Annotated in this window: 43 protein-coding genes, 1 tRNA gene, 3 rRNA genes, 3 pseudogenes and 1 riboswitch (1 of these 51 running past the window's edge); of the genes and pseudogenes, 26 read left to right on the top strand and 24 right to left on the bottom strand. The window is 68.9% G+C overall.

Features of this window, described 5'->3' with window-relative positions; genetic code table 11:
- Window positions 1-158 precede the first annotated feature (158 nt).
- Entirely contained in the window at window positions 159-1,181 is a 1,023-nt protein-coding gene (locus tag OH735_RS20040) for an alpha/beta hydrolase (protein WP_406382876.1), read from the bottom strand.
- Between the two features lie 55 nt (window positions 1,182-1,236).
- Window positions 1,237-2,853: a phosphodiester glycosidase family protein gene (locus OH735_RS20035; protein ID WP_406382875.1), complete on the bottom strand. Its 1,617-nt coding sequence runs from the start codon at window positions 2,851-2,853 to the stop codon at window positions 1,237-1,239.
- Between the two features lie 187 nt (window positions 2,854-3,040).
- Here OH735_RS20035 and OH735_RS20030 point away from each other — a divergent pair, with 187 nt between their 5' ends.
- The 7 genes from OH735_RS20030 to OH735_RS20000 all read left to right on the top strand — a co-directional run bounded on the left by OH735_RS20030 (window position 3,041) and on the right by OH735_RS20000 (window position 11,365).
- Window positions 3,041-3,667, top strand: coding sequence for a DUF402 domain-containing protein (locus tag OH735_RS20030; RefSeq protein WP_406382874.1), 627 nt, complete (start codon window positions 3,041-3,043; stop codon window positions 3,665-3,667).
- 317 nt (window positions 3,668-3,984) lie between these two features.
- Window positions 3,985-4,293: a hypothetical protein gene (locus tag OH735_RS20025; RefSeq protein ID WP_018101695.1), complete on the top strand. Its 309-nt coding sequence runs from the start codon at window positions 3,985-3,987 to the stop codon at window positions 4,291-4,293.
- 179 nt (window positions 4,294-4,472) lie between these two features.
- The gene (locus OH735_RS20020; protein WP_406382873.1) at window positions 4,473-5,351 is read left to right on the top strand and encodes a hypothetical protein; all 879 of its coding nucleotides are present in this window, start codon (window positions 4,473-4,475) and stop codon (window positions 5,349-5,351) included.
- A complete protein-coding gene (locus OH735_RS20015) occupies window positions 5,341-6,708 on the top strand; it encodes a hypothetical protein (RefSeq protein ID WP_406382872.1) in 1,368 nt (455 codons plus the stop codon). Before OH735_RS20020 ends, OH735_RS20015 begins: the two co-directional genes overlap by 11 nt.
- Window positions 6,705-8,255, top strand: coding sequence for an SCO6880 family protein (locus OH735_RS20010; protein ID WP_406382871.1), 1,551 nt, complete (start codon window positions 6,705-6,707; stop codon window positions 8,253-8,255). Before OH735_RS20015 ends, OH735_RS20010 begins: the two co-directional genes overlap by 4 nt.
- Before the next feature lie 49 nt (window positions 8,256-8,304).
- Window positions 8,305-9,723, top strand: a complete 1,419-nt coding sequence (locus tag OH735_RS20005) for an ATP-binding protein (RefSeq protein ID WP_406382870.1) — start codon at window positions 8,305-8,307, stop codon at window positions 9,721-9,723.
- Between the two features lies 1 nt (window position 9,724).
- A complete protein-coding gene (locus OH735_RS20000) occupies window positions 9,725-11,365 on the top strand; it encodes a type IV secretory system conjugative DNA transfer family protein (protein WP_406382869.1) in 1,641 nt (546 codons plus the stop codon).
- 24 nt (window positions 11,366-11,389) lie between these two features.
- On the opposite strand, the gene OH735_RS19995 is transcribed toward OH735_RS20000, so the two are convergent.
- Window positions 11,390-11,953, bottom strand: coding sequence for a GNAT family N-acetyltransferase (locus OH735_RS19995; RefSeq protein WP_406382868.1), 564 nt, complete (start codon window positions 11,951-11,953; stop codon window positions 11,390-11,392).
- A 152-nt stretch (window positions 11,954-12,105) separates the two neighbouring features.
- On the opposite strand from OH735_RS19995, the gene OH735_RS19990 reads away from it, so the two are divergent.
- From OH735_RS19990 to OH735_RS19980, 3 genes are read left to right on the top strand one after another with little or no spacing between them, the layout of a single operon-like run.
- Entirely contained in the window at window positions 12,106-13,044 is a 939-nt protein-coding gene (locus OH735_RS19990) for an ATP-binding cassette domain-containing protein (RefSeq protein ID WP_406382867.1), read from the top strand.
- A complete protein-coding gene (locus OH735_RS19985; RefSeq protein ID WP_406382866.1) occupies window positions 13,041-13,727 on the top strand; it encodes a hypothetical protein in 687 nt (228 codons plus the stop codon). The genes OH735_RS19990 and OH735_RS19985 overlap by 4 nt, the downstream gene beginning before the upstream one ends.
- Window positions 13,724-14,389, top strand: a complete 666-nt coding sequence (locus OH735_RS19980) for a response regulator (protein ID WP_406382865.1) — start codon at window positions 13,724-13,726, stop codon at window positions 14,387-14,389. Before OH735_RS19985 ends, OH735_RS19980 begins: the two co-directional genes overlap by 4 nt.
- Before the next feature lie 66 nt (window positions 14,390-14,455).
- On the opposite strand, the gene rrf is transcribed toward OH735_RS19980, so the two are convergent.
- From rrf to OH735_RS19960, 4 genes are all read right to left on the bottom strand, one after another.
- Window positions 14,456-14,572 (bottom strand): 5S ribosomal RNA (gene rrf, locus OH735_RS19975).
- Window positions 14,573-14,649: 77 nt separating this feature from the next.
- Window positions 14,650-17,773: ribosomal RNA gene (locus OH735_RS19970) — 23S ribosomal RNA — on the bottom strand.
- A gap of 299 nt (window positions 17,774-18,072) precedes the next feature.
- Window positions 18,073-19,598: ribosomal RNA gene (locus OH735_RS19965) — 16S ribosomal RNA — on the bottom strand.
- The 16S, 23S and 5S rRNA genes sit together here, the layout of an rRNA operon.
- Before the next feature lie 688 nt (window positions 19,599-20,286).
- Window positions 20,287-20,844: a MarR family winged helix-turn-helix transcriptional regulator gene (locus OH735_RS19960; protein WP_406382864.1), complete on the bottom strand. Its 558-nt coding sequence runs from the start codon at window positions 20,842-20,844 to the stop codon at window positions 20,287-20,289.
- 155 nt (window positions 20,845-20,999) lie between these two features.
- On the opposite strand from OH735_RS19960, the gene OH735_RS19955 reads away from it, so the two are divergent.
- Window positions 21,000-22,304, top strand: a complete 1,305-nt coding sequence (locus OH735_RS19955) for an MFS transporter (protein WP_406386650.1) — start codon at window positions 21,000-21,002, stop codon at window positions 22,302-22,304.
- Window positions 22,305-22,338: 34 nt separating this feature from the next.
- Here the strand turns inward: OH735_RS19955 and OH735_RS19950 are convergent, their stop codons facing one another.
- A complete protein-coding gene (locus OH735_RS19950; RefSeq protein WP_406382863.1) occupies window positions 22,339-24,093 on the bottom strand; it encodes a SpoIIE family protein phosphatase in 1,755 nt (584 codons plus the stop codon).
- A 186-nt stretch (window positions 24,094-24,279) separates the two neighbouring features.
- The gene (locus OH735_RS19945) at window positions 24,280-25,704 is read right to left on the bottom strand and encodes an NAD(P)/FAD-dependent oxidoreductase (RefSeq protein ID WP_406382862.1); all 1,425 of its coding nucleotides are present in this window, start codon (window positions 25,702-25,704) and stop codon (window positions 24,280-24,282) included.
- A 340-nt stretch (window positions 25,705-26,044) separates the two neighbouring features.
- Between OH735_RS19945 and OH735_RS19940 the strand changes: the two genes are divergently transcribed.
- Both OH735_RS19940 and OH735_RS19935 read left to right on the top strand, forming a co-directional pair.
- Window positions 26,045-26,959, top strand: a complete 915-nt coding sequence (locus tag OH735_RS19940; protein ID WP_406382861.1) for a TetR/AcrR family transcriptional regulator — start codon at window positions 26,045-26,047, stop codon at window positions 26,957-26,959.
- Window positions 26,960-27,708: 749 nt separating this feature from the next.
- Window positions 27,709-29,742: a sigma-70 family RNA polymerase sigma factor gene (locus OH735_RS19935; RefSeq protein ID WP_406382860.1), complete on the top strand. Its 2,034-nt coding sequence runs from the start codon at window positions 27,709-27,711 to the stop codon at window positions 29,740-29,742.
- Between the two features lie 12 nt (window positions 29,743-29,754).
- Here the strand turns inward: OH735_RS19935 and OH735_RS19930 are convergent, their stop codons facing one another.
- Window positions 29,755-30,030, bottom strand: coding sequence for a hypothetical protein (locus tag OH735_RS19930; RefSeq protein WP_406386964.1), 276 nt, complete (start codon window positions 30,028-30,030; stop codon window positions 29,755-29,757).
- On the opposite strand from OH735_RS19930, the gene OH735_RS19925 reads away from it, so the two are divergent.
- Entirely contained in the window at window positions 30,019-30,186 is a 168-nt protein-coding gene (locus tag OH735_RS19925; protein ID WP_406386962.1) for a hypothetical protein, read from the top strand. The genes OH735_RS19930 and OH735_RS19925 overlap by 12 nt on opposite strands.
- An 88-nt stretch (window positions 30,187-30,274) precedes the next feature.
- Here the strand turns inward: OH735_RS19925 and OH735_RS19920 are convergent.
- Both OH735_RS19920 and OH735_RS19915 read right to left on the bottom strand, forming a co-directional pair.
- A pseudogene (locus OH735_RS19920) lies at window positions 30,275-31,036 on the bottom strand (BTAD domain-containing putative transcriptional regulator); the annotation flags it as partial.
- A 226-nt stretch (window positions 31,037-31,262) separates the two neighbouring features.
- Window positions 31,263-33,374 (bottom strand): asparagine synthase-related protein, encoded by a 2,112-nt coding sequence (locus OH735_RS19915; protein WP_406382859.1) that lies wholly within the window; start codon window positions 33,372-33,374, stop codon window positions 31,263-31,265.
- A gap of 1,278 nt (window positions 33,375-34,652) precedes the next feature.
- Between OH735_RS19915 and OH735_RS19910 the strand changes: the two genes are divergently transcribed.
- From OH735_RS19910 to OH735_RS19895, 4 genes are all read left to right on the top strand, one after another.
- Window positions 34,653-36,383 carry a sporulation protein gene (locus OH735_RS19910; protein ID WP_406382858.1) on the top strand — a complete coding sequence of 577 codons (1,731 nt, stop codon included), beginning with the start codon at window positions 34,653-34,655 and terminating at the stop codon, window positions 36,381-36,383.
- Window positions 36,384-36,629: 246 nt separating this feature from the next.
- Window positions 36,630-37,886 (top strand): L-2-hydroxyglutarate oxidase, encoded by a 1,257-nt coding sequence (lhgO, locus tag OH735_RS19905; protein ID WP_406382857.1) that lies wholly within the window; start codon window positions 36,630-36,632, stop codon window positions 37,884-37,886.
- Window positions 37,879-38,691: a tRNA (guanosine(46)-N7)-methyltransferase TrmB gene (gene trmB / locus OH735_RS19900; protein ID WP_406382856.1), complete on the top strand. Its 813-nt coding sequence runs from the start codon at window positions 37,879-37,881 to the stop codon at window positions 38,689-38,691. Before lhgO ends, trmB begins: the two co-directional genes overlap by 8 nt.
- A 163-nt stretch (window positions 38,692-38,854) precedes the next feature.
- Window positions 38,855-40,414 carry a PrsW family intramembrane metalloprotease gene (locus tag OH735_RS19895; protein WP_406382855.1) on the top strand — a complete coding sequence of 520 codons (1,560 nt, stop codon included), beginning with the start codon at window positions 38,855-38,857 and terminating at the stop codon, window positions 40,412-40,414.
- 61 nt (window positions 40,415-40,475) lie between these two features.
- Here the strand turns inward: OH735_RS19895 and OH735_RS19890 are convergent, their stop codons facing one another.
- The 6 genes from OH735_RS19890 to OH735_RS19865 form a co-directional block, all read right to left on the bottom strand.
- A complete protein-coding gene (locus OH735_RS19890; protein WP_406382854.1) occupies window positions 40,476-41,420 on the bottom strand; it encodes an aldo/keto reductase in 945 nt (314 codons plus the stop codon).
- A gap of 260 nt (window positions 41,421-41,680) precedes the next feature.
- Entirely contained in the window at window positions 41,681-42,910 is a 1,230-nt protein-coding gene (locus OH735_RS19885) for a M23 family metallopeptidase (RefSeq protein WP_406382853.1), read from the bottom strand.
- Between the two features lie 11 nt (window positions 42,911-42,921).
- Window positions 42,922-43,074, bottom strand: a riboswitch (cyclic di-AMP (ydaO/yuaA leader).
- Between the two features lie 280 nt (window positions 43,075-43,354).
- A complete protein-coding gene (locus tag OH735_RS19880) occupies window positions 43,355-44,515 on the bottom strand; it encodes a PP2C family protein-serine/threonine phosphatase (RefSeq protein ID WP_406382852.1) in 1,161 nt (386 codons plus the stop codon).
- A gap of 215 nt (window positions 44,516-44,730) precedes the next feature.
- Window positions 44,731-44,804 (bottom strand) — tRNA-Met (locus OH735_RS19875).
- Window positions 44,805-44,890: 86 nt separating this feature from the next.
- A complete protein-coding gene (locus OH735_RS19870; RefSeq protein WP_406382851.1) occupies window positions 44,891-46,090 on the bottom strand; it encodes an SPFH domain-containing protein in 1,200 nt (399 codons plus the stop codon).
- A gap of 54 nt (window positions 46,091-46,144) precedes the next feature.
- Window positions 46,145-46,366, bottom strand: a complete 222-nt coding sequence (locus OH735_RS19865) for a hypothetical protein (protein WP_406382850.1) — start codon at window positions 46,364-46,366, stop codon at window positions 46,145-46,147.
- A 285-nt stretch (window positions 46,367-46,651) separates the two neighbouring features.
- Between OH735_RS19865 and OH735_RS19860 the strand changes: the two genes are divergently transcribed.
- The 5 genes and pseudogenes from OH735_RS19860 to OH735_RS19840 form a co-directional block, all read left to right on the top strand.
- Window positions 46,652-47,065 (top strand): SHOCT domain-containing protein, encoded by a 414-nt coding sequence (locus OH735_RS19860; protein WP_406382849.1) that lies wholly within the window; start codon window positions 46,652-46,654, stop codon window positions 47,063-47,065.
- A gap of 117 nt (window positions 47,066-47,182) precedes the next feature.
- Window positions 47,183-48,040: a hypothetical protein gene (locus OH735_RS19855; RefSeq protein ID WP_406382848.1), complete on the top strand. Its 858-nt coding sequence runs from the start codon at window positions 47,183-47,185 to the stop codon at window positions 48,038-48,040.
- A gap of 1,488 nt (window positions 48,041-49,528) precedes the next feature.
- A complete protein-coding gene (locus OH735_RS19850) occupies window positions 49,529-50,179 on the top strand; it encodes a YeeE/YedE family protein (RefSeq protein WP_406382847.1) in 651 nt (216 codons plus the stop codon).
- Window positions 50,179-50,595: a YeeE/YedE thiosulfate transporter family protein gene (locus OH735_RS19845; protein WP_406382846.1), complete on the top strand. Its 417-nt coding sequence runs from the start codon at window positions 50,179-50,181 to the stop codon at window positions 50,593-50,595. Before OH735_RS19850 ends, OH735_RS19845 begins: the two co-directional genes overlap by 1 nt.
- A 54-nt stretch (window positions 50,596-50,649) precedes the next feature.
- Window positions 50,650-50,850 (top strand): annotated as a pseudogene (locus OH735_RS19840) (flavoprotein); the annotation flags it as partial.
- 1,307 nt (window positions 50,851-52,157) lie between these two features.
- On the opposite strand, the gene OH735_RS19835 reads toward OH735_RS19840, so the two are convergent.
- On the bottom strand, window positions 52,158-53,552 hold the full coding sequence (locus OH735_RS19835; RefSeq protein ID WP_406382845.1) for an NAD(P)-binding domain-containing protein: 1,395 nt from the start codon (window positions 53,550-53,552) through the stop codon (window positions 52,158-52,160).
- A 104-nt stretch (window positions 53,553-53,656) separates the two neighbouring features.
- On the opposite strand from OH735_RS19835, the gene OH735_RS19830 reads away from it, so the two are divergent.
- Window positions 53,657-54,022 (top strand): ArsR/SmtB family transcription factor, encoded by a 366-nt coding sequence (locus tag OH735_RS19830; RefSeq protein WP_406382844.1) that lies wholly within the window; start codon window positions 53,657-53,659, stop codon window positions 54,020-54,022.
- A gap of 21 nt (window positions 54,023-54,043) precedes the next feature.
- On the opposite strand, the gene OH735_RS19825 is transcribed toward OH735_RS19830, so the two are convergent.
- From OH735_RS19825 to OH735_RS19810, 4 genes are all read right to left on the bottom strand, one after another.
- Entirely contained in the window at window positions 54,044-54,205 is a 162-nt protein-coding gene (locus OH735_RS19825) for a hypothetical protein (RefSeq protein ID WP_406382843.1), read from the bottom strand.
- Between the two features lie 43 nt (window positions 54,206-54,248).
- On the bottom strand, window positions 54,249-54,569 hold the full coding sequence (locus OH735_RS19820) for a hypothetical protein (RefSeq protein ID WP_406382842.1): 321 nt from the start codon (window positions 54,567-54,569) through the stop codon (window positions 54,249-54,251).
- A gap of 69 nt (window positions 54,570-54,638) precedes the next feature.
- A complete protein-coding gene (gene arsB / locus OH735_RS19815) occupies window positions 54,639-55,754 on the bottom strand; it encodes an ACR3 family arsenite efflux transporter (protein WP_406382841.1) in 1,116 nt (371 codons plus the stop codon).
- Window positions 55,751-56,059 carry a metalloregulator ArsR/SmtB family transcription factor gene (locus OH735_RS19810; RefSeq protein WP_326763540.1) on the bottom strand — a complete coding sequence of 103 codons (309 nt, stop codon included), beginning with the start codon at window positions 56,057-56,059 and terminating at the stop codon, window positions 55,751-55,753. Before OH735_RS19810 ends, arsB begins: the two co-directional genes overlap by 4 nt.
- Before the next feature lie 95 nt (window positions 56,060-56,154).
- Between OH735_RS19810 and OH735_RS19805 the strand changes: the two genes are divergently transcribed.
- Window positions 56,155-56,577 (top strand): arsenate reductase ArsC, encoded by a 423-nt coding sequence (locus OH735_RS19805; RefSeq protein WP_406382840.1) that lies wholly within the window; start codon window positions 56,155-56,157, stop codon window positions 56,575-56,577.
- A gap of 6 nt (window positions 56,578-56,583) precedes the next feature.
- Window positions 56,584-56,787 (top strand): annotated as a pseudogene (locus tag OH735_RS19800) (thioredoxin-disulfide reductase); the annotation flags it as partial.
- Window positions 56,788-56,963: 176 nt separating this feature from the next.
- Here OH735_RS19800 and OH735_RS19795 read toward each other — a convergent pair.
- A protein-coding gene (locus OH735_RS19795) for an IPT/TIG domain-containing protein (protein ID WP_406386648.1) crosses the window boundary here: on the bottom strand, window positions 56,964-57,671 show its final stretch. The gene runs 759 nt beyond the window's last position; only the last 708 of its 1,467 coding nucleotides appear in the window; its start codon lies off the right edge, out of view; its stop codon occupies window positions 56,964-56,966.

Here is a 57,671-nt window from a genome sequence, read left to right as displayed (position 1 = left end):
CCCGAAACCCGAGCTTCGGGCCGCATCCCGTCCTCCGTACCCACGAACGAGTGAACCAGCCACTCCCGACGCTCGGACCTCGGCCCCCGAGCTCCGAGACTCGTGACCACGCGCCGACCAGCATGTGGCGGATCGCGCTCGGACGCGGTCACCGTCTCTTATCCCCGCAGGGCCTGGAGCAGCATCGGTAGCGAGGAGTGCAACTCACGCTGCCAGTACGCCCAGCCGTGGGTCCCTGCTCCGTAGAAGTGGGTGGTCACGTGCTTCGCACCCTGGCGTTCGAGCTCGCTCGCAAGGGCCTGGTTCTGCCTGTTGAAGTCCGCCTCGAGCGCGCTCGTGCTGCCCGGCGGGTCCAATGGGCCGGTCGTGCCGTCACCGCACGACAGGTAGACGGGGATCGACTTGAGGCGCTTGGCCAGGTGGAACGGGTCGTGGGCCGCCCACACGTCGCGTTGCGCGACCGGGTCGCCCCAGACCCGTAGCGGGTCATTGCCCTGACCGGCGAAGAACCCCATGATGCGGTTCACCGACTCGTCGTTGAGCAGCGGGTGCACGGAGCCTGAGTACGCGGCGGCCGCCTTGAACATCCCGGGGTGTCGGCCGGCATACAGCAGGGCGCCCTGGCCGCCCATCGAAAGTCCAGCCACGACACGGTTACTGCTCGCCCCCCAGTCGTGCTCAAGGAGTATGCGCAACTCCTTGGTGTGGAAGGTCTCCCACGCCGGGTCTCCGCCCTGGCCGTAGTTCCACCAGTTGCTGTACCAGCCGTTCCAGCCGGCCTCCGGCATGACCACGAGGACGTCGCGCAGGCTGCCGATCCGCGCGACGTCGGTCCGACTGGTCCACGACGTGTAGTCCCCGCAGCAGCCGTGCAGCAGCCAGAGGGTCGGCCATTGCCTGCTCCGGTCCCCCGGGTCCCAGCCATCGGGTGTGAGCAGACGTACGTTCACCGTCCGGCCACCGAGCGCCGGTGAGCTGACCGACAGGTCGACCTGCCGGTCGGCGACCTGGGTGACCGCCACTACCTCGGCACCCCGGGACGGGAGGCCGGACCCGCCCGCCTTTCCGGCAGATGACACTGTCGACGCGGTGGCGAGCACCGGTGGGGTCGACACCGAAGTGAGCAGCAGCGCGGCAAGGACGAGCAGGACACGGAATCGGCGGATCGGGACGGCGGTCATGGCGGCTCCCGGCGGTGGGTGGTCGCTGGCTCGGGCGTTGTCGGACCGGGCTGGGTCAGCCCCGGTCGGGCAGGATCAGCAGTGCGTCCCCAACGGGGCGTTCACCGGCCGCGTCGGACGGATCGTTGATCACTTCTCCGCCGACGACCATGGTGGTCGACCCGCCGCCGTCGAGATTGATTGCGTCGCGCAGGCCGAGTGCCCGGGCGACGGCGGCGCTCTCGGGGATGCTCAGCCCGAGCGCGTCCGTGCTGCGTCCGTCGGCGGTGACGAGCACGGTCCGGCCGGCGGCGTCCACCCCTGCCAGCGTGCGTGGGTTGCGCTTGTGCACCCAGCCGTAGTAGAAGCTCGCGTTGCCGGGCTGCACCATTCCGTCGGTGGCAGGAGTCACGTGCAGCCGTCCGTCGCGGACCAGTTCGGGGCCGCCGTTGAAGATGCTGGTTGCCGGTGACGGGGAGACCTTGCGGCCACCGGCGTCCCGCAACGTCCCCTTGATGCGCAGGGGCCGGCCGACCTGCGCCAGGGCGGCCAGCTCTGTGACGCGGGCGCCGGTCGCCTGCACGGAGCTGCCGCCGGCGGGCAGCGGTCCGCCGCGTGGTGAGCGCAGTTCGAGGACCCGTCCGCGGGTGTCCAGTACGGCCTCGAGGCCGTCGCCGTGCGGCGTCTGCCGACCGTAATCAGGTGTGAAGGCGACGAGCTCGTCGGGGTCGGTGCAGGTCACGTCGTGCAGGGGCAGCGAGGTCGGGGTGTCGTCGGCGGTGCCGCCGCAGTTCCTGATCAAGCCCGGTACGCGGTCGACGCCGTCCAGGGGCTGCGACGCGTCCTGGCCGACGACCCGTCCCTGCCAGGTGAGCCGGACGATCGTGCTGTGCCGGCCTGAGTCGCGGATCACCAGGCCGGGGCGCCCGTTCACCGGCTCGCTCAGCAGCCGGCCGTCGTAGACGCCGACGCCGGCCGGATCGCCCGGTGCTCCGGCACTCGGGTCGAGGACGAAGAACCCGGCATTGACCGCTGCGGTCGCGCCGTCGGCCGCAGCCAGCTCACTGGTCTTCTCGCGGTTCTCCAGATCGGGACCGTACGACGCCTTGAGCCGGCCGCGGAACCGGTCCGGGTCGATGGTGAGCACGTCGATCCGCCACGGGCCACGGTCCGCGGAGTTCCCGTCCCAGCCGGTGTACACGGCGGACCCGGCGTACCCGGCCGCTCTCAGCCGGGCACGCTCGGCCGTCCCGGCGGACTGCGAGCCGAACCGCCCGACCCGGACCCGCCACCCAAGCGTTCCACCCACGTAGTCGGCAACCGCCGGAGTCGTGACCTCCTCGACCCGGGCGTCAAAGTCGTCCCCCCGCAGGTCGGCGGCCAGCTCGTCGGCGCTCGCCCGGTCCTTCAGCGCCGTCAAAGGCGCGTCGGGGTCGGGCGAGGTGGCACCGCCGGGTATGGAAACCTCGACCGTCCACACAAGCGCCGGGGCGTCGGCACCGCGCACGATCCGCGTGAGAGTGACACCGGGCTGCAGCGTCCGTGTGCTGCGGGTCTCGGTCACGTCGGCGGCGCCCAGCGGCAGGGCACGCGTCGGTCCCGGCCGCGGTTCGGAGGAAGCAGGCGCCGGCAAGGCGCCCACCACGGCGCCAAGGGCCAGGACCGTACAGGCTCCGAGCAACTTGCTGTTCACATAACCCCCCTTGGAAACAACGGCCCAGCAACGGTGCGTACGGCTGCGACCACCAGTCAAGATGTGTGCACGTCAATCTCCTCGCCCGACTCATCCGATCGACAGGGGGCACACAGCCATACCGGACCGGGGGAGCCTCGTTTCCCGCCACGTGTCCGGCCGCTCCACCGCGGGCATGGTCAACGGCATGAACGACGACCCGGGCCGGATACTCCGCTGGAACTTCTTCATCGGCGGACACCTCAGCGCCTCGGTGCCCGTACGCCTCGTCGAGCGCACCGAGGCGGGCCAGCTGGTGTGGATGGAGACCGGCACGCCCATGTGGCGTACAAAGCTTCCGCGCGGCGCGCACCTGCGGGACATCTCCCCGCACGAGCGTCCGGCCGGCGGGTACCCCCTGGTCGCCGACCGGTGGCCGATGGGCAGCGCGCTCTTCTACCAGCCGACCGGCGCAGCGCACTCGGTGCTCTGGCTCTTTGGCCGCAGACAGAAGTTCCGCGGCTGGTACGTAAATCTGGAGCGCCGGGTCCACCACGGCGACGACATCGACATCACCGACCACGAGCTCGACATCAATGTGGCGCCGGACCGGAGCTGGCGGTGGAAGGACGAGGAGTCCTTCGCCGAGAAGACCGGTGACCCGGCTTACTGGACGGCCGACGAAGCGTCAGCCATCCGGAGCGAGGGCGCATCGGTCGCACGGCTCGCCGAGGCCGGAACGTTTCCCTTCGACGGCACCTGGTGCGATTTCCGGCCGCCACCGACCTGGACGACGCCACTCCGGCCGCCCGTCCCGCGCCACCCCCTGCTCTGACCACCCCCTGCTCCCACCGCCCCCAGCCCTGACCAGGTCGTACGCCGACCAGGGCCTGCGCGAAAGTCTCGGCCAGGGTGACGGGATGGCAGTCATTGCCCGGGGTCACACCCCGTGATACACAGAGTAACCATACGTATTCGGTCATACACCGATTCGAACCGCAGGTCAGGACGGTCGGACCGGTCAAACGTGCGAGATCCGGGTAAAGAGAGCCGTCAAGGCGTCGTACGGGAGCGGTTTCATCAGCGAAGATAGAGAGCGACCCATGTCGTGTGACAGGGGCAATGAACTACCCAACAGGGGCGGTGACTTACATGATCCTGGCAGCTGAAAAGGGCGACATCACCACCATCATCGGCGGAATCGCCCCGAACTGGGGGCCGTTCGGGACCTTGGGCAACGAGGCCCGCGTAATGATCGAGGTCGTGATGGCCATTGCCATCCTGCTCTGCCTCGGCATCGCGGTCTGGGGCGCGGCGAAGCAGCGTATCGGCGCCACGGCACTGCGCGACACGTTCAGCGCGGAGCAGGGCAAGGGGCTGATCGTTGCCGGTCTGACCGGTGTGTTCATCATCGGATCGCTGGGAACCCTGTTCACCATCGTCTACGGGATGGCCGTCTGACCGGCTGTCATCCCACGCCAGGGGCAGTCCCGCCCACTCCCACACCATCCGTCCGTCGTGCCCACCGGCAGAGGTTGCGTCTCCCTGATGTCGAGTTACCACACCGCGCCCGAGCGGGAACCCGCACGGCTACCGTCGTACTACCCGGTTCAGGAAACGGTTGAGGGGGCGTACGCGGCATGAGCCTCGGCGACGAGAACGGCTACGGCAGCGGCTCGGGCCGTACGGACGATGAATACAGCACCCTCGGCGGTACGCGCCAGACCCGTACCCGCCTCCCCGACGGCGAGGGCGGCGACGGCTACACCACCCCCCGCCGCCCGGCCCGCAGCTCCCGCTCCCTCGTCACGGTGGTCGGCGTGGTCGTCCTCCTGATCGCGGCTATCGCGTTCGCGAACATGGGCGGAGGCGGAGGCGGCAAAAACGGCAACGGCGGCGGTTCGGGAAGCGCCGGGAGCAAGCCGGACTCGTCGTCCACGGCGGCCACGGGGACGAAGCCGGTGACGGGGAAGAACGGTTCGATCCCTTCGGGCTTCGCCCATGACGAGCAGGGGGCGCAGAGCGCGGCGGCGAACTACGCGGTGGCGCTCGGCTCTGCCGGGATGTTCAAGACGGAATCACGCCGGAGCATCGTTCAGGCCACACACGACCCGGCTGTCGTGGAAGGCCTTCTGACCGCCATGACGAAGGCCTACTCGCCGGGATTCCTCGAGAACGTCGGCCTCAACGAGGACGGCTCCACTCCCAGTGGCCTGACCTTCGTTTCGCGGACCGTCCCAGTCGGCACGAAGGTGGTCGAAAAGGGCGGCGACACAGCCACCGTTGAGGTCTGGTGCACGGGTCTGGTCGGAATGGCCGGACAGGGTTCCACCAAGCCCGTCACAGCGACGTGGTTCACCATCTCGGAAAAGCTCAAGTGGGTCAGGGGCGACTGGAGGATCGAGTCGTCGAGCCAGACGGAAGGCCCCACACCCGTCAACGGCGACAACAGGGCATCTACCGCGGACGAGATCGCTGGTGCGGTTGAGGAACACGGAGGCTTCACCTATGCACGATAGCCACCGCCCACGTACGCGCTCCCTCGTAACGGTTCTGAGCAGCCTGCCGGCCACGGTGATCCTGCTGGCTTCGCAAGCCGTTGCGGCCCCCTCCCCGTCGCCCACGCCATCTCCCAGCAAGAGCGACGACGCCTGCGACCTCATCGTCGGGCTGGCCAAGGACTACTGCGAAAGAGGCGACGCAGGCGCCGGAAAAACCAGCCCTTCCACCACCCTCGACAACTCCCTGGACCCCCTCTCCTCCCTGGCCCGCGGCTGCGCCGACGCCGCCGCATGGATCATCGGCAAGCTCAGCGACGCCGTGAAGCAGACCGCGAGCGTCGACTTCACCAACGAGACCTTCCGGCAGCAGTACGCGATCGTGTTCGCGGCCTCAGCCATCCTCACGCTCGTCCTGTGGCTGTTCGCCGTAGCCAAGCGCGCCATTCGTGGTGTCCCGCTCACCACCGCGATCTCCGAAGCCGTCGGATTCCTCTGGCTGACGGTCATCGCCTCAGCCTTCACCCCGCTCATCCTCTACGTGGTCGTATCCGCCACCGACGGCGTCAGTGACGTGATCGCCTCGGCCACCGGAAACAAGGCCGACCTCTTCTTCGGATCGTTCGCCGAAGCGCTCAAGGGCGGCAAAGACATCGGCGGCGGGCCGATCATGCTGATCATCGTCTCGCTGGTTTCCACCCTCGCCGCGGGCGTCCTCTACCTGGAACTCGTCATCCGGGCGGCCCTGCTCTACGTCGGCGCCCTCCTCGGCGTTGTCGTCTACGCGGGCCTCGTCGACAAGAACATGTGGGGCCACGTCCGCCGCTGGGCAGGCATCATGATCGCGGTGATCATGGTGAAACCGGTCATCGTCATCGTCCTCGGACTGGCCGGCGCCCTCTCCACCGACGACGGGCCCAACGCGTTCTCCTCCGTCGTCTCCGGTCTCGCCATCATCCTGCTCGCGATCTTCGCCTCCGCGATGATCTACCGCTTCGTCCCCGGCTTCGGCGACGAGATCCAGGGCGCCCGCACCAACCGCAAGCAGGCCACCGACGGCTCCCAGGCCGCCGCTATGGTCAGCTCCCCCGCCGCTCTCGTCTCCCAGGGCATCAAGACCCACAGCAGCCGCAGCGGCCAGAACTCCGGCGACAGCGGCGGCGGCGGCCGGCCCGCCAACCCGGTCAGCGGCGGTGTCGCCGCGCACAGCTCCCGCAACTCCGGCAGCGGCGGCGCAGCCGGCGGCGGATCCCCCGCCGCACCCCCGCCCCGCAGCGGCTCGGGCCCGACCTCCGGGACCCCGCACGGCAGCCGCTCCCCCCGAGGCGGCGGATCAGGCAGTTCAGGTAACAACAGCACGGGAGGTGGAGGGCGTTGACGACTCCGTCCCACACGATCACGCCCCGCCGTACGTATCTCATCGGCCGCGCCCGGCCGAACGCGATCGTCGGCAAGAACCGCGAGACCGGCGAGATCGCACTGATCATCGCCGGGGCGTTCCTCGGCATGATGAGCGGACTGGCCGTCCCCTACCTCGGCCCGCGGATCATGCTGCTCGTGGGCTTCCCTGTCCTCGCCCTGGCGATCGTGTACCTCCCGTACAAGCACCGCACCTTCTACAAATGGTTTGAGATCAACCGCAGCTACAAGCGCACCCTGCGCCGCGGTACGACCTATCGTTCCGCCGCCATGGAAGCCGGCGTCGGCGCCGACGGGCGTGAGGTCGAGATCGGGCCGCCCCCCGGCATCGGCCGGATCAACTGGCTCGCCGCCCCCTTCGGCCCGGACGAGATCGCCGTACTCCTGCACGCCGACCGTCGCACCGTCACCGCCGCGATCGAGATCGAGGGCCCCGGCGTCGGGCTCCGCGACAGCGAGGACCAGGAAGCGCTCGTCGACCGGTTCGGCACACTGCTGAAGCACGTCGCCAACGGCGACGGATTCGTGACCCGCATCCAGATGCTGGCCCGCACCCTCCCCGCCGACCCCGACGCCCACGCCAAGGACGTCGCCCAGCGCGGCGACAAGACGTCCCCGGGCTGGCTGCAGGAGTCGTACGACCAGCTCCAGTCCATGGTCTCCACCTCCAGCGAGCAGCACCGCGCCTACCTCGTCGCCTGCATGCACTACACCCGCGAGCTGGCCGCCGAGGCCAACGCCATGGCCCGCGCCGCCCGCCCCCAGGCCGGCCGCAAGCTCGACCGGGACGCGGGCCTCGCCGTCGTCATGGCGCGCGAACTCACCGACATCTGCGCCCGCCTCGCCGAGGCGGACATCCGGGTGCGCCAGCCGCTCGGCCAGAGCCGGCTCGCCTCCCTCGTGCACTCCATGTACGACCCCGACCACCCCATCGACCACATCCAGGCCATGACGAAGCGCAACGCCTGGCCGGCCGAACTGGACGCGGTCGAGCCGACGTTCCTGCAGGCCAAAACCCGCGAGTCGGCTACCCGCGCGCCGTGGTGCCACTCCACGGCCTGGGTGAAGGAATGGCCGATGACCCCCGTCGGCGTCAACTTCCTCGCCCCGCTCCTCGTCCACACGCCCGACGTGATCCGTACGGTCGCGGTCTGCATGGACCTCGAACCCACCGAGATCGCCATCGAGCGGATGCTCACCGAGAAGACGAACGACGAGGCGGAAGCCAGCCGCCAGGCCAAGATGAACCGCACCGTCGACCCGCGCGACATCGCCGCCCACGGCCGTCTCGACCAGCGAGGTGAGGATCTCGCGAGCGGCGCGGCCGGCGTGAACCTGGTCGGGTACATCACCGTGTCCTCGCGTTCGCCCGAGTCCCTCGCCCGCGACAAGCGGACGATCCGGGCCTCGGCCGGCAAGTCGTATCTCAAGCTGGAGTGGTGCGACCGCGAGCACCACCGCGCCTTCGTGAACACCCTGCCGTTCGCCACCGGCATCCGTCGCTGACCACACTCGGCAGACAACCGAGAGAATCGAGAGGGAGGTCGGTCACGCCATGCGAGATCCGCTGTCCGCGCTGTCGGACGCCTTCACCGCCTTCCTCTTCGGGAAGGTGGAGACGACGAGGCTGCCCGTCCGTACGTCGACCGGACAGGCCCAAGCCGTCTACCTGCCCACCGCGGCCCCCGGCCTCGGCGACTCCGGCGTGATCATCGGCCGTGAGGTGTACTCCGGCAAGGGCTACATCTACGACCCCTTCCAGCTGTACGGGCAGCAGCTCCCCGCCCCGCACTGGCTGGTGCTCGGCGAGTCCGGCAACGGCAAGTCCGCGCTGGAGAAGACATACGTGCTCCGCCAGCTCCGCTTCCGCGACCGCCAGGTCGTCGTCCTGGACGCCCAGGGCGAGGACGGCGTCGGCGAGTGGAACCTCATCGCGCAGGAACTCGGCCTCACCCCGATCCGCCTCGACCCGACCTCCGCGCTCAACGGCGGCATCCGGCTCAACCCGCTCGACCCCGCGATCACGACGACCGGCCAGCTCGCCCTGCTCCGTACGATCATCGAAGTCGCGATGGGACACGGCCTGGACGAGCGGTCCGGCTTCGCGCTGAAGGTCGCCCACGCGTACGTCAACGAGACGATCACCGACCGGCAGCCGGTCCTGACCGACATCGTCGACCAGCTGCGTCACCCGGAGCCCGAGTCCGCCGAGGCGATGAACGTCGACATAGACGACGTACGGGCCTGGGGCCTGGACGTCGCCCTCGTCCTGGACCGGCTGGTCGACGGTGACCTGCGCGGCATGTTCGACGGGCCGACGAGCTTCGGCATCGACCTCGACGCCCCGCTGATCGTCTTCGACCTCTCGCACATCGACCGGAACTCGATCGCGATGCCGATCCTGATGGCGATCGTCGGCGTCTGGCTGGAGCACACCTGGATCAGGCCCGACCGGAAGAAACGCATCTTCCTGGTCGAAGAGGCCTGGCACATCATCAACTCCCCGTTCGTCGCCCAGCTCTTCCAGCGCCTGCTGAAGTTCGGGCGGCGGCTGGGGCTGTCGTTCGTGGCCGTCGTCCACCACCTCAGCGACGTCGTCGACGGAGCGGCGGCCCGGGAGGCCGCCGCGATCCTCAAGATGGCCTCGACCCGCACGATCTACGCCCAGAAGGCCGACGAAGCCAGAGCCACGGGACGCGTGCTCGGACTCCCCCGATGGGCGGTCGAGATCATCCCGACCCTCACCCCCGGCATCGCGGTCTGGGACGTCAACGGCAACGTCCAGGTGGTCAAACACCTGATCACCGAGGCGGAACGCCCGCTGGTCTTCACCGACCGCGCGATGACCGAATCCTCCACGACCGACCTGCTGCCGGAGGACGTACTCGCCGCCGACCTGGAGGCGGAACAGCGGGCGGCACGAATCGAGCACCAGCAACGACTGAACGAGTCGTCCGAGTCAACGGTGGCATGACATGGCGGGGCGCGGCGAGGTACGTACCGACGGAAACGGAGCCGCCGGCAGCGGCGGCATCCCGGACGGTCTGCTGATCGGCCTGCTGGCCTTCCTGCTCGGGCTCACGCTCCTGGCGTGGACGGCCACAGGACTGGCCGGACTGTTCGCGCACGGCGCCTGGCCGGAGGGGGTCACGCTCACCGAGACCCCCCTGGCGATGCGTCAGCTCGTCACCACACCGCACGATCTCCCGGCCGCCTGGCCGAACACCCCGGCGGACGAACTCTCCGGGTACGGACTGTTCTGGGGCCTGTTCATAGGCGAACTGATGGTGCTGCTGGTGCTGACGGTGTTCGTGCTGGGCGTGGTGGCCCGCTGGCGGGCGGTACGGGCGCGGCGGCGCAGCGAACGGTACGGGGAAGAGAGCGCGTACGGGGACGAGGACGGCTCGCCCGTACGGTCCCAGGACCACAAGCCCCGGCCCGAGGCCCACACCCCACAGCAACGGCAGCCACAACCAACCCCACAGCTACACGCGCACCCACACCCGCACCCGCACCCGCACCCGCACCCGCACCCGCACCCGGAGACGCAACCGCAACCGCACGCGGAACCCGTCACTCCGGATCCCACCCCGCCCCCCGCACCCGCGCCCATGCCCGCCCCCGTCGAGCACACCACATCCGCGACAACTCTCCTCCCCGCTCTCCCCACACTCCCGTCCCCCCGCACCCCCCTCGTCGTCTACGGACCGGCCGCCACCCGCCGCCCCACCGTCGTCCAGGCGATCCAGGAGGCCGACGGGCCCGCGCTCGTCGTCACCTCCGACCCCACCGTCTGGGGCGAGACGAAGGACGCCCGCGCCAAGCTCGGCCCGGTCCTCGTCTACGACCCGGGCCACCTCTGCGACACCCCGGCCCGCCTCCACTGGTCCCCGACGGCCGGCTGCGAGCAGCCCGACACGGCCGCCGCCCGCGCCACCGCACTCCTCGCCCCGGTCCGGCCCCAGGCCCGGATCGACGCGGCGACGGCCGACACCGCGGAAACGCTCCTGAAGTGCTGGCTGCACGCCGCCGCCATCGACGGCAGGCCCTTCCGGCAGGTCCACCGCTGGGCCATCGGCGGCAGCGCACACGAACCGGTGCGGCTGCTCCGTACCCACCCCAAGGCGGCCTCCGGACTCGCCGGCCTGCTGGAGTCCGCACTCACCGCCTACCCCGAACGCCGGGAGGTGGCCCAGGAGTTGACGGTACGGGCCTTCGCCGCGCTCTCCTCGGTCCACATCCGTGAGGCCTGCACACCCAACCGGGCCGATTCGCTCGCGCTGGAATCTTTCGCGCGCGAGGGGGGCACCCTTTATGTGGTGGGCGAACCGATCGAGGATCCCCGCTCGGGCCCCGGAGCAATGCCTCTGCTCACGGCACTCGCATCGCACGTGGTCGAGCACGGCCGCCGCTTGGCCGCACGGTCAACCGACGGTCGGCTCGACCCACCAATGACGCTCGTGCTCGACGACGTCGCCGCGGTGGCGCCGCTGCCCCGGCTCCCCGAGCTGCTGTCGACCGGCCAGGCCCAGGGCCTGCCGACGCTGGCCCTTCTCCGCTCCCAGGAACAGGCCCGCGCCCGCTGGTCCCAGGACCTCACCACCGGCCCACGCTGACCGCGCGCGCCCCACCGCCCGCACCTACACCGCCGGCCGCTCCACCGCGTACTCCAACTCCCGAGCGGACGGGTCGCCCGGCACGGGCACCGACTGCCCGGTGGCCACGAACCCGATCCGCCGATAGAGCGCCGCAGCCCGCGGGTTGCTCTCGTGCACATACAGCCGCACCCGCTCGATCCGCGGCTCCCCCAACGACCACGCCCAGTCCGTCGCGGCCCGGAACAACGCCTCGGCCAGGCCCTCGCCCCGCGCCTCGGGCCGTACGAACACGCCGACCACATGCGCCTGGTGGACGTCGGGCGTCTCCCCGAATCGCACCTCCGCGTCCGACCGCTCGATCAGCACGGTGACGCTGCCGTCCCACCGCCCGTCGGGCGCGACGGCGACGAATTGCCGCACCTCACCACTCCCGGCCTCGGAAGCGCCGAGCGCCCGGTCCTGCCAGAACTCGTCGGACCGGCCCGCGGCCTGCGTGTACGTCTCCAGAAAGGCCACCGGCGCCGCCGGGTCCCGCAGTGCGGCCAGCCGCAACTCCTTGACCAGGGGCCATTCATCGGCGCGAACGAATCGGATCACATGTTCCATCCGCCGATCCTGTCCCGCCCCGCCCGACCCGCGCAAGCAACTTTCACGGCCCACGACCACCGGGGCGCCGTCCTACCCCGGTACTACGCGCCCCGCCACGTCCCGCCCCAGGTCCGACGCCCGCCGCGCGCCGCCTCCGTAGCGTCGGCCGCATGATCAGGGCATACGAACTCACCAAGAGGTACGGCGACACCACCGTCGTCCAGGACCTCGACTTCACGGTCCGGCCCGGCGCGGTCACCGGATTCCTCGGCCCGAACGGCGCCGGGAAGTCCACGACGATGCGCATGCTGCTCTCCCTGGACGCTCCCACCCGTGGCCGCTCGACGATCGGCGGACGCGCGTACGCGGCCCACAGCGCACCGCTCACCGAGGTCGGCGCGCTCCTGGAGGCCCGCTCCGTCCACCCCGGCCGGACCGCCTTCAACCACCTCATGGCGCTCGCCCACACCCACGGCATCCCGCGCGGCCGCGTCGAACACGTCCTCGACCTGGCCGGCCTGAACACGGTCGCCCACAAACGGATCAAGGGCTTCTCGCTCGGCATGGGCCAGCGCCTCGGTATCGCCGCCGCCCTGCTCGGCGACCCGGCCACCATCATCCTGGACGAGCCGGCCAACGGTCTCGACCCGGAGGGCGTGCTGTGGATCCGCAACCTCCTCAGATCCCTTGCCCAGCAGGGCCGTACGGTCTTCGTCTCCTCGCACCTGATGAGCGAGATGGCCCTCACCGCCGACCACCTGATCACCATCGGCCGCGGCCGGCTCCTCGCCGACACGACGATCGCCGACTTCGTCGCCACGGCGGGCGGCGCCTCGGTCAAGGTCGTCACCCCGCAGGCCCACGCCCTGCGCGAACTCCTCGCCGGCCCCGGCATCGAGATCACCACGGGCCCGGCCGCCTCCCCCGACGAGCTGGAGATCCGCGGTACGGACGCGGCGCACATCGGCCGCACCGCGGCCACCCACGCCATCCCCCTGTACGAACTCACCCCGCGGACCGCCTCCTTGGAACATGCCTTCATGGACCTGACCCAGGAGTCGGTCGAGTACCGGATCACCACCCCCGAACCGACCGGAGTCCTCGCATGACCACCGCGGTCAGCCCCCCGAAACGAAACCCGAACCGAAACCCGTACCAACCTCCGTACCGCGTCACGGCCGCCCGGGTCCTGCGCTCCGAATGGCACAAACTCCGGTCCCTGCGCTCCTCCTGGACCACTCTGGTCTCGGCGTCCGCCCTGGTTCTCGCCGTCGGCCTGGTCATGGGCGCGACGTACACCTCCGGCGGCGGCGACTCCGACGTCGACACAGCCGTCCTGGTCCTCTACGGCTCGATGCTCGGTACGTTGTGCACCGTGGTGCTGGGCATCCTCGTGACCGCGGGCGAGTACTCGACGGGCCTGATCCGCGCCTCGCTCACCGCGGTCCCCCGCAGACTCCCGGTCCTGTGGGCGAAGGCGGCGGTCTTCACCGTCACCGTCTTCGTGGTCATGTTCACCACCGACCTGATCACCTTCGTCGCCGCCCAGCTCCTGCTCCACGACACCGACCAGGCGGCCTCGCTCGGCGACCCCGGCATGTTCCGCGCGATCGTCGGCATGAGCCCCGGCGGCGGCCAGGGAATCACCGGGATGCGCGAACGGGCATCCCTCTACGACGGCACACTCGAAGCAGGCCCGCTGCTACCGGCGGCCACCGCAACGACTTCGGCCGCCTGCGCGGCAGGCTGGCGGGTCCGGCTCCAACTCCCCCTGGAGGACACACCCTCGTGACGACCGTGCTCATCGCGGACGACCAGCCGATGCAACGCTTCGGCTTCCGCATGCTGTTGGAGAGCCAGGACGACATGACCGTCGTCGGCGAGGCCGCGAACGGCCACGAGGCCCTGAACCTCGTCTCCCGGCACCGTCCGGACGTGGCGCTGATGGACATCCGCATGCCGCTCCTGGACGGCATCGAAGCCACCCGACGCATCATCAGGACCGGTTCCCGCACCCGCGTCCTCATCGTCACGACGTTCGACCTCGACCGGTACGCGTACGACGGCCTCCGCGCCGGCGCCAGCGGCTTCCTCATCAAGGACGCGCTGCCGGAGGAACTCCTCTCCGGCATCCGCGCTGTGGCAAGTGGCGACGCGGTGGTCGCACCCAGCCTGACCCGCCGTCTCCTGGACACGTATGTGCAGCACCTACCGACCGTTCCCGGCGGCCCCGCCACCCTGGACGCACGCATCGCGCCCCTCACCAAACGGGAGAGGGAGATCCTCACGGTCATAGGCCGGGGCTGGACCAACACGGAAATCGCCGAACGGCTCCACCTCGCCGAATCAACGGTGAAGACACACGTCACGCGCATCCTCGCCAAAACGGGATCCCGCGACCGCGTCCAGGCAGTCATCCTGGCCTACGACACCCACCTGGTGACCCCCGCCTGACAGCAAAGAGGGGTAAACGCAGAAAAGCCCCGTGCCACAAGGGCACGGGGCTTTCCCGTAAAAGGAGTTCGGCGGCGTCCTACTCTCCCACAGGGTCCCCCCTGCAGTACCATCGGCGCTGAAAGGCTTAGCTTCCGGGTTCGGAATGTAACCGGGCGTTTCCCTAACGCAATGACCACCGAAACACTATGAAATTAACCAACACCGGAACAACACGGCCGTTCGTTATTTCAGAACAAACACAGTGGACGCGAGCAACTGAGGACAAGCCCTCGGCCTATTAGTACCAGTCAGCTCCACCCGTTACCGGGCTTCCACATCTGGCCTATCAACCCAGTCGTCTACTGGGAGCCTTAACCAATCAAGTTGGTGGGAATACTCATCTCGAAGCAGGCTTCCCGCTTAGATGCTTTCAGCGGTTATCCTTTCCGAACGTAGCCAACCAGCCATGCCCTTGGCAGAACAACTGGCACACCAGAGGTTCGTCCGTCCCGGTCCTCTCGTACTAGGGACAGCCCTTCTCAATATTCCTACGCGCACAGCGGATAGGGACCGAACTGTCTCACGACGTTCTAAACCCAGCTCGCGTACCGCTTTAATGGGCGAACAGCCCAACCCTTGGGACCGACTCCAGCCCCAGGATGCGACGAGCCGACATCGAGGTGCCAAACCATCCCGTCGATATGGACTCTTGGGGAAGATCAGCCTGTTATCCCCGGGGTACCTTTTATCCGTTGAGCGACAGCGCTTCCACAAGCCACTGCCGGATCACTAGTCCCGACTTTCGTCCCTGCTCGACCCGTCGGTCTCACAGTCAAGCTCCCTTGTGCACTTACACTCAACACCTGATTGCCAACCAGGCTGAGGGAACCTTTGGGCGCCTCCGTTACTCTTTAGGAGGCAACCGCCCCAGTTAAACTACCCATCAGACACTGTCCCTGATCCGGATCACGGACCCAGGTTAGACATCCAGCACGACCAGAGTGGTATTTCAACGACGACTCCACAACCACTGGCGTGGCCGCTTCAAAGTCTCCCACCTATCCTACACAAGCCGAACCGAACACCAATATCAAACTGTAGTAAAGGTCCCGGGGTCTTTCCGTCCTGCTGCGCGAAACGAGCATCTTTACTCGTAGTGCAATTTCACCGGGCCTATGGTTGAGACAGTCGAGAAGTCGTTACGCCATTCGTGCAGGTCGGAACTTACCCGACAAGGAATTTCGCTACCTTAGGATGGTTATAGTTACCACCGCCGTTTACTGGCGCTTAAGTTCTCAGCTTCGCCGACCCGAAAGTCGGCTAACCGGTCCCCTTAACGTTCCAGCACCGGGCAGGCGTCAGTCCGTATACATCGCCTTACGGCTTCGCACGGACCTGTGTTTTTAGTAAACAGTCGCTTCTCGCTGGTCTCTGCGGCCACCCCCAGCTCGGAGAGCAAGTCTCCTCACCAGTGATGGCCCCCTTCTCCCGAAGTTACGGGGGCATTTTGCCGAGTTCCTTAACCATAGTTCACCCGAACGCCTCGGTATTCTCTACCTGACCACCTGAGTCGGTTTAGGGTACGGGCCGCCATGAAACTCGCTAGAGGCTTTTCTCGACAGCATAGGATCATCCACTTCACCACAATCGGCTCGGCATCAGGTCTCAGCCTTAATGTGTGACGGATTTACCTACCACACGGCCTACACCCTTACCCCGGGACAACCACCGCCCGGGCTGGACTACCTTCCTGCGTCACCCCATCGCTTACCTAATACAAGTCTGGTTCGTCGGCTCCACCACTACCCTCAACTCCGAAGAGATCGGGCCGGCTTCACGGACTTAGCATCGCCTGATTCAGTATTGGGCGTTTCAAAGCGGGTACCGGAATATCAACCGGTTGTCCATCGACTACGCCTGTCGGCCTCGCCTTAGGTCCCGACTTACCCTGGGCAGATCAGCTTGACCCAGGAACCCTTAGTCAATCGGCGCACACGTTTCTCACGTGTGTATCGCTACTCATGCCTGCATTCTCACTCGTGAACCGTCCACAACTCGCTTCCGCGGCTGCTTCACCCGGCACACGACGCTCCCCTACCCATCCGTACTCCCGTTGGGGATACATGTACGAATGACACGACTTCGGCGGTACGCTTGAGCCCCGCTACATTGTCGGCGCGGAATCACTTGACCAGTGAGCTATTACGCACTCTTTCAAGGATGGCTGCTTCTAAGCCAACCTCCTGGTTGTCTCTGCGACTCCACATCCTTTCCCACTTAGCGTACGCTTAGGGGCCTTAGTCGATGCTCTGGGCTGTTTCCCTCTCGACCATGGAGCTTATCCCCCACAGTCTCACTGCCGCGCTCTCACTTACCGGCATTCGGAGTTTGGCTAAGGTCAGTAACCCGGTAGGGCCCATCGCCTATCCAGTGCTCTACCTCCGGTAAGAAACACACGACGCTGCACCTAAATGCATTTCGGGGAGAACCAGCTATCACGGAGTTTGATTGGCCTTTCACCCCTAACCACAGGTCATCCCCCAGGTTTTCAACCCTGGTGGGTTCGGTCCTCCACGAAGTCTTACCTCCGCTTCAACCTGCCCATGGCTAGATCACTCCGCTTCGGGTCTTGAGCGTGCTACTCAACCGCCCTATTCGGACTCGCTTTCGCTACGGCTTCCCCACACGGGTTAACCTCGCAACACACCGCAAACTCGCAGGCTCATTCTTCAAAAGGCACGCAGTCACGACTGCATGTGCAAGCACGTACAGCGACGCTCCCACGGCTTGTAGGCACACGGTTTCAGGTACTATTTCACTCCGCTCCCGCGGTACTTTTCACCATTCCCTCACGGTACTATCCGCTATCGGTCACCAGGGAATATTTAGGCTTAGCGGGTGGTCCCGCCAGATTCACACGGGATTTCTCGGGCCCCGTGCTACTTGGGAAATTCTCAAACGAGCCGTTGATGTTTCAGCTACGGGGGTCTTACCCTCTACGCCGGACCTTTCGCATGTCCTTCGCCTACATCAACGGTTTCTGACTCGTCGACCAATCGGCAGATTGATCAAGAGAACTCCCGCAACCCCGCATGCGCAACCCCTGCCGGGTATCACACGCATACGGTTTGGCCTCATCCAGTTTCGCTCGCCACTACTCCCGGAATCACGGTTGTTTTCTCTTCCTGAGGGTACTGAGATGTTTCACTTCCCCTCGTTCCCTCCACACTGCCTATGTGTTCAGCAGCGGGTGACAGCCCATGACGACTGCCGGGTTTCCCCATTCGGACACCCCCGGATCAAAGCTTGGTTGACAGCTCCCCGGGGCCTATCGTGGCCTCCCACGTCCTTCATCGGTTCCTGGTGCCAAGGCATCCACCGTGCGCCCTTAAAAACTTGGCCACAGATGCTCGCGTCCACTGTGCAGTTCTCAAACAACGACCAGCCACCCGTCACACACCACACAAGCGGTGCTTTACCGGGGCCGGCAACTGAAGGCGACCTCACGGCCGTACCCTCAGATACCCAACAACGTGCCCGACCCGACAAGCCATCACCCACGTTCCACGCCGAAGCAGTACTAGTGAACAACAACCCATCGTGCCGAATAGTCAACGTTCCACCCATGAGCAACCACCGTCGGACATTTGCCGACGTAGTGGCCTCTGACCAGGCAAAGCCCGGTAAGAAGTGCTCCTTAGAAAGGAGGTGATCCAGCCGCACCTTCCGGTACGGCTACCTTGTTACGACTTCGTCCCAATCGCCAGTCCCACCTTCGACAGCTCCCTCCCACAAGGGGTTGGGCCACCGGCTTCGGGTGTTACCGACTTTCGTGACGTGACGGGCGGTGTGTACAAGGCCCGGGAACGTATTCACCGCAGCAATGCTGATCTGCGATTACTAGCAACTCCGACTTCATGGGGTCGAGTTGCAGACCCCAATCCGAACTGAGACCGGCTTTTTGAGATTCGCTCCGCCTCGCGGCATCGCAGCTCATTGTACCGGCCATTGTAGCACGTGTGCAGCCCAAGACATAAGGGGCATGATGACTTGACGTCGTCCCCACCTTCCTCCGAGTTGACCCCGGCAGTCTCCTGTGAGTCCCCATCACCCCGAAGGGCATGCTGGCAACACAGAACAAGGGTTGCGCTCGTTGCGGGACTTAACCCAACATCTCACGACACGAGCTGACGACAGCCATGCACCACCTGTACACCGACCACAAGGGGGGCACCATCTCTGATGCTTTCCGGTGTATGTCAAGCCTTGGTAAGGTTCTTCGCGTTGCGTCGAATTAAGCCACATGCTCCGCTGCTTGTGCGGGCCCCCGTCAATTCCTTTGAGTTTTAGCCTTGCGGCCGTACTCCCCAGGCGGGGAACTTAATGCGTTAGCTGCGGCACCGACGACGTGGAATGTCGCCAACACCTAGTTCCCAACGTTTACGGCGTGGACTACCAGGGTATCTAATCCTGTTCGCTCCCCACGCTTTCGCTCCTCAGCGTCAGTAATGGCCCAGAGATCCGCCTTCGCCACCGGTGTTCCTCCTGATATCTGCGCATTTCACCGCTACACCAGGAATTCCGATCTCCCCTACCACACTCTAGCCTGCCCGTATCGACTGCAGACCCGGGGTTAAGCCCCGGGCTTTCACAACCGACGCAACAAGCCGCCTACGAGCTCTTTACGCCCAATAATTCCGGACAACGCTTGCGCCCTACGTATTACCGCGGCTGCTGGCACGTAGTTAGCCGGCGCTTCTTCTGCAGGTACCGTCACTTTCGCTTCTTCCCTGCTGAAAGAGGTTTACAACCCGAAGGCCGTCATCCCTCACGCGGCGTCGCTGCATCAGGCTTTCGCCCATTGTGCAATATTCCCCACTGCTGCCTCCCGTAGGAGTCTGGGCCGTGTCTCAGTCCCAGTGTGGCCGGTCGCCCTCTCAGGCCGGCTACCCGTCGTCGCCTTGGTAGGCCATCACCCCACCAACAAGCTGATAGGCCGCGGGCTCATCCTTCACCGCCGGAGCTTTCAACCCCGTCCCATGCGGGACAGAGTGTTATCCGGTATTAGACCCCGTTTCCAGGGCTTGTCCCAGAGTGAAGGGCAGATTGCCCACGTGTTACTCACCCGTTCGCCACTAATCCACCCCGAAGGGCTTCATCGTTCGACTTGCATGTGTTAAGCACGCCGCCAGCGTTCGTCCTGAGCCAGGATCAAACTCTCCGTGAATGTTTTCCCGTAATCGGGACAACACAACACGAGAGCGGAACGATCAGCCGGAATAAGACCGATCGTCCACAGCGTCCTCGCTGTGTAAATTGCCCACCGGGTCAGTGACCCTGTAGGACTTTCAAAGGAACCACCAACCTGCCGAAGCAGGCCGGGGTATCAACATATCTGGCGTTGACTTTTGGCACGCTGTTGAGTTCTCAAGGAACGGACGCTTCCTTTGTACTCACCCGCAGAACATTCTCTCGGGCTTTCCTCCGGGCTTTTCCCTTCGGTCTTGCGTTTCCGACTCTATCAGACTCTTTCGTGTCCGATTCCCGGTCGAAACGGGATCGCTTTCCAGTTCTTCGCTTTCGCGTTTCCCTTTCCGGCGAGTCCGACTCTATCAGATCCTTTCGGGCCTGATTCCCAGTCAGCGGGGTTTGTCTTCCCGGCCGTTGGGCCGTTCCGACGTCCAAACTCTAGCGGATTTTCCCGGCGACTCATAATCGAGCCTTCGAAATTAATTCCGGCATGCCGAAATTGTCCCGAGTGGGAGATCGTGCTGAGTTTGGTTGCCGCATTCGCAGCGGGATCGGTTGTCGCAGAACCGTTCCGGCTCGGTGACAACTCGAAGAACCTTACGAGTCCTGGAGGGGCGTGTCAACCCGGCCAGGTCAAGCCGTTTTCGTGCGTGTCCGGCACGGGTTCAGTCCAGGTCGGTGAGGCGGCCGCCGGCATCCGGCTGGGCGTGCTCCACGCGGCGCAGGAGGCGGATCAGCATGTCGCCGAGGACTCCGCGTTCCTCGCCGCTGAGGTCCTGGAGCAGGTCCTCCTCGAAGGCGGTGGCCATGCGCATCGCCTCCAGCCACTTCGTGCGGCCCTCGTCGGTCACCTCGACGATCACGCGCACCCGGTTGGTCTCGTCCCGGTCCCGGGTGACCAGGCCCTCGCCCGCCATGCGGTCGATGCGGTGGGTCATCGCCGCCGGGGTGAGGCCGAGACGCTTGGCCAGTTCTCCCGGGCCCAGGCGGTACGGGGAGCCGGCCAGGACCAGGGTCTTGAGGACCTCCCACTCGGCGTTGCTGATGCCGAGGGCGGCGAGCTGGCGGCCGTACGCCACGTTCATCCGGCGGTTCAGCCGGCCCAGGGCCGAGACGACCTGCTCGACCTGGGGGTCCAGGTCCCGGAATTCGCGCTGGTAGGCGGCGATCTGCTCGTCGAGGCTCGGCTCCTGCGGGCCGGGCTGCTCGGTGGTGTCAGGCATGGCGGGCAGTATGGCATGCCCTCCAAAGCCGTCGAAGTCCTTCACCTTGAATTATTGAGCATCTAACTTTAGTGCTAAAGTCTTCGGGTTCGAGTCGTTTGGATGGCTCGGCAAGTCGCTTCGAGACCTTGAGGTAGGTGAGTGTGACCAGGGAGATGGGTGCAGCACTGCGGCGGATCCAGCTGGGGAGCGCGCTGAGCGCGTTCGGGCTGGGGTTCACCGTTCCGTATCTGTACGTCTATGTGGCACAGGTACGGGATCTGGGTGCCGGCACCGCGGGAGTCGTGCTGGCGGTCTTCGCCATGGCGGCGCTGGCCGTTCTGCCGTTCACCGGGCGTTTCATCGACCGGCGCGGGCCGCTGCCCGTGCTCGTCGTCGCCTCGGTCGTCGCTTCCCTGGGCGCGACCGCCCTCGGCCTGTCGTCGGGTGTGACCGCCGCCGTACTGTCGGCCGCGGTCCTCGGGGCCGGTACGGCGGTCATGCAGCCGGCGCTCGCCACCATGCTCGTGTGGTGCTCCAGCACCGCCACCCGCACGCGCGCCTTCGCCATGCAGTTCTTCCTGCAGAACCTCGGGCTCGGCATCGGTGGGCTGGTCGGCGGTCAGATCGTCGACACGAGCCGGCCGGAGTCCTTCACCCTGCTGTTCCTCATCGAGGCCGCGATGTTCATCGTGCTCGGTGTCACCACCGCCACGGTGCGGCTGTCCCGTGCGCCGTCCTTCTCCGATGCCAGGCCCACCGACGGGTCCAAGGCGCCGGGCGGGCTGCGGGCGCTGCTCTCGCACCGGGCCATGGTGCAGCTGTGCGTGCTGGGCTTCGTGCTGTTCTTCGCCTGCTACGGACAGTTCGAGTCCGGGCTCGCGGCGTACGGCACCGAGGCCGCCGGGATCCAGCCCTCGACGCTCGGTATCGCACTGGCCGCCAACACCGCCGTCATCGTCGTGGCGCAGTTCGTCGTGCTGCGTCTGGTGGAGCGGCGCAGGCGCAGCCGGGTCATCGCCTCGGTCGGCCTGATCTGGGCGTTCGCCTGGATCGTGGCCGGGTACGCGGGGCTCGGACACGGCAGCCAGACCATGGCGACGGCCGCGATGATCTCCACGTACGCGCTGTTCGGTCTCGGTGAGTCGATGCTGTCGCCGACCGTGGCGCCGCTGGTCGCCGATCTGGCGCCGGAGTCGATGGTCGGGCAGTACAACTCCGCGTTCGCCCTGTGCAAGCAGCTCGCGCTCGCGGTCGGTCCGGCCGTGGGCGGGCCGATGGGGGCGACGCTGCACGGGCCGTACATCGTGACGTTCGTGCTGTTCTCGCTGGGCATCACGGTGCTGGCGCTGCGGCTCGGCCGACGGCTCACGCCCGTACAGGATCAGCCTTCGATCGAGGCGGCGCCGTCCAGGGTGGTGGCAGTGTCACTGCCAGAGGCCGAGCCGGTGACCGCCGCCTCCGCCGTGGCCACTCACTGAGTCCGGGGTGAGGGGCCTGCTGTGACGGGGCCCCCTACCGCGGCAGGGCGAATTCGCACCAGACCGCCTTGCCACCGCCCGGTGTGCGGCGGCTGCCCCAGGACGTGGCGATCGTCGCGACGATGGAGATGCCGCGGCCCGCTTCGTCCGCCGGTTCGGCGCGGCGGCGGCGCGGCAGGTGGTCGTCGCCGTCGGTGACCTCGATGATCAGGCGGCGGTCGGTGCGGCGCAGGCCCAGGCGCATCGGCGGGGTGCCGTGCTTGAGGGAGTTCGCGACGAGTTCGCCCGCGGCCAGGACGCCCAGGTCGCAGAGCTCGACCGGGAATCGCCACGACGTCAGGACGCCGGTCGCGAAGGCGCGGGCGCGCGGGGCCGCCTCGACGCCGCCGAGGAGTTCGAGCGAGGCGTTGTGGAACAGCTCCGCGTCCGCCCCGGTACGGGCGGGGTGCTGGACCACCAGCACCGCCACGTCGTCGTCGTGCTCCGCGGTGACGCCGAGGGAGCGGATCAGCCGGTCGCAGACCACCTGGGGTGAACCCTTCGCCCCGGAAAGAGCACGCTCCAGGGCGGCGACACCCTCGTCGATGTCCTCGCTGCGGCGCTCCACCAGGCCGTCCGTATAGAGGACCGCGGTGGAACCGGGCGGCAGCGCGATCGTGCCCGATGTGTGGATCCAGCCGCCGGTGCCGAGCGGCGGCCCTGTCGGGTCCTCGGCGCGGTGGACCGTACCGTCCTCGTGGCACACCAGGATCGGGAGGTGCCCTGCGGAGGCGTAGACGAGCCGGCCCTCGTTCGGATCGTGGACCGCGTAGGCGCAGGTGGCGATCTGGCTGGCGTCGATCTCGGCGGCGAGGCCGTCAAGGAGCTGGAGCACCTCGTGGGGCGGGAGGTCGAGGCGGGCGTAGGCGCGCACGGCTGTGCGGAGCTGGCCCATGACGGCGGCGGCCCGTACCCCACGTCCCATCACGTCGCCGATGACCAGGGCGGTGCGGCCCGCGCCGAGGGTGATGACGTCGTACCAGTCGCCACCGACCGCGGCGTCCGTACCGCCGGGCTGGTAGGTGGCGGCGATCCGCAGGTCGTCGGGCTGCTCCAGCTCCTGCGGGAGCAGCGAACGCTGAAGGGTGACGGCCGTTTCGCGGTGGCGGCGCTCGCTGGCGCGGAGCCGTTCGGCCGCTTCGGCGTGGTCGGTGACGTCGGCGGCGTACACGAGCACTCCGCCTTCGGTGCCTCTCTTGTCCTTGTCCTTGTCCTTGGTTTTGTTCTTGGACTGCTTGTCGCTCCTGGTGCCTTCCCCGTCGGTTTCGGCGTCGGTTTCGGCGTCGCTGTCCCGGTGTACCGGGGTGCAGGTCACGGTGTACGAATTGCCGCCGCGGACCTTGCGGGACTTGACCGTACGGGGTGTACCGCTGCGCAGGACCTGGTCCATGAGGGGCAGCAGGCTGAGCTCGGCGAGCTCGGGCATGGCCTCGGCAGCGGGGGCGCCGGCCGGGCGGGGGCCGAAGGCGGCGACGTAGGCGTCGTTGACGTACGCGATCCGGTGGTCGGGGCCGTACACCAGGGCCACCAGGGCGGGCAGCTGGCCGAGGATGTCCTGGGCCGAGAGATCCTCCAGGGCGGCGCCGCGGTCCCCGGAAGGCGCGCCGTGCGTGTCGCCGTCCGGTGGGCAGGGCCCGGTCCCGGGCCGTGCGTACTCGGCGCGCGCCGAGGGCACGGAACTGTGGTCGTCCCGTGCGGCGGCGCGACGCTGCGTTCCGGGTAGGCGGGCGCTCCAACGCGTGAAGTTCACGGAATTTCTGGCCTCGTGTGTCGGTCTGGTCCGCTGGGGCGGGCTGCTCACTGTCGGTCACTGCCGGCCGGGTCACTCTGTGCAGATGTGGGCCCACCTATGGTCACACGTCCAGTGTGGCGGACCGTACTGACAGTCGTAGGTACGGTCCGGCCCGGCCGGGTGACGTGGCGGGCCGACGGGCCGTCAGCCGCCGTTGCCCGGCGGGCCGTCGGAGGCCGGCGGGTGTTCCGGCCCGGGACGTTTGCCTCCTGCGGCGAGTTCGAATTCGGCGCGCGGGTGTTCCAGCGAGCCGAGCGAGACGATCTCGCGCCTGAAGAGCCCGGCGAGGGTCCATTCGGCAAGGACGCGGGCCTTCCGGTTGAACGTCGGAACCCGGCTGAGGTGATACGTACGGTGCATCAGCCAGGCCGGGTAGCCCTTGAGCTTGCGACCGTAGACGTGGGCGACGCCCTTGTGGAGGCCGAGTGAGGCGACGGAGCCCGCGTAGCTGTGCCGGTACTCCGTGAGGGGTTCGCCGCTGATCGACGCGAAAATGTTGTCGGCGAGGGCCTTGGCCTGGCGTACGGCGTGCTGGGCGTTGGGCGCGGTCTCCTTGCCCGTTTCCGCGGCGGTCAGATCGGGTACGGCCGCGGCGTCCCCGGCGGCCCAGGCGTGCTCGACCCCTTCCACGGTGAGCTCTGCCGTGCATCTGAGCCTGCCGCGCTCGTTGAGCGGCAGGTCGCTGGCGGCGAGGACCGGCGCGGGTTTGACGCCCGCGGTCCACACGACGGTGCGGGTCGGGAAGCGGGAACCGTCGCTCAGGACGGCGATCCGGTCCTCGCAGGACTCCAGCCTCGTGTCCAGGCGTACGTCGATGTTGCGGCCGCGCAGCTCACGGATCGCGTAGCCGCCCATCGCCTCACCGACCTCGGGAAGGATGCGGCCCGACGCCTCGACGAGGATCCACTTCAGGTCGTCCGCCTTGATGTTGTGGTAGTACCGCGAGGTGTAGCGGGCCATGTCCTCCAACTCGGCGAGGGCCTCGACGCCCGCGTAGCCGCCGCCGACGAAGACGAAGGTGAGGGCGGCGTCGCGGATGGCCGGGTCGCGGGTGGCGGAGGCGATGTCCATCTGCTCGATGACGTGGTTGCGCAGGCCGATGGCCTCCTCGATCGTCTTGAAGCCGATGCCGTGCTCGGCGAGGCCGGGGACCGGGAGGGTGCGCGAGACGGAGCCGGGTGCGAGGACGAGTTCGTCGTACGGGATCTCGACGGCGCCGGTGCCGTCCTCCCCGGTGGCGAGGGTGGTGACGGTTGCCGTGTGTTTGGCGTGGTCGATGCGTTCTGCCTGACCGATCACGATCGTGCAGTCCGCCAGGACCCGGCGCAGCGGCACGACGACATGGCGCGGCGAGATCGATCCGGCGGCCGCTTCGGGCAGGAACGGCTGATACGTCATATAAGGCTCGGGGGTGACGACGACGATCTCGGCCTCACCGCTTCTGAGTCTCTGCTTCAGCTTCCGCTGGAGACGCAGTGCGGTGTACATCCCGACGTAGCCGCCGCCGACGACGAGAATGCGCACACCCGGAGGGGGGTCGGGGGGTGTTCCCCCGGAATCTGAAGCCATCACCACCCCATGACGCAACGTGCTCAAGGGTTTGTCCACAGCCCCGGCAAATTGTGTGACCGGAGGTTCCGGACAGGCCACTGCCGCTGATCACCGTGGAGATACGGAAGCTGCGCAGGTCAGGGGTTGGGGTGGGGGTGGTGGACCGGGGTCGAATCAGTGACCAAGCGGTCCTTGCTCCGATCGGGGGGCGCTCCGTGCGGAACTACCCCCTTCTGAATTGACGCGGGCTCAACTATGTTCGTATGTCGTCGGGGTGCCGGGTGGAGACCGTGATCCGCGCTCCGGCTCAAACGGCGGGAAGTCTCCGGGGGGAGACGTCATAACCGGGGGAACAGTTATGCACATTCAGGATTCTCATTGGCAGACTGCTGCGGCAGTCACGTCCCATTCGTCCGACGAAAACGGGCGAAACGGTGCAGTGGGGACAGTGGACACGGTAGGTCCGGTCGGGGCAGTTGCGGCCAACGGCCGCTCGGCTCCGCTCCGCGTGGACGCACAGCGCAATCTGGAACATGTGCTGCGAGCCGCACGCGAAGTGTTCGGCGAGCTGGGATACGGGGCTCCGATGGAGGACGTGGCGCGTCGCGCCAGAGTCGGAGTCGGCACGGTGTACCGGCGGTTCCCGAGCAAGGACGTGCTGGTGCGGCGGATAGCCGAGGAGGAGACCGCCCGGCTGACGGACCAGGCGCGGACGGCGCTGGGCCAGGAGGACGAGCCGTGGTCGGCGCTGTCGCGCTTCCTGCGGACGTCCGTGGCCTCGGGCGCGGGGCGCCTGCTGCCGCCTCAGGTGCTGCGGGTCAAAGTGGACGTCGACCCCGCTGCCGACTCCACGGCCACTGCCGCCGTTTCTGCCTCCGCCGCCGATGCCTCGGGGGCGGTCGGGGAGTCGGATGACATGGCGGCCTCCGTATCGGCATCGGACCCGGGCAGCGTTCGGGACGAGACGCGGGTGCCTCAGCAGAGGCAGGGCGCGAGTCACGCCGGCCCCCGGCCGGCCGACGGGCGTTCCGCCGCGGAGACCGGCCTCGATGACGACGGCACGGGAGCCGGTGAGCTGCTGGAGGTCGTCGGCCGCCTGGTGGAACGGGCGCGGGCAGCCGGTGAGCTCCGCCGCGACGTGACGGTGGCGGACGTGCTGCTGGTCATTGCGACGGCGGCGCCATCGCTCCCCGATGCGGCTCAGCAGGCCGCAGCTTCGAGCCGGTTGCTGGACATCCTGCTGGAGGGGCTGCGCTCGCGGGGCGCTGCGTGAGCAGTGTGTCGTGAGCAATGTGTCGTGAGCTGTGAGCTGTGAGCTGTGGGCTGTGAGCTGAGTGCTTCTCGCGGGGCGTGTGGGGGTGGAGTGGTGCGTGGACGGGTTGCGTGCGCGCACCGCCGCTCCGGGGCGGATGGCCGGGGGCGGGGTCGGGCCCGGTTGCCGGGGGCGCGGTCGCTGTGAATGGCCGACGCGAACGAACGGTGCGAATCGGCTGACGTGAATGGCTGGCGTGAATGGCTGGCGCGAATAGGTTGTTGCGTTCGGTGGTTCGCAATCCGCGGTCCACAGTCTGCGTGGCCGTTTCGGCGAGTCGGGCTCGGCGGCTCATTGTCGCTCGTCCGGTCTCGCATTCGGTTTATGTGTCCGGTTTATATGTCCGACTTATGCATCCGGCTTACCTGACTGTCCCTCTCGGCCCTGGCTCTGGCCCTGGCTCCCACTCCCAGCCCACGGACCTGGCGTTCCACGGCTCCTGATCGATGTCGGTCCGGTGCCTGGTCGGCACTCGATCAGCAGTGTGTCGGCTCCCTGCGGCCCTCGTCGGTGGACCTGTCGTACGTTGCCCGCGGCCCACCCGCACAAAAGAGCTCAATGGTCCCTCCTCGAATGGGTGATCACTAGTGCTCATATTCGGGAAAACGCCCCGGATGAGTGGTTGCAGGGGCTGAAGGGTCGGCGTGATTGGGCCATGTGGCACTCTTGCCCGGTGTTCGGGTCCGACAGTGCAAACGGGGGCTTCCGCGATGAGCGGTGACGGGCAGCAGGAAGAGCCGTTCGACGACGTCTCCGCCACGGGCGGTGTGACGGAGGCCGGTGGGCTGCCCTCCCGGCAGGTACCGAGCCAGGCCGGACCCGAGCGGTCGGTCGCTGACGTCGCGGGCGGCACCGTTCTGCCCGGTCCGTGGCCGGCACCCGCCGACGCCGGATTCGACGCTGGTGTCGAGGTCGGATTCGACGCTGGTGTCGAGGTCGGTGTCGAGGCCGACGCCGCGGTGCCGATCGCGGTGCCGATGCAGCGGGACGGCGGCAGCACCGGCGCCGCCGACGCCTCCGACTCCGACTCCGTATTCTCCGACGCCGAGCTGATCGCACAGATGCGGGACGGCGACGATCTCGCGTACGAGGAGCTGTTCCGGCGGCACGCGGACGCGGTGCGCCGCTACGCGCGGACCTGCTGCCGGGACGCACACACCGCCGACGACCTGACGGCCGAGGTCTTCGCCCGCACGCTGCAGGCGGTACGCAGGGGCAAGGGGCCCGAGCAGGCGGTACGGGCCTACCTCATGACGGCTGTCCGGCATGTCGGGGCCGCCTGGACCAAGACCGCGAAGCGGGAGCAACTGGTCGATGACTTCGCGGTGTTCGCCGCGCAGGCGTCCCAGGCCTCCCAGGTGTCGGACGCGGACACGCTCGACCTCGGTGCGGATGTGCTGGCGATGCACGACGCCGAGCAGTCGATGGCGATGCAGGCGTTCCGCAGTCTGCCGGAGCGCTGGCAGGCGGTGCTGTGGCACACCACCGTCGAGGAGGAGTCGCCCAGCGAGATCGCCCCGCTGTTCGGGCTGACCGCCAATGCCACGGCGGTCCTGGCCAGTCGGGCCCGCGAAGGGCTCAAGCAGGCCTACCTGCAGGCGCATGTGAGTCAGGCGCTCACCTCGGGCGGCGACTGCGCGCGGTACGCCGACCGCCTCGGCGCGTATGCCCGGGGTGGACTCCGGATGCGGGCCGAACGCGGGCTGCGGGGGCATCTGGACGAGTGCGCGAAGTGCCGGCTCGCCGCGGGCGAACTGGCCCACGTCAACGCCGGGATTCCCGCGCTGCTGCCGGTCGCGGTCATCGGCTGGTTCGCCGCGGGGTACGCGCTCAAGGCTGCCGGAATCGTCGCCGGTGGCGCGGCGGGAGCAGCGGGTGCGGGTGCCGCCGCGGCGGCGACCGGCGGGAGCTCTTCCGGGGGCGCCGCCGGTGGTGCCGCAGTCTCGGAAGGGCTCGGTGCTCCGGCGAAGGCCGGTATCGCGGCGGCGGTTGCCGTGGCGGTGGCTGCCGGACTGGCCTGGGCGCTGGTCGGCGACGACCAGCCGAAGCCCGAGGCCAAACAGCCGGCCAAGCCCGCTGCCGTGGCGCCCGCCGCACCCGCGCCGACGCCCCCGACGACGCCGCCGCCGCAACCCACTCCGCCCCCACCACCAGCACCACCGGCGCCCGCGCCACTACCCACGCCGAAGCCCAAGCCGACACCGACGCCCACTCCTACGCCGACACCGACACCCACTCCCGAGCCGACGCCACCCGCGCCGAAGCCCTCTCCGCCGAGGCCGCCCCCGCCCCCACCGCCGCCCGCGCCGACCGCCTACCGGCTCAGCGAGCTGAGCTACTCGATGCTCGGTGACCACACCGGGCCGGAGGTGGTGATCAACGAGAGCAACTGGGTCTGGCCGCGTTCCGGTCTGTCGATCGGCGGCACGCGGTACGCGCACGGGGTCACCGTCCACGGCAGGTCCACGGTCACCATCCAGCTGAACCGGCAGTGCACGCGTTACGAGGCCGTGGTCGGGGTCGACGACATGACCAAGGGGCTGGGCTCCGTGCGCTTCTCCGTCTTCAACGGTGACGGGACGCGGCTGTGGCAGTCCCCGGTGATGAACGGCAACGACCCGGCCGTTCCCGTCGGGGTCGGCATCGCCGGTCAGGAAAAGATCCGGCTGGTCGTCGAAAGGGCACACCCGGGCGGCGGTGCGACACTTGCCGACTGGGCGGATTCGACCATCAGCTGTCGTTGAGACGACGGGCGGTCAGACGGCGGGGGCGGCAGGGACGTCCGGGGCGGCAGCGACATCCGGGGCATCCGGGAGTTCTGTGGTGATGCGGGTCAGGAGCTCGATGACGTCGTCGACCGCAAGCCTGCGGCCCGCGGCGCGCTCCGACTCGTACAGCAAAGGCCCCAGCTCCTCGCGTGCCTGCCGCTCGACCTCGTCCGCCTCGGCCTGTTGCGCCCCGGTCCGGGGACTGGTGAGGCGCCAGCCGTCGGCCGCCGCCAGAATCCGTACGGCTTCGCCATGGCGTCCCACCTTCGGCAGCACCGCCGCTACGCCGTCCGCCAGTTGTCCGGTGACGAGCTCGGCGCACTGGGCGTCCCGCGCCTCGCGAAGTGCCAGCGTCAGGCCACGTACCCCGGCCGCCGGACCGCCCCCGGGCCCCGGCTGAAGGTGCGAAGGGGGTGGTAGAGGCTGAGGTGGTGGGAGATGGCGAGGTGGTGGTAGAGGCTGAGGTGGCGGTAGAGGCTGAAGGGGAGGAAGGGGCGGAGACGAGCGGTCCGGTTACTTCGGGTGTCGTTCCCGACGATGGTCTGAGCAACTCGCGGTGCAGGGCGACCAGTTCCGGTCCCGGATCGGTACCGAGGCCGTCGGCGAGGACGCGGCGGGCCTCCTCGTAAGCGGCCAGCGCGTCGGCCCGGCGGCCTTCGGCGCGCAGGGCGCGGACCAGCTGGGCCCGGAAGCGTTCGTCGTACGGATGGGCGGCGGTCAGCTCCTTGAGCTCCGGTACGAGGGTGGGCGGGCCGGCCCCGGTCGCGGCGCACCGCAGGTCGGCCTCGATGCGGCGTTCCAGCGTGGCCAGGCGGTGGGCCTCCGGGCGCAGACCGTGGCCGTTCTTCCCGTCCGGCAGGTCGGCGAGGGCCGGGCCGCGCCACAGGGCGAGCGCGGCACGGAGCGTGCGGGCGGCCGTCGCGGGGTCACCCGTGTCGAGCTCGTCGGCCCCCTGCTGGGACAGCCGCTCGAACACGTGCAGGTCGACCTCGTCGGGCACGGCCACCAAGCGGTAACCGCCGTGGTCGCTCACGATCACGTCCCGGCCGAGCACCCGGCGCAGCCGGCCCACGAGGGCCTGGAGTGCCGCGGGAGCGTCGTGCGGGGGATCCCCGGCCCATACGTCGTCGACAAGATCGGCGATGTGCACGGTCCGGCCCGTGCGCAGGGCGAGTGCGGCGAGGAGGGCGCGCAGCCGCGTACCGCCCACGGGCAGCGCCCCGCCGTTCTCGTCTCGCGCCTCGGTGACGCCGAGGATCAGGTAACGCATCCGGCCATTCTGTCCCGTGGGGCGGACGGAAGCAGGCGCCCGACGGCGGGTGCGACGCGGCGCGTCCGGTATCGGACGCCCGCCGGAGCGCACCACATCGGCGGACGCGAGGCCCCGTCGCCCTTTCCCCGTCGGCCCTTCCCCGTCGACCTTCCAGGTCGGCCCTTCCCCGTCGGCCCTTCCCCGTCGGCCCTTCCCCGTCGACCCCGCCCCACCCCGCCCGCGCCTACGGCTGCAGCGTCCGTCTCGCCGGAACGATTCCGCCCGCGACCGCGCGCTGGCGCGGCGCCGCCGTGCCCGTCCAGCAGGTGCCGCGCCGTGACACGAGTCGGCGGAGCCACAGTTCCATGGACGCCAGATGCGCGAGGCCGTCCAGCGGGAGCGGTTCGCCCTCCGAGGCCGCGCGCAGGGCCTTCCGTACGACGCGGGCCTCGATCAGACCCGCGTCGGCGAGCAGCGGTGCGTCGAAGAGGGCGATCAGTTCGGGGAGCGCGGCGCGCAGGCCGGTGCGGGCGGTGGCGTTCGCCGTGGCGAGGGAGGGGGTGCCCCAGCCGGGCGGCAGCTCGTGGATGCCCGCGCCCGCGAGCACCCGGCGCAGGATCGCGGCGCGGGCGCCCGGCTGGACGCGGAGCGATTCGGGGAGCGCACGCGCGGCGCGTACGACCTGATTGTCGAGGAACGGGGCGTGCAGCCGCTGGCTGCGGTTCTCCGCGGCCTGCTCCAGGATCCGGTGATCGGCGGCGAACCGGGCGAGGGCCGCCCGGGCGCGGGCCTCGCCCGGGCGCGGGACGGAAGCGGGGCGGATCGCCGCTTCCTGCAGGCGGAACGCCACCTCGGCGAGTGCCTCCCCGGTCAGCCAGCGCGCGGCGGGTCCCGGCCGTGACCAGGCGAGGGCGGCGAGCGACGCGTCGGCGGGCGTGTCGAGGTCGGGGGCGTGGCGGTTGGCGTCCGGCAGCCGGTCGGCCGCTGTCTCAAGACCGGTGCGGTACGACGTACGGGACAGGCGGCGGGCCGCCCGGTAGACGGTCAGCGGGACGAAGAGGGAGTGCGCGGTCGGGCCCTCGGCCTTGGCGAGAGCGGCGACCGGGCGCAGCAGATGGCGTCGGCGCCGGTCCATCAGCAGGTCCGCGAGGCGGGCCGGATGGGCATCGAGCACCTGCCGGGCGCCGCCGCCGACGAAGTGGTCGGCGCTGCCCGAGGCGAGGCGGCGGCGGTGGCGCTCGGCGACGACGAGGGACGGGGCGGGTTCATCGGTGAGCGGGCCGCCGCCCAGGTCGGCGTAGGGCAGGGCCTCTTCCCCGGCGGCGACGACGACATGGTGCAGGCGCGGGTTGGCGGCGATGACGCGGGCGCGTTCGAGTTCGTCCTCGTGCCCGCGTGCGGTGAGGTCGTTGAAGGTGACGGCGAGCAGCCGCTCCCCCGCTCCGGTGCCGTGGCCGAGGAGGGTGCCGGGCAGGCCCGGCAGTCCGGCGGCCAGGAGGGCGAGGGTGGCGGAGGCGCTGCCTCCGGAGAGGTCGGCGCCGATGCCGGGTACAGGGGCGCCGCGGGCGGCGCGTCGTTCGGCGGGCCCCATGCCGGGGACCGGTCCGGGGTCGGGCGGCAGGGTTTCGGGGGCGTGGCGCGGGGCCGTGAGTCTGGCGCGTACGGCCTCGACCAGCGCGTCGCGCACCCCTTCGACGGCGCTGACCGGGTCGAGTTGGGGCGCGGCAACGGCGAGGGAGGCGACCGCCTCGTACCCGGTGATCTCGCGCGAGCCCTCGCGGAGGATCAGCGCGTGCCCCGGCGGGATGCGCTTCACTCCCTCGTACGGGGTGCCGTCGCGCAGCGCCTCCGGGGTTTCGGGGCAGGCGAGCAGGGCGGCCAGGTGACCGATGTCGAGCTGGGCTTCGATGAGGTCGGCGAGCGGGAGCGCGGCGGTGGCGTACGCCGTGCCGCCGGCCCAGGGCGTGTAGAAGACCGGGCGGGCTCCGGCGAGGTCCCCGATGACGGTGATGCGGCGGCCGACCTGGACGACGGCCGTGTAGCTGCCGGGCCAGGAGGTGAGGTGGCGCAGGGCTCCGCCGCGGGCGGCGAGGAGGCCGACGCGCAGCTGTTCGTCGGTGGCGCTGCAGCAGCCGAGGACGGCGAGCCGGGCCGTGGGCGCGCCTTCGGCGGTCTCGGCCTTGCTCGTACGGATCTCGTCGGGGCGCCAGTCGCCGACGGCCCAGAGCGGATCCGGGTCGCCCCACAGGAGTTGGGATCCGACGGGGTGCATCGTGCGCCCCTCGTCGGCGTCGCCGACGGCGCCGGCCGTGCCGAAGCGCGCGGCGATACTGCTCCACCCCACCAACCAACGCATCGCCGCCTCCACAGGCTGTGGACAAATCGGCGCAGCAGGACATTATCGGGAGCACTCCGCTAGCGCGCCGCGCCGTTGCGAACATGCTGCCACGACAAACGCGCGCAGGAGGGGCTACGGAGGGCGCACGTCGGAAGGGCATGCGCCCCTGGCAATGACCGGAACAAGGCCGGGCGCCTACGGGCGCACGTCGGGCGGCAACCTGCGCCGGGTCTCCCACGGGGACGACCGACGTCCGGCGCACGCAAGGCGGCTCAGCGCCAACGCGCTTATGGATCGGGCGTGTTGCGGACCCCATACGAGCAAGATTCACCGGGCGAAATCCGGCCACACCCCGAACCACCCACGGACCGACGCCGTCGACGACGAACCGATGACGGACGATCACCGGACGGTCGACGAGATGTCCGCAAATCGGTCGCCCCAGCCTCGGTCGACCGATGACATTCAGCCATTCTTCGAGCGTGCGACAACGCGACGACAGGGGCCTCACCGCACCGGAAGTCCCGTTTGCCCTGCTTCAATCCCCGCTCCACTCCCCGCTTCGCCGACTCGCATCGGCCCGATGACGGCCGGGCACCGATCACATACCGGTCGCGTACGGGTCGCCTACGGGTCGCGCACCGATCTCGACGCACAGCCCGGCGAGCAGCCCGACGCACAGCCCGGCGAACACTCCAACGCACAGTCCGGGAGGCGCGGTTCACCTCCCGGACCGGTCCGCCGCCTGCGGGGAATGAGGCGGCAGTGTCCCCCAGCCCACTGAGTCCAATGCAGTGGGCCGACCCACGCAGCAACCATGGAAGCGCTTCCGAAACGGCCGGACGAGAGCGCACGGCCGGGCGCACGGCCACACACCAGGAGCACGTACGGAGCCCGGAGGGCGGCCGTCGCCACCCCTCCGAGCGGTACGTCACACGGGGTTCGGAGCCGGTTCGCCGACCAGGTCCGCGCCAGGTTCGGGCCAGGGCCGCGCCGGGTCCGGGCCGCTCCGCGCGACGACGGAGGGGCGCCGCGCCGGCAACCGGAGCTACGCCCCGCAGCCGACCGCGTACGCACGGACAACAATCCCGCCATACGGACGTCTGCCCCTTAACGGTAGGGATGCGGCGAACTACCCTGTGTTTACTGAGGTTCTCGGCAGGAGGCATATTCCTCGGGGCTCGGCCATATGCGTGTGCGGCGGAGTGCCGGGGCTCGTCCCTGGGGAGGACACGGTACGAATGTCGCGCGCCGCAACGGTGACGCGGCGGCCGTCTGTGTGTCGAGGGGTGGCGCATGTCCAGGGAGCAACGCGGACCGAACGAGAAGCTCGGAACCGTTCTCGCCCTCGCGGGAATCAGCAACGCCGGGCTCGCCCGGCGGGTCAACGACCTCGGGGCTCAGCGCGGACTGACACTTCGGTACGACAAGACCTCGGTGGCCCGGTGGGTCTCCAAGGGAATGGTGCCGCAGGGCGCCGCGCCCCATCTCATCGCCGCGGCGATCGGCGCCAAACTCGGCCGGCCGGTCCCGCTGCACGAGATCGGGCTCGCGGACGCCGATCCGGCGCCGGAGGTCGGGCTGGCGTTTCCGCGCGATGTGGCCGAGGCGGTTCGCTCGGCGACCGAGCTGTACCGGCTGGATCTGGCCGGGCGGCGGGCCGGCAGCGGCGGAATCTGGCAGTCGCTGGCGGGCTCGTTCTCGGTGAGCGCGTACGCGACGCCCGCGTCCCGCTGGCTGATATCCCCCGCCGACCCGTCGGTGGAACGCGACTCGACGGCCGCGGAGACAGCCGTCCTCAGCCCACCGGGTGCAAGGGGCGCGCGCACCGGCGCAGGGGCGCAGAGGACACCGGTCACGGCGGGAAAGAGCACGGAGACGGAGCCCGGCGCTCCCGGCACCACGGCCACTGCCGGCGTCGCCGGTGCCCCGGTGACGCAGACAGCTCTGAACGCACGGGCGGCTCAGGCGGCGCCGGGAACCCTGGGAGCGATGGGGACGCAGCGGACACCGTCCATCCCCGCCCAGCCGGGCCCGGAAGCCATGTCCGCGCCCTCCTTCACGTCCCCCGCCGCGCCGGTCGGCCCGGTCACGACCGACATCTCCCCGCTGCGGGTCGGCCACAGCGATGTCTCCAAACTGCGCGAGGCCGCCCAGGACGCCCGCCGCTGGGACTCCAAGTACGGCGGCGGGGACTGGCGTTCCTCCATGGTCCCCGAGTGTTTACGGGTCGACGCCGCACCGCTGCTGCTCGGCTCGTACAGCGACGAGGTGGGCCGGGCGCTCTTCGGCGCGGCGGCCGAGCTGACCAGACTCGCCGGGTGGATGGCCTTCGACACCGGCCAGCAGGAGGCCGCGCAGCGCTACTACATCCAGGCACTGAGACTCGCTCGGGCCGCGGCCGACGTACCACTCGGCGGCTACGTCCTCGCCTCGATGTCCCTGCAGGCGACCTATCGCGGTTTCGCCGACGAGGGGGTCGACCTCGCGCAGGCCGCCGTCGAACGCAACCGGGGGCTCGCCACGGCCCGCACCATGAGCTTCTTCCGTCTGGTGGAGGCGCGCGCCCATGCGAAGGCGAGCGACGCACCGGCCGCGGGGGCCGCACTGAAGGCCGCCGAGGGCTGGCTGGAGCGTTCCCGGGACGGTGACGCGGACCCGTCATGGCTGGGCTTCTACTCGTACGACAGATTCGCGGCGGACGCCGCGGAGTGCCACCTCGACCTGAAGGCGCCCCGGCAGGTGCGGCGCTTCACCGAGCAGGCCCTGTCCAGACCCACCGAGGAGTTCGTCCGCTCGCACGGGCTGCGGCTCGTGGTGTCGGCGGTGGCCGAGCTGGAGTCCGGGAATCTGGACGCGGCCTGCGCGGCGGGCACCCGGGCGGTGGAGGTGGCGGGCCGCATCTCTTCGGCGCGGACCACGGAGTACGTACGGGACCTGCTGCACCGGCTCGAACCGTACGGGCACGAGCCGCGCGTCGCCGAACTGCGCGAACGGGCCCGACCGCTGCTGGTGGCACCCGCGTAGCCCCTCCGACCCGGACGACCGACCCCCGCATACGTCCGTACAGCGGAACCAGGACGTCCTTGCGGCATCCGGACAGTGTCCTGACACTGTCCGGACAGTGTCAGGACGGCATCCGGTGCGCCACCCGTCGCCGCCCGGTCGCCGCCGGGTCGCCGCCGGGCGTAAAGATCCGGCGCCACGCTGGGCCGCGCTGGTTTGAGTGCGTTGTCAGTGGGTCAGTGCACTATCGGGGTGGGAGGTGGCGTGATGATGACGCACGCGGCGTACGACTGCGATGTGCTGGTGATCGGCGGCGGGATCGTCGGCCTGTCGACGGCGTATGCGATCACGCGCACCGCCCCGGGCACCCGGGTGACGGTGCTGGAGAAGGAGTCGGGCCCCGCCCGCCACCAGACCGGGCGCAACAGCGGAGTGATCCACAGCGGCATCTATTACCGCCCGGGTTCACTCAAGGCCCGTTACGCCGTGCGCGGCGCCGCGGAAATGGTCGACTTCTGCGCCGAGCACGGCATCGCGCACGCGGTGACCGGCAAGCTGATCGTCGCGACCGAGCGGTCCGAGCTGCCCCGTCTGCACGCCCTGGTCCAGCGCGGCCGGCAGCACGGGCTGCCGGTGCGCGAGCTGGGGCCCGCCCAGATCGCGGAGTACGAGCCGCAGGTGCGCGGGCTCGCCGCGATCCGCGTCGGGACGACCGGGGTGTGCGACTTCGGGGCGGTCGCAGCGCGGTTCGCCGCAGAGGTGAGCGGGGCGGGCGGGGTGATCCGTTACGGGGCGGAGGTCACCGCGATCGACCGCCGCCCCTGGGGTGTGGCGGTGCGTACGGCGGACGGCCCGGTGGTGCGGGCCCGGGTCCTGGTCAACTGCGCGGGGCTGCACTGCGACCGGGTGGCACGGCTCGCGGGCGACGACCCGGGGGTGCGGATCGTGCCCTTCCGGGGGGAGTACTACGAGCTGGCGCGGCCGGAGCTGGTGCGCGGCCTGGTCTATCCGGTGCCCGATCCGGCGTTCCCGTTCCTCGGCGTGCATCTGACCCGCGGCCACGACGGCAGCGTCCACGTCGGGCCGAACGCGGTGCCGGCGCTGGCCCGTGAGGGGTACGGCTGGCCCGTCGTACGCCCCCGTGAGCTGGCGGACACCCTGACCTGGCCGGGCACCTGGCGGATCGCGCGCAGACACTGGCGGTACGGGGCGGGCGAGGTGCACCGTTCGCTGTCGAAGCGCGCGTTCACGGCAGCCGTGCAGCGACTGCTGCCCGAGGTCACGGAGGCCGATCTGCGCCCGGCCCCGGCCGGGGTCAGGGCCCAGGCCGTGCTCCGGGACGGCACCCTGGTCGACGACTTCCTGATCCGCGAGGCGCCGCACACCGTCCATGTACTGAACGCTCCGTCGCCCGCCGCGACGGCCTCCCTGCCCATCGGGCGGGAGGTGGCACGCAGGGCGCTGCTCCGGGCAGGGGGGACGGGGTGGAAGCCGCCCGCCGTAGAATCGGGGCATTGTGTCTGAGCCCTTGAACCCCTCCTCGTCGGCTGCCGGGATTCCGGACGATCTGCGCGCCGCCTCCTTCGAGCGGCAGCGCAGGCTGCGCCAGGAGCCGCGCTTCCCCGGCGGACCCGCCATCGATCCGGCCGGATCGCACCACGAGCGCCGGATCCGCAGCTTCCAGCCGCGCCGCAGCCGCGTCACGCCCGGCCAGGAGGACGCGCTGCTGCGGCTCTGGCCGCAGTGGGGCCTGGACATCGACGGGCAGCGCGTCCTCGATCTGCCCGAGCTGTTCGACGGGCTCCCGGTCGTGCTGGAGATCGGTTTCGGCATGGGTGAGGCCACCGCGCAGATGGCGGCCGACGACCCGGGCACGGGCATTCTCGCCGTGGATGTGCACACTCCCGGCCAGGGCAATCTGCTCGGGCTCGCGGACCGGAACGGACTGTCCAACGTCCGGGTCGCCAATGGTGACGCGATCATCCTGCTGCGCGAGATGCTGAAGCCGGACTCGTTGGACGGGCTGCGGGTGTACTTCCCCGACCCCTGGCCCAAGAAGCGCCATCACAAGCGGCGGCTGATCCAGCCGGAGTTCCTCGATCTCGCGGCGCAGCGGCTGAAGCCGGGGGCCGTGATCCACTGCGCGACCGACTGGGAGCCGTACGCCGAGCAGATGCTGGAGGTGCTGACCGCGCACCCGCTGTTCGAGAACACCCAGGCGGACGACGGCTATGCGCCGCGGCCGGCGTTCCGGCCGCTGACCCGGTTCGAGGGACAGGGCCTCGACAAGGGCCACGTCGTGCACGACCTGCTCTTCGCCCGCCGCTGAGACCCGCCGCTGAGACCCACTGCTGAGACCCACTGCTGAGACCCACTGCTGAGACCCGCTGCTGAGACGCACGTACGGAGCCGGAAACGGAACCGGAGACGGAACCTTCCGGAACCGGTGCCCCATGGCCAGTGTCAGTGCTGGTCGTTAGGGTCATTGGGTGGTGTCCGAAGGGTCTGTCCAGCAGCGGCAGTCACAGCCGGCCGTCCCGCTTCTGGAGGAGCAGCGGGTCGGCGAGATCCTGGCTGCCGTGCCGGAGCGCAGGCACTGGCGTTACCGGCCGCGCCGCGTCGGCATGGTGTGGCGCAGCAGGACGTTCCGCATCACGACCGTGTGCACGGTGCTCGCGCTGTGCGGACTGGCGATCCTGGCCCTGGTCCGCGATCAGACGGGCACCGAGGGATTTCTCGTCGGGCTGGGGCTCGCCGTGCTGCCCGTCCCGCTCCTCATGGCGGCGTTCCGCTGGCTGGACCGGGTCGAACCGGCGCCGTGGCGGAATCTGCTGTTCGCCTTCGCCTGGGGCGCGTTCGCGGCCGCCCTGGTCGCGATCCTGGCGAATTCGTTCGCGACCCGCTGGATAGCCACGGCCACCGCCGACCCGTCGAACGCCGACACCCTCGGCGCCACGGTCATAGCCCCGGTCATCGAGGAGAGCGCCAAGGCCGCGGCCGTCCTGCTCATCTTCCTGTTCCGGAAACGGGAGTTCAACGGGATCGTCGACGGCATCGTCGTCGCCGGCTTCACCGCGAGCGGCTTCGCGTTCACCGAGAACATCCTGTACCTGGGCAACGCCTTCGGTGAGGACCAGCAGATCGGTACTTCGAGCGTCGTCTCGGTGACCGCCGCGACGTTCTTCGTACGGGCGGTGATGTCGCCGTTCGCGCACCCGCTCTTCACGGTGCTGACCGGCATAGGCTTCGGGCTCGCCGCGGTCAGTGCGCGGCGCCGCCGGTTCCGTCGCGTCGCGCTGCCGCTGCTCGGTCTCGTCCTCGCCATGGGCATGCACGCCCTGTGGAACGGATCGGCGTCCTTCGGCCCGTACGGCTTCTACGCCGTGTACGGGGTGTTCATGGTCCCGGTCTTCGGCCTGGTCACCTGGCTGGCGATCTGGTCGCGCCAGCGGGAGCTGCGTACGCTCTCCGCCGAGCTGCCCGCCTATGCGGCGGCCGGCTGGCTGACCCCCACCGAACCGCTCGCCCTCTCCTCGATGCGGGCCCGCGGCGTAGCACGCGACGCGGCACGCCAACGACACGCCGCCGCGGCTGGGGGAAGCTGGAGCAGCCCGTACGGACCGTCCTCCTGGCCACCGCCGTACGGCCCGGGGCACTGGCCGCCGTACGGCCCGGGCCCGCGGTACGGGCCGGCGTACGGCCCCGGATACGGGTCGGCGGCGCAGGTCAGGGCCCATGGCACAGCTCAGGCCAAGGCCCACGGCAGGGCTGCCGCCCGTACCGTCGCCGAGTACGAGTCGTTCGCGACCTCACTGGCCTCGCTTCGCCGGCAGGCCCGCCGCGGGGCAGCGGGCCCGGACTTCGCCGAACGCGAGCTGGAGCTGCTGCACCACCTCTGGCAACGCAGGGACGTGGCCGCCCCCGCCCTGGCGTACGCCGCGCAGGCGACGGGCCGCCTGCGTCCCCCGTACATACCCCCGGCCCCGGGGATTCCACCGCTGTACCAGCCATACGACAGAGGCCACAATCCGTACCGGCTGCCGCCGCGGTAGCCGGTACGGCACGGGCCGGACGGACCGGTTCAGCACCGGAGGGGCCGGCGCACCGCGTCCGTCAGGCGGATGCTTCGGTGAGCTCCGCCAGATCCTGCTCGGTCAGCCGGAGGTCGGCGACGGCCACCAGCGCGGGCAGCTGCTCGACCGTACGGGCCGAGGCGATCGGCGCGACGACCGTCGGCCGGGACGCGAGCCAGGCCAGGGCGACGGTCGCGACCTCGGCGTCGTGCTCCTTGGCGACCTTGTCGAGTGCGGCCAGGACCTTCTGTCCCCGCTCCGACGCCAGGTACTCACCGGCGCTCTCGGCACGGGCGCTCTCCACCGAAGCCCCCGGACGGTACTTGCCCGTGAGGAAGCCGGAGGCCAGGGCGAAGTACGGGACGGCGGCGAGCCCGGCCCGGGCGGCCGTGTCCTGGAGCTCGCCCTCGTACGTGTCCCGCGAGACCAGGTTGTAGTGCGGCTGAAGGGCGACGTACCGGGCCAGCCCCTCGCGCTCCGAGAAGTCCAGGGACGCCTGGAGCCGCTCGGGGCCGATGTTGGAGGCGGCGATCTCCCGGACCTTGCCCTCCTTCACGAGTCCGTCGAGGGCGGTGATGATCTCCTCGACCGGGACGGTCTCGTCATCGAAGTGCGTGTAGTACAGATCGATGTGGTCGGTGCCGAGCCGGCGCAGCGACTCCTCGGCCGCGGCCTTGATGGTCGTGCCGGAGAGACCCTTGTACGAGGGGTGTGCGCCGACCTTGGTGGCGACGACGATGTCGGAGCGGTTGGAGCGGGCCGCGAGCCACTTTCCGATGACGGTCTCCGACTCACCGCCCTCGTTGCCCGGGACCCAGGCGGAGTAGGAGTCGGCGGTGTCGATGAAATTGCCGCCCGCCGCAGCGTAGGCGTCCAGTACGGCGAATGACTGCGCCTCGTCGGCCGTCCAGCCGAAGACGTTGCCGCCGAGGGCGAGCGGGAAGACCTGGAGGTCGGAAGAGCCCAGCTTACGAAGAGGAGTCATAAATGGATCAACGGATTCCAGCACGCCCGCTATTCCGACGGACCGGCAGCGACGGACCCGCAGCGACGGACCGGCAGCCCTGACGTCGGGGGGGGTGAGCGTCAGGACTGCCGGAGTTCAGCGGCTGGCGAACCGACTCGGACCGCGCGGATCACCGGACCGCTCGGATCGCTCGGAACACGCGGGCCGGAAGGACGAGAAGGCCCGGAAGGCCCGCAGGGACCGGAAGGACCGGAAGGACCGGAAGGGCGGCCTGTGGATCAGGGGTTGATGCCCTTGTCGCGCAGCCAGGCCATCGGGTCGATGCCCGTACCGGAGGGGGTGTGGACCTCCAGGTGGAGGTGCGGGCCCGTCACGTTGCCGGTCGCGCCGACCCGGCCGATGGTCTCACCGGTGGTGACCTTCTGGCCGACGCTCACGCCGATCGAGGACTGGTGGCAGAACCACAGCTCCGTACCGTCGTCGAGCTCCAGCACCGTGCGGTAGCCGTACGAACCGGACCAGCCGGCCGACTTGATGGTGCCGCCGTGTATGGCCTTGATCGGCGTACCCGTCGGCGCCGCGAAGTCGAGGCCGGTGTGGTAGCCGGAGGACCACATCGAGCCGGCCTGGCCGAAGGTCGAGGTGATCGTGTACGAGGAGGTCGGGATGGCGTAGCTGGCGGCGAGCTTGGCGAGCCGCAGGGCCTCGGCCTTCTTCTTGGCCTCTTCCTCCGCCTTCTTCTTTTCGGCGGCGGCCTTGGCCTCGGCCGCGTCCTGCTGCTTCTTGGCCTCGGCGGCTGCCTTCTCCGCGGCCTCCTTCTCCTGGGCGGCCTTGGCCTCGGCGTCGGCGGCGTCCTGCTGCTGCTCCGCCTGCTGGAGGATGCGCGCACGGAGCGCCTCGCCCGCGTCCGACGTGCCCTGCTCGGCCTCGGTGGTGGTGAGGCCGGCGGTGGTGAGCGGTGCGGCATCGGCGGCGACAGCGGCCTTGTCGGCTTCGGACTCCCCGGAGAACAGAGCACCCACGCCCGGAAGGGACTTGGCGTCGGGAAGGTTGTCCGCGATGGAATCGGGAAGGGAGATGGAGACCGGCGGCTTGCTCTGCGCGGTGGCCATGCCGCCCGCACCGACCGCCGCGATGACGCCGACCCCGAGCACCGTGGAGCTACGGGCAAGTCCGTTGCGCTGCTTGGCGACGCGGTGCCTGCCGCGTACGGGGCGGACGGACTCCTCGGTGGGGTTCCACTCGTCCCAGCCGCGTTCGGGCTCACCGTTGCCGTCGGCGCGGACTTCGCCACCGAAGTCACCGGCGAAGTCGCCGCCCGGCTCGGTGCCGTACGCCGCTCCCGTCCCACCGGTCCCGTAGTCGGAGGCGGTCCCGTAGTCGGGGCCGAAGCCGGAGTCGGAAGCGAAGCCGGAGTGGGAACCGGATCCGAAGTCGGTGCCGAAGTCGGTGCCGAAGTCGGGGTTGAACCGAGAGGGAGCCTCGGGGGCAGGCTTGTTGGACGCCACGGGGGCGCACTCCTTTCCTTCCTTCTCGCCTACCGGGTTAGCTGACGGGTTCGGAGCAGGAAGGTCTCCTACGGGCCCCTCCGCCTCTCACGAGACGCAGGTGTCCGATTCACCCCATGTAGGTGGTTCCCCGGTTCCCTTGCGGAATTCGGCGCTCGCGCACGGTGCCGCCACTGACGACGGCTGGGACGACCGCGCTGCGTTATCGAACGTTAATAGACACCGGGGCCTGATTCCAAGCTGTTCCCACTGATCGTTCACGCCTTTGGCCTGGACTTTACGGTGCACAACCGGGTGAAATGGGATGAGTTGATCACCCCTCAGTCACCACCCGATTTCTGACGTTGCGTCAAATGTTATGCGGAGTGGCGCGCTTCGGTTACGTACGGTGGCATCCCGCGCCCAAGGCCCGCCCGGCACGCACGAAAGCCCCCGCCCCACTCGTCACACCCCTTCCAGACCGACGATCTTCACGGTCCTGCGCCGGTCCGGCTGCCCCTCCGCGGGACGTACGACCGCGAGCAACGCCATGTCGTCGGTCGTCTCACCCCCCGTGTGCAGTCGTACGTCATCGGTCAACGCGGACAGCAGCTCCTCGGGCCCCGGGAAGATCCGACCGCGCAGCCGGACCGCCGGGTCGTAGAAGACCCCGTCGGTGTTCCGCGCCTCGGAGAGGCCGTCCGTGTACAGGAGCAGGGTCGTCCCCGCCGGCAGGTCCCACTCGTCCGACCTGTCGGGCCACGCTCCCAGGTCCATCCCGAGCGGCAGCGCGGGCACCGTCGGCCCCAACACATCCAGCGCCCCGTCCGGGTGCAGCAGGATTGGTTCGGGGTGGCCGCGGTTGACGACCCGCACACGCGACAGCCCGGCCGGGATCTCGGCCAGCACGGCGGTGATGAAGCCCTCCACCGCGTCGAGCCCGCCCCGCCGCGTCCCCTCCCGCGCCAGCGCCCGCTCCAGCCGCTGCGCCACACCCTCCAGCGAACGCTCCTGCTCGGCCGCCTCCCGGAACGCCCCGATGATCACCGCCACCGACTCCACGGCGTCGAGCCCCTTCCCCCGTACGTCCCCGACCACCAACCGCACCCCGTACGGGGAGTCCGTCACGGCGAACAGGTCACCGCCGACGAACTCGTCCGCCTGCGCCGCCTCGTACCGCGCCGCCACATGCAGCCCGCCGATCCGGTCGGACGGCTTCGGCAGCACCGCCCGCATGGCGGTCTCCGCGATGACCCGCGCGGACGCCAGCTGCTCATTGCTGCGCCGCACGACCCCGTTGATCACGACCGCGAGTACCGAGACGGTGGCCAGGGTGAGCAGCTCGATCAGCGGCACGACGTCCGGCAGCGTGTTGCTGTACAGCCGCAGCACGACCACGGCCAGCATCGAGGCGAGGCCGGTGCAGATGGTCCTGGACAGCGAGAAGAACGGCGCGGCGATCAGCGGCGCCGCCACGAACAGCGGAATGGCGGTGAAGGTGGGCGGGGTGAGGATGTCGAACGCCAGCCCGCCGAGGATCATCAGGGCGGGCAGCGCGCGGACGAACCGCCGGGCGCGGGTGCCGCCCTCGGCACGTCTGCCGCGCCCCTTCAGCCGCTTCCACACCTGTGGTCTCCTGCCCGGTACGCGCGCGGCTGCGGACGGTACCGCGCCCCACCCCCAGGCTCGCCGGAGCGGAGTCGCGCGGCGACTCCTCGTCGACCAATGGGGGTACGTACGTGGCACAGCCCACACACCGCCCGGACCTGCTCCTTCGGGGGTCTCATACTGGAACGACCCAGGCCCGGCACGCTACATGCGTGCCGGGCCTGGGTCTTCAGTAGCGGGGACAGGATTTGAACCTGCGACCTCTGGGTTATGAGCCCAGCGAGCTACCGAGCTGCTCCACCCCGCGTCGGTAAACACAACTGTACGGCATGCGCGACGGGCTCATGACCACTGAGCGAATCACTGAGCGAATAGCTGAGCCACCCGCCGACCTCAATTCGTCTCGGCGATACGGGGAGCGGTCTTCCCGTTGACCGCCGGGGGCTTCATCGGATTCGCGCCGCGCTGCAGGGAGCGGAGAATCGCCAGCCCCTGGCCGACCACGCCCGCCGCCATCTCATTGACACCGTCGGTGCCGTTCAAAACGGTCAGGTCCGCCCCGGACATGCCTCGGGCGGCCGCGTCGGCCAGGGCGGGCAGGTTCTCGACGATGCGGTTGGCCGCGATGAGCTCCTGGTTGCCGTCGCGCAGCGAGGTGGCGCGCACGCTGTTGGCGTCGGCCTGCGCCTGGGCGAGGGTCCGTTCGGTGTACGCGCTGCCGTCGGCCTCGAACTTCGCCCGGTCACGGGCCGCTTCCGCGAGAGTGCGCTGACGGTACGCCTCGGCATCCGCCGGACGCCGGACCTCCGCTTCGAGCCGTTGCGCGGCGAGAGCGGCCTGCCGCTCGGCCAGCGCGGTCTGCTCCTCGATGACCTCCTGCGAGGCCCTGGCCTGGGCGAGCGGTCCGGCCTGCGCGGCGCGGGCGTTGTACTGCTCGGTCTCGGCGAGGAAGCCGGCCCGCTTGATCGCGGTGTCCCGCTCGTACTCCGCCTTGAGCGCCGCGGCCTGCTGCTCGCGCTGGCTGGCCTCCTGGTCGGCCTTGGCCTCGGCGATCCGGGCCTGGCTGGCGACCGCGGCGGCATGCGGGGCGGCGAGGTTGTTGATGTAGCCGGTGGCGTCGTCGATCTCCTGGATCTGGAGGGCGTCCACCACGATGCCGAGCTTCTCCATCTCGCCGTGGCTGCCCGCGATGACCTCCTGGGAGACCCGGTTGCGCTCGCGGATGATCTGCTCCACGGTCAGTCCGCCGACGATGGAACGCAGGTGGCCCGCGAAGATCCGGCCGGCGAGCTCCTCCATCTGCTCCTGCTCGGTCAGGAAGCGGCGTGCCGCGTTGGCGATGGACACGGCATCGTCGCCGACCTTGAAGACCGCGACGGCCCGGACGTTGAGGCGGATGCCCTGCTGCGTCACGCAATCCTCGGTGATCTCCGCCTCGCGCAATGCCAGGGAGAGCATGCGCGCCTTCTGCTTCACGGGGAGCACGAAACTGCCGTGTCCGGTGACTATCCGGAACTGGGTGTCCAGCGTCTGCCCCTTGGAACCGGATATGAGCATCGCCTCGTTGGGGGCGGGAACGTGCCAGAAGAACATCGGAAGACTCCTGTCGTGCGTCTCTGCTCGACGTAGCTGCACCGCTGCTTCGGCTCAGGACGGCAGGCGTTCCACGATCACGCCGCGCGCCGAGACCGAGTCGACGACAACGACGCGCACGTCCCTGTCGATCGACGTCGCCGACCATGCGGTATAGGCCTCCGACCCACCCCGTACGGCCACCAGTACTTCGCCCGGGCCATCGGGCGGAATCGGCACGGTGACGCGGCCGATCGCCCCGACCGGGCTCCGGGCGGACTCATCTGCCGTGTGCATGCGCCCTCGCGAGCGTCCATGCGTACGCCTGCTCACACCGCCGCTCACGCCGCTTCTCACACCGCTTCATGAACACGAGGCGACCCCGCCTCCTGGAGGCCTGGGCGTCCCGAGCCTCCCTCGATATTTCCACGGTACTCCGCACCCACGACGGAGGGCGGCCCAAGGGGCGGCCAAAGAGGAGCCCGGAGAACGCCGGGAGGCAGGCTCGGATTTACGGTGATATGACTGATTTACCGTTCAGCCAGTCGACGCGACGAAGTCGCAATGATCAGGGAGCCGACCGTGGACGAATACCCCCTGCTGGACCTCTTCTGGACCATGCTCTGGTTCTTCCTCTGGATCATGTGGCTGTTCCTGCTCTTCAAGGTCATCGCGGACATCTTCCGCAGCGACGACCTCAGCGGCTGGGGCAAGGCCGGCTGGCTCGTCCTGGCGCTGCTGCTGCCGTACATCGGCGTCCTGGTGTACGTGATCGTGCGCGGCAAATCCATGGGGAAGCGGGAGATCAAGGAAGCGCAGGAACGCGACGCCGCCTTCAAGGCGTACGTACGGGAGGCCGCCGCCGACAGCTCCGGCGCGAACGCCCCGAGGGAGGGCAAGCACGTCGACGACCTGGCGAAACTCGCCGAGCTCAAGGACCGGGGCGCCATTACCGAGGAGGAGTACCAGCGGGCGAAGACGAAGCTCCTCGTCTGAGCGCATCACGCCGGGAGTGTCGGACCGTCTACATGCGTGTAGACGGTCTACCTTGCGTAGACGCAAGGACGCGGTAACAGGCCGGCGCGCAGGCGCGCTCGTGACCAGGAGTGCGTTTTGGGACAGTCGGAATTCCTCACCGCCGTGGATGTGGCCACTGAGCGCCGTTCCGTGATGAAGAAGCTCCCCGAGGTCACTCTGGCCTTCTGGATCATGAAGGTCGCCGCCACCACCCTCGGCGAGACGGCCGGAGACCTGTTCTCCCAGACGCTGCGGCTGGGCTACTTCCTCACCACGATCGCACTGTTCCTGGTGTTCGTGCTGACGCTGGTGGTGCAACTGCGGGCCCGGCGCTACAACCCGTTCTTCTACTGGACGGTCATCCTGTCCACGAGCATGGCCGGCACCACGATGTCGGACTTCATGAACCGTGACGCCAGTACCGAGTACCTCACGGCGGGCACGGACTCGCTGGGCCGGGGCCCGCAGGGCCTGGGCCTGGGATACCCCGCGGGCGCGGCGATCCTGGTCTCCCTGCTGATCGCCATCTTCATCGCCTGGAAGCTCACCGGACAGACCTTCGTCATCCGAGACATCGTCACCTTCCGCGGCGAGGCCCTCTTCTGGTCCGCGATCCTGGTCTCGAACACACTCGGCACGTCCATGGGCGACTTCCTATCCGACAGCTCCGGCCTCGGCTACGCCGGCGGCGCCCTCCTCGTCACAGCGCTGCTGGCCGTACTGGCCGCCCTGATGCGGGTGTCGGCCGTCCCGAACGTCGCACTGTTCTGGATCGCGTTCGTCCTCACCCGTCCGCTGGGCGCCACCGCCGGCGACTTCCTCACGAAGCCTGCCGCCAAGGGCGGCCTCGATCTCGGCACACCGGGCGCCTCGGCCGTACTCCTGGCCGTCCTCCTCGGTCTCATGGCCTACGCCAACGTGCAGGAGCGCAGGAACACCACCCGACCGTCGTAGCCGCATCGGGCCTTCACCTGCGTCCTCGTACCACCGCAGCTTCTTCAGTGAGGGCGACTCCCAGGAACACGCCGACGGCAATTGCAGCGACGGTCATGGGTGTCGCTGCAGGCTTCGGGCTCGGCGTCGCCTGCCACCCTGGAGTTCGAAATCCGGGTTTTCATGGCGCAATAACCAGCGTCTTCTACCCAAAGATTCCGAAGCACTCATAGTCGACTGATTTCCTTATACCGGACTTTTCGCCCAATCGATGAGCCGGGCCCACCAGCCACCCCTCGACCGGCTCGGTGAACTCTCCGGGCGCCGAGGAACCTGTGCGCGTCGCGGCGACTCGCCCTGTCGGGCCGGCACCGATTCCGATCGAGCCGCCACCCCCACTGCGCGCGCACCCCTGCGCTCCGCAGACTCACACATGCACCGCTGAGCCGTCGGCACGCCCATGAGCACTTGGTCCACATGCCTCCCGCAGCCCTCATAGGTCATCTTCCGACAGGACCCACAGACAGCACGCTGACACATAATTCTTCTCCATTAGCTCTTCATTTGAGATCCACGATATTCACGCCACCATCACAAGGGGCTCCAGCATTTTCACCCTCTCCGCAAACAGCTGACTTGCATCAGCACAGGCCGCAGCCATGGGGGCGGATAGTGACCCAATTGGCCCGATTGTCGGTTGTAAATATCCGGACATGAGGGATAGACGCCACATATCCGTCGCGCGGAATATCTCACCAAGTGGTGTCAAGTAGTCCGACTGAAAAATACCCTGAATTTGCTCGGGACATCGAAACAGTGATTGCATCACGCCCGGTCGCGGAATGGAGGCACAGAGCCTTATTGTCACTGCCCGTCACCGCGTTGCTTTGCAGATCGTCGGCCGAGCGCGGCGAGGGCAAGAATCGAGAACGGCAACCGCTCTGCCCGAACGGGTGGTGTGCGCCGATCAGGAGGGAGCAACGTGAGTTGCTCACACGCCGCAGGATGCCCCCTTTTCCCCCTACTCAGGGCGAGCTTGCGAGGTTGGCGCGAATACTACTGCGACAGCGACGATCGGTGGCTCGGCTGTGCGCGCTACCAGGTGTCACTCACCGGCGAGCGCGTACCGATCAGCTTGCTGCCCAACGGAGCCCGCGCGCGACACCTCGAAGACGTCGCCGAGGCGGACCGGTCCGGTGCCGCCAACCCAGGGGAGGTACCCCAGCAGGCCCCGCCACCACGGTCCGATCCGTGGTCACCGGAGGCCGCGCCCTGGTCCCAGCCGGCGCCGCACCGCCCATATGAGCAGTCAGAACCCGGAACCGTGGCGCCGGGGGCCACGGCCCACTTCGGGGCGGCATCTCCGCCAGCACCTGTCTGGCATCACCAACCGTCACCGCCCCCACAGATTCCCGAGCCTTCAAACAGCCTCGCTCGACGGGCGAGGCAAGCTCCCCGCTCGAAGCGCGGCTGGTTGGCTCGATTTTCCGATTGGATGAGAGGACCCGCATGAGTACCTACTGGCCCTGGTGGGCGGGCGCTATCGGGCTCGCTCTGGTCACCATCAACTACGCCCTCATCACCGATCGGTCATTCGGTGTGTCGTCCGCGTGGGATCGCGTGTTGCACTGGCGCCGCGAACGCCAACTCGAGGAGATGGACGAGGAGTTCGCCGACGATCAAGCTCTCGCTGAGGCGCTCGCCGCAGCTACGGCTGAGCACTTCGGCACCGGCGCGTCCCCCCTGCCACAGGATTCGTACGGGAATTCACAGCCACTCGAAGCGGATACCGAACCAGCGGCGAGCGAGAGCCCCGCGGCCACGAGCCTGCGCCCGGCCCCGCTGGCCACCCAGGCTGCCCTGCTGATATCGGTCTTCCTCGGCGGATTGATCGCCGCGGTCACCTCCGGACGGTTCCACCTCCGCTACGACATGGGCCCGGGCTTTCGGAACCTGGTCACCGCCAATCCGACCACCATGATCGCCCTGCTGTTCGTGGGAGGCGTGCTGGTCGGCTTCGGCACTCGGCTGGCCGGTGGGTGCAGCTCCGGCCACGGACTCAACGGCTGCGGCCGTCTACGCCCGGTCAGCATCGTCGCGACCGCCGTGTTCTTCGGCACCGCCATCGTGGTGTCGTTCCTCCTGTGGAAGGTGATCTGATGCGTACCCGGGGCGCGATTCTGCTGGCCAACGTCATCACCGGACTGGCCCTCGGTTATACCGTCACCAACATCGGCTTCGGCGACTACGCCGAGCTGAACCGCATGTTCACCTTCCAGGACCTGCGCATGCTCCTCTCCTTCGCCGGCGCCGTGGTGATCATCGTGTGCGCATTCGCTCTGCTGCGGGTCCGCCGCACCCCAGGGCGCATCCACGGGGGCGTGATCCCCGGCGCGGTGTTGTTCGGTACGGGCTGGGCGATCTCAGGTGGGTGCCCTGCGATCCCGATCATCCAGGTCGCCAGCGGATACCTGCCCGCCCTGGTCACAATCGTCGGAGTCATCGTCGGTATCCGGCTGTGCCGCTGGGCCAACGCCCGATACTTCCACCTCGACCGCGGCTCCTGCGGGCTGTAACCAAGGACGCCCACCGACACAAGCCGTGGAGGTAGGGGCTCTCGCTTTGACGATCCCCCGGCCGCACTCCCGTACCTGAATTCCGCCCAGGCCGCCCACCCCGCCCACCGGGAGAGCCTGGACCGGCTGCAGGAGATGGTCCTCCTCATTGGCTCGCACGAACCCCATCGCCCGAAGGCCGCCGGCGGGACGGACCGGTTTCGTCGGGACGAGGCGTTGGACCTGCTCGGGCCAGCGGTGCCCGGCCGGAGATGATCACCGCCGACGGGCCGGTGCTGGACTCGCCTGCTGCACGGCCGTTATGGCTGCTGCGGAGGGCGGGGCGGGTGCGGGGAGATCGGCCAGGCGCCGGAGTCGCCAGATCAGTACGTCGCCGACCGAGTCGGCACTGCCCAGTTCTCGGGATGCCACGTCTCGATCACCGCGAGAGTCAGGAACACTACGACGGGATTCGGGACGACCTGCTCATGCAGGCCGGCGACTGAACAAAGCCGGAGCACTGGCGCCCGCCTGCGGACCGTCCACAGCACCTGCTGCGGAACCATCCGCTCATGCAAGAGGCCAGGTATGGCTTAGCGCCTCGGTCGGCCGAAGCCACCCGAGGCGCTAAGCCGCAGGTCAGAGGATTTCTCCTCGACCTGTGATCGGTAGGCCGTGTGGGACTCGAACCCGCAACCAACGGATTAAAAGTCCCGGCAGGGTCCTGCCGGGACCTCCGTCAGCTTCCGCGCTGGTCCAGAAATCCCTAGTCAGAGCCATGCCGCATGCTGGCCGGTCCACGATTGTGTGCGTCGTGTCAGCACGTCCGCTCACGCACCGCTCACGCACCGCTCACGCACCGCTCACGCACCGCTCACGCACCGCTCACGCACCGCTCACGCATCCAGGCCCCGTGAAGACGACCAAGCCAACACACCTTCCAAATGTTCATCAGGGATCCGAGGTGGGCCGGTGGGCGTTCCGGCCTGGGGCTGAGAGGTCGGCAGGTGGGTTTCTCAACGATCCCGGACGCCTGTGGATGAGACCAGAACTGAGACTCCGTGTCGGCCTCGGAGGGAGCCCGCAGCGGGTTGGGCGTTTCGTGCGGAACATGTATCCGATGCGCCCATCCGGAACTGATTGCCGCCTGTTGGCGTCGTGGCGTTTATGGCGCAGGGTGGGAGCACGATGGGTGAGGAGCCGACGTGGGCAGAGCTGCTGCTTACCTTTTTCCTCATGGCGGCCGTCCCTACCCTCATCGGAGGCGCGGTGCTCTTGACCCTTGTCGGAGTGACGATGTGGATGACTGCACCGCTGCGGCGGCGCAGGCATGCCCAGTCTGAGAACGACTAGTTCACTCGCCCTGGGCCGGGAGGCTTCCCACGGCTGTTGCAGCAGGACCAGTTGTGGGGTGTGGCGGTGCCGGCGCCGCCCCGCGCGGTATGGATGGAGACCCTAGCGTCGGACGCGGAGCGGGCTGGGCCTGGCCGCTGTGCCCAGCCCTGTCAGAGCCGCACATCCTGAGACGGCGGCAAGCAGTCCGAAAGCGCCCCGGCCGTCGGGGCCGGGGCGCTGGGGTTAGGTCAGCAGCAGCTGCCGGACGACGGCGATTCCTCGGCGGCTGCGACCGGCAGAGAGGTGCCGACGCCGATCTGTACGAGTGCGGGTGCCGCAGTGGCGCAGCATCCTCCGCCGTCGACCTGGTCGGCTGCCGGATCGTCGAAGAGCCCCGCGCCGCCGCAGACTCCGGTTTCGGGGAGGGTGAGTTCGACGCGGTCGGCGGAGTCGATGTCACCGACGATGGCGGCGGTGACGGAACGGACCTGCTCGTAGCCGGTCATGGCGAGGAAGGTCGGGGCGCGTCCGTAGGACTTCATTCCGACCAGGTAGATGCCGGGTTCGGGATGGGAGAGTTCGCGGTGGCCGTGGGGGTAGACGGTGCCGCAGGAGTGCTGGTTGGGGTCGATCAGCGGGGCGAGCTCGACGGGAGCCTGGAGGCGTTCGTCGAGGCCGAGGCGGACCTCGGAGAGGAAGGACAGGTCGGGGCGGAAACCGGTCAGGACGATGACCTCGTCCACCGGGTCGAGACGGCGCCCGTCCTCGCCGACCAGGATCAGGCGGCTGTCCTCGTCACGCTCGATGGCCTCGGTGCGGAAGCCGGTGACCGCGTCGGCGTGGCCGTTGTCGACGGCGGCCTTCGCGGCGAGGCCGAGGGCGCCGCGGGCGGGGAGCTGGTCGGCGGTGCCGCCGCCGAAGGTGGAGCCGCTGATGCCGCGGCGCAGGATCCACACCGCGTGCGTGCCGGGCTCGTCCTTCGCGATGTCGGCCAGGGTAGCCAGGGCGGTGAACGCGGAGGCGCCGGAGCCGATGACGGCGGTGCGCTTGCCGGCGTAGCGGTCACGGACGGCCGGGTTATTGAGGTCGGGGACGCGGTAGGTGATGCGGTCGGCCGCCGTCTTCTCGCCGAGGGCGGGCAGGCCGCTGGCCCCGGCCGGACTCGGGGTGGTCCAGGTGCCGGAGGCGTCGATGACCGCGCGGGCGAAGACACGCTCCTCGCCGCCGTCGGCAATGGTGAAATGGACGACGAAGGGCTGGGCTTCGCGGTCGGCGTCGACGATGCGGTCACGGCCGGTGCGCGACACCCCGGTGACAGTGGCGCCCAAGCGGACGCGCTCGCCCAGGACATCGGCCAGCGGCTGGAGGTACTGCTCGGCCCAGTCCCCGCCGGACGGGTAGGTGGCCGCGTCGGGCTTGGTCCAGCCGGTCGGCGCCAGGAGCTTCTCGGCGGCCGGGTCTGTGACCTCGCCCCAGGTGGAGAACAGCCGCACGTGCGACCAGTCGCGAACCGCTGCGGCGACGACCGGACCGGCTTCCAGGACCAGCGGTTCGATGCCGCGCTCGACGAGGTGGGCGGCGGCCGCCAGCCCGGCGGGGCCGGCGCCGATGACGACAACCGGAAGGTCTGCAGTGGTGGTCATGGCGGTGATGTCCTCCGAGATAGGCGGCCGGTCCGGCCGCTGTTTCGATTGCTGTCGATATCTGGAGCTTGGCACTTGGCATCGATGAGTGTCAACATAGACATATGTCGAAGTCAGAGATTGCGGAGCTGCCGGTCCTCGACGCGGGGGCCGTGGTGCCGTGCTGCCCGCCGATCACCGCCGGGGAGCTGTCGCAGGACGATGCGGAGAAGATGGCCGTCATGTTCAAGGCCCTGTCGGACCCGGTGCGGCTGCGCCTGTTCTCCAAGGTCGCCTCGCACCCGGGCGGCGAGGCGTGCGTCTGCGACATCTCCGACGTCGGCGTCTCCCAGCCGACCGTCTCCCACCACCTGAAGAAGCTGCGCGAGGCCGGACTCCTCACCTCCGAGCGGCGGGGGACCTGGGTGTACTACCGGGTCGCGCCGTCCGTCGTGGCGGCCATGTCCACCATGCTCGACCTGCGCACCTGATCTCCGGTCGGCGCCTGCCAGTCAGCCGGTGCAGTCGGGCGGGCAGCACCGCGCCAGGTACGCCTGGAGGGCGGAGACGCGCTGGGCCATCGCGGCTCCGGGCTCCGGGCTCCGGGCCTCGGCTTCGTCGGCATGGAGTTCCAGCGGAGCTTCTCGCGCGGCGTCGGCCGGGATGCCGGGCACGTCCTGAAGCGAATGTGTACCGCAGCGGCCGGGTGAACCGCGATCAGGATTCGTGGTGGGCGGCGGTCGCGAGCGCCTGTTGCAGCTGGCTGATGCCGGGTGCGCCGTCCAAGCCCTCGGGCGTGCGGTAGAGACGGCAAGTCATCCCCTGCGCCTGTCCGGCTTCTGCGAACGGGTCTTCACCGTCGATGAGGATGGTCGGGGAGCCGGTGAAGCCGATGCGTTCGGCCTCGGCCTGGTCGGTGACCACCCGTGTGACGACATCGGCCTCCTGCAGCCCGGACGCCTCCAGCGCCTGCCGCAACCGGCCGGCAGCCAGCTCTTCGTTCGGGCATTCCTTCACGACCACGACCTCGATCCGCATGCCTCCAGCATGCCGCAGGCGCTCAGGCCAGCAGCTTGGTTCCCGTGGTGCGGCAGCCGAGGCAGTGCATCAGTCGCCCCTTCCCTGGGTGGTGAGTGCCGCGGGCGTGAACTTCTTGCGCCAGGCCAGCGCGACGTAGACGAGTCCGATCAGGACGGGTACCTCGATGAGCGGTCCGACGACTCCGGACAGGGCCTGGCCGGAGGTGACGCCGAAGGTGGCGATGGCGACGGCGATGGCGAGTTCGAAGTTGTTGCCCGCCGCGGTGAACGCCAGTGTGGCCGTGCGGTCGTAGGCCAGTCCGAGAGCCTTGCCGAGCAGGAAGGTGCCGAAGAACATGATCGCGAAGTAGACGAGCAGCGGCAGCGCGATCCGGACCACGTCCAACGGCTGCGAGGTGATCGTCTTCCCTTGGAGGGCGAACAGGATGACGATCGTGAAGAGCAGCCCGTACAGCGCCCAGGGGCCGATCTTCGGCAGGAACTTCGCCTCGTAGTTCTCGCGGCCCATCTTCTGCTCGCCGATGCGGCGGGTGAGGAAGCCGGCCAGCAGCGGGATGCCGAGGAAGATGATGACGTTGAGGGCGATGTGCCACACGGAGACGTCCAAGCCCTGGCCGTCTCCGAGGTTCAGCCACCGGGGCAGCAGGTCGAGGTAGAACCAGCCGAGCAGGCCGAACGCGATGACCTGGAACACGCTGTTGAGGGCGACAAGTACGGCGGCTGCTTCGCGGTCGCCGCAGGCGAGGTCGTTCCAGATGATGACCATGGCGATGCAGCGGGCGAGGCCGACGATGATCAGGCCGGTGCGGTACTCGGGCAGGTCCGGCAGGAAGATCCACGCCAGGGCGAACATGACGGCCGGGCCGACGATCCAGTTGATGACCAGCGAGGACACCATCAGCTTGCGGTCGCCGGTGACGGTGTCGAGCTTGTCGTAGCGGACCTTGGCCAGCACCGGGTACATCATGACGAGCAGGCCGAGCGCGATCGGCAGGGAGATACCGCCGATCTCGATCTTCGCCAGTGCGTCGTTCATCCCCGGGATCAGGCGCCCCAGGCCCAGGCCGACGGCCATGGCGAGCAGGATCCACACCGCGAGATAGCGGTCGAGCGTGGAGAGCTTCTTGACGATCGACTCATCCCCGGTCGCTGTGGCGGCGATGGTGGCTTCGGTGGAGGTCACGGGCAGGCCCTCTTGTTCCCGGCGGCGGTACGGGCGGACTCGGCCAGCGCCGCGAACTGCTCGGAGAGGCCGGCCAGGACCTCGGGGCGCAGCTTGTAGTAGGTGAAGCGGCCGCACGGCTCGGTCTCCACCACACCGGCCTCGCGCAGCACCTTCAGGTGGTTGGACAGGTTGGTCTGCTTCGCACCGGTCTCCTCGACCAGGTGCGTCGTGCAGAGCGTCTCGCGGGCCAGCAGGGTCACGATCTGGAGGCGGAGTGGATCGCCCAGCACTCGGATCAGATCAGGATCGACTGAAGTCAGCATGTACTGATATTCTCACATCATTGTCTGCTGATACCAGCGGGGGGTGAAGTCGCATGGCGGCTGATACCGCCATGCGACGAGAGAGAACGATCAACATGGCCGAGTCTTCCGGCAAGCCGTCCGTCCTGTTCGTCTGCGTCCACAACGCCGGCCGCTCCCAGATGGCCGCCGCCTGGCTGACCCACCTGGCCGGGGACCGCGTCGAGGTCCGCTCCGCCGGCTCCAACCCCGGCAACGCCGTGAACCCGGCCGCCGTCGAGGCAATGGCCGAGGTCAGCATCGACATCTCCGCCGAGACCCCGAAGATCCTCACGATCGACGCCGTCCGCGAGTCAGACGTGTGCATCACCATGGGCTGCGGCGACACCTGCCCGGTCTTCCCGGGCAAGCGCTACCTCGACTGGAAGCTCGACGACCCGGCCGGACAGGGCGTCGAAGCCGTCCGCCCCATCCGCGACGAAATCAAGACCCTCGTCGAGGGCCTGATCGCCGAGATCGCCCCGGAGGCAACGGCGTGAGCGGTATACACGAAGGTCTCCTCGCCCACCATCCGGACGAACATCCACGGCGTCTTCGGGGCGGGCGACGTCGTCGACCACACCTACCGCCAGGCCATCACCGCCGCAGGCAGCGGCGCATCGGCAGCTCTGGATGCCGAGCGCTACCTCGCGGCACTCAACGCCGGTGAATCAGCAGACGCACACGAAACCGCTGTCGCGGTCAACTAAGAGGCCGCGCATATAGGCGGTGGGCGGGGGCCGACTGCCAGACGAGGCAGGCACAGCCTGCTCGCCGCAGGGCGAACGGTCCTGCGGCGATCCCTCGCCCGGGCACGGTTCGACCGGTCGGCGGCAAGGGCCCGGGGCTGCTCGAAGGGCCACCCCGGGAACGGGGCGTGCGGACGCTATCGTCCGGTGTAGGTGAACTCGTCGGCCGGGCTGGTGGGAGAGGTCGCCTTGCCGACCGTCACGGTGATGTCAACCGTCTGGTGGTCGTCGAGCTGGCCGGGCGCGGTTGCGGTGATCTGGCCGGTGGAGACGAACTTGACCGAATCGGATGCCTTGTCCTTGAAGTGCACGGTGGCGCCATCGGCGAAGCCCGAGCCGCTGATGGTGACCGGGGTGCCGACCTTTCCGCTGGTCGGGCTGACCGCACTGACCACCACAGGTGCGGGTCCGCCATAGGCGAACTGCCCCATCGCTGCGGCCGGGGAGGTGCCGAGGGTGTTGGTGACGCGGACGTGGACAACGCCGGTTCCGTTGGGGACCTGAGCGGTGATCCTGATGCCGGAGGGGTCGATGTCGCGCTTGGCGCAGGCGAAGTGGCCGAAGTCGACCATGCTGTCCGGACTGAAACCGGTGCCGTTGATGGTCACCGTGGCGCCTGGTGCGCCGAAGGTGGGGGTCACGTCGGTCACCACCGGCCCGGAAGGGACGGCAGGCGCCCCCACCAGGTCCAGGTAGGTGGAGTTGGCGTGCTGGAAGGCGACCTGGCCGAGGAAGTCCTGGGTGGTCTTGTTGACCAGGTTCTTGGCAAGGCTCGTGTATCCGGTGTTCATCAGGCAGAGCGTGCCGGGCTGGACGTAGACGTTACCCTTGGTGCGCTTGGAGAT

Source organism: Streptomyces sp. NBC_01618, assembly GCF_045209435.1.
Lineage (GTDB): Bacteria > Actinomycetota > Actinomycetes > Streptomycetales > Streptomycetaceae > Streptomyces.
This window is presented reverse-complemented; position numbering and strand designations above follow the sequence as displayed.

Excerpts from the sequence above, each read along its gene's own strand:
- OH735_RS20040 (WP_406382876.1), bottom strand. The coding sequence starts at position 1,181 with ATGACCGCCGTCCCGATCCGCCGATTCCGTGTCCTGCTCGTCCTTGCC.
- OH735_RS19960 (WP_406382864.1), bottom strand. The coding sequence starts at position 20,844 with ATGCCTGACACCACCGAGCAGCCCGGCCCGCAGGAGCCGAGCCTCGAC.
- OH735_RS19935 (WP_406382860.1), top strand. The coding sequence starts at position 27,709 with ATGAGCGGTGACGGGCAGCAGGAAGAGCCGTTCGACGACGTCTCCGCC.
- OH735_RS19995 (WP_406382868.1), bottom strand. The coding sequence starts at position 11,953 with ATGGAACATGTGATCCGATTCGTTCGCGCCGATGAATGGCCCCTGGTC.
- OH735_RS19925 (WP_406386962.1), top strand. The coding sequence starts at position 30,019 with ATGGCGTCCCACCTTCGGCAGCACCGCCGCTACGCCGTCCGCCAGTTG.
- OH735_RS19845 (WP_406382846.1), top strand. The coding sequence starts at position 50,179 with ATGCGTACCCGGGGCGCGATTCTGCTGGCCAACGTCATCACCGGACTG.
- OH735_RS19890 (WP_406382854.1), bottom strand. The coding sequence starts at position 41,420 with ATGACTCCTCTTCGTAAGCTGGGCTCTTCCGACCTCCAGGTCTTCCCG.
- OH735_RS19940 (WP_406382861.1), top strand. The coding sequence starts at position 26,045 with ATGCACATTCAGGATTCTCATTGGCAGACTGCTGCGGCAGTCACGTCC.
- OH735_RS19810 (WP_326763540.1), bottom strand. The coding sequence starts at position 56,059 with ATGCTGACTTCAGTCGATCCTGATCTGATCCGAGTGCTGGGCGATCCA.
- OH735_RS19850 (WP_406382847.1), top strand. The coding sequence starts at position 49,529 with ATGAGTACCTACTGGCCCTGGTGGGCGGGCGCTATCGGGCTCGCTCTG.
- OH735_RS19945 (WP_406382862.1), bottom strand. The coding sequence starts at position 25,704 with ATGGCTTCAGATTCCGGGGGAACACCCCCCGACCCCCCTCCGGGTGTG.
- OH735_RS19955 (WP_406386650.1), top strand. The coding sequence starts at position 21,000 with ATGGGTGCAGCACTGCGGCGGATCCAGCTGGGGAGCGCGCTGAGCGCG.
- OH735_RS19985 (WP_406382866.1), top strand. The coding sequence starts at position 13,041 with ATGACCACCGCGGTCAGCCCCCCGAAACGAAACCCGAACCGAAACCCG.
- OH735_RS19820 (WP_406382842.1), bottom strand. The coding sequence starts at position 54,569 with ATGCGGATCGAGGTCGTGGTCGTGAAGGAATGCCCGAACGAAGAGCTG.
- OH735_RS20015 (WP_406382872.1), top strand. The coding sequence starts at position 5,341 with ATGCACGATAGCCACCGCCCACGTACGCGCTCCCTCGTAACGGTTCTG.
- OH735_RS19830 (WP_406382844.1), top strand. The coding sequence starts at position 53,657 with ATGTCGAAGTCAGAGATTGCGGAGCTGCCGGTCCTCGACGCGGGGGCC.
- OH735_RS19990 (WP_406382867.1), top strand. The coding sequence starts at position 12,106 with ATGATCAGGGCATACGAACTCACCAAGAGGTACGGCGACACCACCGTC.
- OH735_RS20020 (WP_406382873.1), top strand. The coding sequence starts at position 4,473 with ATGAGCCTCGGCGACGAGAACGGCTACGGCAGCGGCTCGGGCCGTACG.
- OH735_RS20000 (WP_406382869.1), top strand. The coding sequence starts at position 9,725 with ATGGCGGGGCGCGGCGAGGTACGTACCGACGGAAACGGAGCCGCCGGC.
- OH735_RS19915 (WP_406382859.1), bottom strand. The coding sequence starts at position 33,374 with ATGCGTTGGTTGGTGGGGTGGAGCAGTATCGCCGCGCGCTTCGGCACG.
- OH735_RS20030 (WP_406382874.1), top strand. The coding sequence starts at position 3,041 with ATGAACGACGACCCGGGCCGGATACTCCGCTGGAACTTCTTCATCGGC.
- OH735_RS20025 (WP_018101695.1), top strand. The coding sequence starts at position 3,985 with ATGATCCTGGCAGCTGAAAAGGGCGACATCACCACCATCATCGGCGGA.
- OH735_RS19910 (WP_406382858.1), top strand. The coding sequence starts at position 34,653 with ATGTCCAGGGAGCAACGCGGACCGAACGAGAAGCTCGGAACCGTTCTC.
- OH735_RS20005 (WP_406382870.1), top strand. The coding sequence starts at position 8,305 with ATGCGAGATCCGCTGTCCGCGCTGTCGGACGCCTTCACCGCCTTCCTC.
- lhgO (WP_406382857.1), top strand. The coding sequence starts at position 36,630 with ATGATGACGCACGCGGCGTACGACTGCGATGTGCTGGTGATCGGCGGC.
- OH735_RS19870 (WP_406382851.1), bottom strand. The coding sequence starts at position 46,090 with ATGTTCTTCTGGCACGTTCCCGCCCCCAACGAGGCGATGCTCATATCC.
- OH735_RS19865 (WP_406382850.1), bottom strand. The coding sequence starts at position 46,366 with ATGCACACGGCAGATGAGTCCGCCCGGAGCCCGGTCGGGGCGATCGGC.
- OH735_RS19835 (WP_406382845.1), bottom strand. The coding sequence starts at position 53,552 with ATGACCACCACTGCAGACCTTCCGGTTGTCGTCATCGGCGCCGGCCCC.
- OH735_RS19805 (WP_406382840.1), top strand. The coding sequence starts at position 56,155 with ATGGCCGAGTCTTCCGGCAAGCCGTCCGTCCTGTTCGTCTGCGTCCAC.